This is a genomic window from Azospirillum sp., from assembly GCF_050789165.1.
The window spans coordinates 1-51,409 of the sequence record NZ_JBOZRT010000123.1 but is presented as its reverse complement, the minus strand read 5'-3'; the positions used below and the strand labels follow the sequence as shown (position 1 = coordinate 51,409).

54 protein-coding genes and 1 tRNA gene are annotated in these 51,409 nt (G+C 69.8%); 38 read left to right on the top strand and 17 right to left on the bottom strand.

The genetic code is table 11. From position 1 onward, the window contains the following. The 6 genes from ACRWK7_RS26750 to ACRWK7_RS26725 all read left to right on the top strand — a co-directional run. Positions 1 to 1,966, top strand: a 1,966-nt coding sequence (locus ACRWK7_RS26750) for a beta strand repeat-containing protein (RefSeq protein ID WP_431859488.1), incomplete at its 5' end; no start/stop codon positions are given. 97 nt (positions 1,967 to 2,063) lie between these two features. Continuing rightward, positions 2,064 to 3,233, top strand: coding sequence for a DegT/DnrJ/EryC1/StrS family aminotransferase (locus ACRWK7_RS26745; RefSeq protein ID WP_431859486.1), 1,170 nt, complete (start codon positions 2,064 to 2,066; stop codon positions 3,231 to 3,233). Between the two features lie 11 nt (positions 3,234 to 3,244). Then, positions 3,245 to 4,189 (top strand): NAD-dependent epimerase/dehydratase family protein, encoded by a 945-nt coding sequence (locus tag ACRWK7_RS26740; RefSeq protein ID WP_431859485.1) that lies wholly within the window; start codon positions 3,245 to 3,247, stop codon positions 4,187 to 4,189. Positions 4,190 to 4,199: 10 nt separating this feature from the next. Beyond that, entirely contained in the window at positions 4,200 to 5,708 is a 1,509-nt protein-coding gene (locus ACRWK7_RS26735) for a B12-binding domain-containing radical SAM protein (protein ID WP_431859483.1), read from the top strand. Positions 5,709 to 5,728: 20 nt separating this feature from the next. Continuing rightward, positions 5,729 to 6,448, top strand: coding sequence for a nucleotidyltransferase family protein (locus ACRWK7_RS26730; protein ID WP_431859481.1), 720 nt, complete (start codon positions 5,729 to 5,731; stop codon positions 6,446 to 6,448). Beyond that, on the top strand, positions 6,445 to 7,428 hold the full coding sequence (locus ACRWK7_RS26725; protein ID WP_431859479.1) for a kinase: 984 nt from the start codon (positions 6,445 to 6,447) through the stop codon (positions 7,426 to 7,428). Before ACRWK7_RS26730 ends, ACRWK7_RS26725 begins: the two co-directional genes overlap by 4 nt. 50 nt (positions 7,429 to 7,478) lie before the next feature. Here ACRWK7_RS26725 and ACRWK7_RS26720 read toward each other — a convergent pair whose 3' ends face one another. From ACRWK7_RS26720 to ACRWK7_RS26685, 8 genes are all read right to left on the bottom strand, one after another. Next, the gene (locus ACRWK7_RS26720; RefSeq protein WP_431859490.1) at positions 7,479 to 8,654 is read right to left on the bottom strand and encodes a CobW family GTP-binding protein; all 1,176 of its coding nucleotides are present in this window, start codon (positions 8,652 to 8,654) and stop codon (positions 7,479 to 7,481) included. A gap of 8 nt (positions 8,655 to 8,662) precedes the next feature. Then, positions 8,663 to 9,181 (bottom strand): Fur family transcriptional regulator, encoded by a 519-nt coding sequence (locus tag ACRWK7_RS26715; RefSeq protein ID WP_431859477.1) that lies wholly within the window; start codon positions 9,179 to 9,181, stop codon positions 8,663 to 8,665. Positions 9,182 to 9,311: 130 nt separating this feature from the next. Continuing rightward, complete coding sequence (locus ACRWK7_RS26710; RefSeq protein ID WP_431859475.1) at positions 9,312 to 11,306, bottom strand: PhoX family protein; 1,995 nt, start codon at positions 11,304 to 11,306, stop codon at positions 9,312 to 9,314. 79 nt (positions 11,307 to 11,385) lie between these two features. Then, entirely contained in the window at positions 11,386 to 12,792 is a 1,407-nt protein-coding gene (locus tag ACRWK7_RS26705) for a cryptochrome/photolyase family protein (protein WP_431859473.1), read from the bottom strand. Between the two features lie 66 nt (positions 12,793 to 12,858). Continuing rightward, the gene (gene pdeM, locus ACRWK7_RS26700; RefSeq protein WP_431859472.1) at positions 12,859 to 13,527 is read right to left on the bottom strand and encodes a ligase-associated DNA damage response endonuclease PdeM; all 669 of its coding nucleotides are present in this window, start codon (positions 13,525 to 13,527) and stop codon (positions 12,859 to 12,861) included. Between the two features lie 143 nt (positions 13,528 to 13,670). After that, positions 13,671 to 14,693 (bottom strand): flagellar motor switch protein FliG, encoded by a 1,023-nt coding sequence (fliG, locus tag ACRWK7_RS26695; RefSeq protein WP_431859470.1) that lies wholly within the window; start codon positions 14,691 to 14,693, stop codon positions 13,671 to 13,673. A gap of 78 nt (positions 14,694 to 14,771) precedes the next feature. After that, positions 14,772 to 17,252, bottom strand: coding sequence for a ligase-associated DNA damage response DEXH box helicase (locus tag ACRWK7_RS26690; protein WP_431859469.1), 2,481 nt, complete (start codon positions 17,250 to 17,252; stop codon positions 14,772 to 14,774). Between the two features lie 180 nt (positions 17,253 to 17,432). Beyond that, on the bottom strand, positions 17,433 to 17,606 hold the full coding sequence (locus tag ACRWK7_RS26685) for a hypothetical protein (protein ID WP_431859467.1): 174 nt from the start codon (positions 17,604 to 17,606) through the stop codon (positions 17,433 to 17,435). Positions 17,607 to 17,770: 164 nt separating this feature from the next. Here ACRWK7_RS26685 and ACRWK7_RS26680 point away from each other — a divergent pair, with 164 nt between their 5' ends. After that, positions 17,771 to 18,094 carry a plastocyanin/azurin family copper-binding protein gene (locus ACRWK7_RS26680; protein ID WP_431859466.1) on the top strand — a complete coding sequence of 108 codons (324 nt, stop codon included), beginning with the start codon at positions 17,771 to 17,773 and terminating at the stop codon, positions 18,092 to 18,094. After that, positions 18,091 to 19,554: an adenylate/guanylate cyclase domain-containing protein gene (locus tag ACRWK7_RS26675; protein WP_431859464.1), complete on the top strand. Its 1,464-nt coding sequence runs from the start codon at positions 18,091 to 18,093 to the stop codon at positions 19,552 to 19,554. The genes ACRWK7_RS26680 and ACRWK7_RS26675 overlap by 4 nt, the downstream gene beginning before the upstream one ends. Here the strand turns inward: ACRWK7_RS26675 and prmB are convergent. Then, complete coding sequence (gene prmB / locus ACRWK7_RS26670; RefSeq protein WP_431859462.1) at positions 19,541 to 20,479, bottom strand: 50S ribosomal protein L3 N(5)-glutamine methyltransferase; 939 nt, start codon at positions 20,477 to 20,479, stop codon at positions 19,541 to 19,543. The genes ACRWK7_RS26675 and prmB overlap by 14 nt on opposite strands. A gap of 81 nt (positions 20,480 to 20,560) precedes the next feature. Here prmB and ACRWK7_RS26665 point away from each other — a divergent pair, with 81 nt between their 5' ends. The 3 genes from ACRWK7_RS26665 to ACRWK7_RS26655 all read left to right on the top strand — a co-directional run bounded on the left by ACRWK7_RS26665 (position 20,561) and on the right by ACRWK7_RS26655 (position 22,849). Continuing rightward, positions 20,561 to 21,388 (top strand): rhomboid family intramembrane serine protease, encoded by an 828-nt coding sequence (locus tag ACRWK7_RS26665; protein WP_431859460.1) that lies wholly within the window; start codon positions 20,561 to 20,563, stop codon positions 21,386 to 21,388. Between the two features lie 266 nt (positions 21,389 to 21,654). Continuing rightward, positions 21,655 to 22,536: an S-methyl-5'-thioadenosine phosphorylase gene (locus ACRWK7_RS26660; protein ID WP_431859459.1), complete on the top strand. Its 882-nt coding sequence runs from the start codon at positions 21,655 to 21,657 to the stop codon at positions 22,534 to 22,536. 124 nt (positions 22,537 to 22,660) lie between these two features. Further along, positions 22,661 to 22,849, top strand: coding sequence for a hypothetical protein (locus ACRWK7_RS26655; protein ID WP_431859457.1), 189 nt, complete (start codon positions 22,661 to 22,663; stop codon positions 22,847 to 22,849). Positions 22,850 to 22,914: 65 nt separating this feature from the next. On the opposite strand, the gene ACRWK7_RS26650 is transcribed toward ACRWK7_RS26655, so the two are convergent. Both ACRWK7_RS26650 and ACRWK7_RS26645 read right to left on the bottom strand, forming a co-directional pair. Beyond that, the gene (locus tag ACRWK7_RS26650; protein WP_431859455.1) at positions 22,915 to 23,322 is read right to left on the bottom strand and encodes a hypothetical protein; all 408 of its coding nucleotides are present in this window, start codon (positions 23,320 to 23,322) and stop codon (positions 22,915 to 22,917) included. 108 nt (positions 23,323 to 23,430) lie between these two features. Then, entirely contained in the window at positions 23,431 to 24,345 is a 915-nt protein-coding gene (locus tag ACRWK7_RS26645) for a pseudouridine-5'-phosphate glycosidase (RefSeq protein WP_431859453.1), read from the bottom strand. A gap of 84 nt (positions 24,346 to 24,429) precedes the next feature. On the opposite strand from ACRWK7_RS26645, the gene ACRWK7_RS26640 reads away from it, so the two are divergent. Continuing rightward, positions 24,430 to 25,443 (top strand): ligase-associated DNA damage response exonuclease, encoded by a 1,014-nt coding sequence (locus ACRWK7_RS26640; protein ID WP_431859451.1) that lies wholly within the window; start codon positions 24,430 to 24,432, stop codon positions 25,441 to 25,443. Continuing rightward, positions 25,440 to 27,014: a cisplatin damage response ATP-dependent DNA ligase gene (locus ACRWK7_RS26635; RefSeq protein WP_431859449.1), complete on the top strand. Its 1,575-nt coding sequence runs from the start codon at positions 25,440 to 25,442 to the stop codon at positions 27,012 to 27,014. The genes ACRWK7_RS26640 and ACRWK7_RS26635 overlap by 4 nt, the downstream gene beginning before the upstream one ends. Positions 27,015 to 27,064: 50 nt before the next feature. On the opposite strand, the gene ACRWK7_RS26630 is transcribed toward ACRWK7_RS26635, so the two are convergent. The 4 genes from ACRWK7_RS26630 to ACRWK7_RS26615 all read right to left on the bottom strand — a co-directional run bounded on the left by ACRWK7_RS26630 (position 27,065) and on the right by ACRWK7_RS26615 (position 30,043). Continuing rightward, positions 27,065 to 28,567: a tetratricopeptide repeat protein gene (locus ACRWK7_RS26630; protein ID WP_431859447.1), complete on the bottom strand. Its 1,503-nt coding sequence runs from the start codon at positions 28,565 to 28,567 to the stop codon at positions 27,065 to 27,067. A gap of 48 nt (positions 28,568 to 28,615) precedes the next feature. After that, entirely contained in the window at positions 28,616 to 29,023 is a 408-nt protein-coding gene (locus ACRWK7_RS26625; RefSeq protein ID WP_431859445.1) for a hypothetical protein, read from the bottom strand. A gap of 12 nt (positions 29,024 to 29,035) precedes the next feature. Beyond that, entirely contained in the window at positions 29,036 to 29,446 is a 411-nt protein-coding gene (locus ACRWK7_RS26620; RefSeq protein WP_431859443.1) for a hypothetical protein, read from the bottom strand. 90 nt (positions 29,447 to 29,536) lie between these two features. After that, positions 29,537 to 30,043 carry a ferritin-like domain-containing protein gene (locus ACRWK7_RS26615; RefSeq protein ID WP_431859441.1) on the bottom strand — a complete coding sequence of 169 codons (507 nt, stop codon included), beginning with the start codon at positions 30,041 to 30,043 and terminating at the stop codon, positions 29,537 to 29,539. 105 nt (positions 30,044 to 30,148) lie between these two features. On the opposite strand from ACRWK7_RS26615, the gene ACRWK7_RS26610 reads away from it, so the two are divergent. Then, on the top strand, positions 30,149 to 30,361 hold the full coding sequence (locus ACRWK7_RS26610) for a DUF6898 family protein (protein WP_431859439.1): 213 nt from the start codon (positions 30,149 to 30,151) through the stop codon (positions 30,359 to 30,361). Between the two features lie 233 nt (positions 30,362 to 30,594). Next, positions 30,595 to 30,897, top strand: a complete 303-nt coding sequence (locus ACRWK7_RS26605; protein ID WP_431859437.1) for a hypothetical protein — start codon at positions 30,595 to 30,597, stop codon at positions 30,895 to 30,897. Positions 30,898 to 30,992: 95 nt separating this feature from the next. On the opposite strand, the gene ACRWK7_RS26600 is transcribed toward ACRWK7_RS26605, so the two are convergent. Beyond that, positions 30,993 to 31,436 carry a MucR family transcriptional regulator gene (locus ACRWK7_RS26600; protein ID WP_109121656.1) on the bottom strand — a complete coding sequence of 148 codons (444 nt, stop codon included), beginning with the start codon at positions 31,434 to 31,436 and terminating at the stop codon, positions 30,993 to 30,995. A gap of 476 nt (positions 31,437 to 31,912) precedes the next feature. On the opposite strand from ACRWK7_RS26600, the gene rpiB reads away from it, so the two are divergent. From rpiB to ACRWK7_RS26540, 12 genes are all read left to right on the top strand, one after another. Beyond that, positions 31,913 to 32,350 (top strand): ribose 5-phosphate isomerase B, encoded by a 438-nt coding sequence (gene rpiB, locus ACRWK7_RS26595; protein WP_431859435.1) that lies wholly within the window; start codon positions 31,913 to 31,915, stop codon positions 32,348 to 32,350. Positions 32,351 to 32,376: 26 nt separating this feature from the next. Continuing rightward, positions 32,377 to 33,666: a serine hydroxymethyltransferase gene (glyA, locus tag ACRWK7_RS26590; RefSeq protein ID WP_431859433.1), complete on the top strand. Its 1,290-nt coding sequence runs from the start codon at positions 32,377 to 32,379 to the stop codon at positions 33,664 to 33,666. Positions 33,667 to 33,705: 39 nt separating this feature from the next. Then, positions 33,706 to 34,167 carry a transcriptional regulator NrdR gene (gene nrdR / locus ACRWK7_RS26585; RefSeq protein WP_109121659.1) on the top strand — a complete coding sequence of 154 codons (462 nt, stop codon included), beginning with the start codon at positions 33,706 to 33,708 and terminating at the stop codon, positions 34,165 to 34,167. A 144-nt stretch (positions 34,168 to 34,311) separates the two neighbouring features. Then, a complete protein-coding gene (gene ribD / locus ACRWK7_RS26580; RefSeq protein ID WP_431859431.1) occupies positions 34,312 to 35,421 on the top strand; it encodes a bifunctional diaminohydroxyphosphoribosylaminopyrimidine deaminase/5-amino-6-(5-phosphoribosylamino)uracil reductase RibD in 1,110 nt (369 codons plus the stop codon). 93 nt (positions 35,422 to 35,514) lie between these two features. Then, a complete protein-coding gene (locus ACRWK7_RS26575; RefSeq protein WP_431859429.1) occupies positions 35,515 to 36,102 on the top strand; it encodes a riboflavin synthase in 588 nt (195 codons plus the stop codon). Continuing rightward, positions 36,099 to 37,232, top strand: coding sequence for a 3,4-dihydroxy-2-butanone-4-phosphate synthase (gene ribB, locus ACRWK7_RS26570; protein WP_431859427.1), 1,134 nt, complete (start codon positions 36,099 to 36,101; stop codon positions 37,230 to 37,232). Before ACRWK7_RS26575 ends, ribB begins: the two co-directional genes overlap by 4 nt. A gap of 6 nt (positions 37,233 to 37,238) precedes the next feature. Then, the gene (gene ribH / locus ACRWK7_RS26565; protein ID WP_431859426.1) at positions 37,239 to 37,703 is read left to right on the top strand and encodes a 6,7-dimethyl-8-ribityllumazine synthase; all 465 of its coding nucleotides are present in this window, start codon (positions 37,239 to 37,241) and stop codon (positions 37,701 to 37,703) included. A gap of 47 nt (positions 37,704 to 37,750) precedes the next feature. Then, positions 37,751 to 38,293, top strand: a complete 543-nt coding sequence (nusB, locus tag ACRWK7_RS26560; protein ID WP_431859424.1) for a transcription antitermination factor NusB — start codon at positions 37,751 to 37,753, stop codon at positions 38,291 to 38,293. Between the two features lie 125 nt (positions 38,294 to 38,418). Beyond that, positions 38,419 to 39,387: a thiamine-phosphate kinase gene (thiL, locus tag ACRWK7_RS26555; protein WP_431859422.1), complete on the top strand. Its 969-nt coding sequence runs from the start codon at positions 38,419 to 38,421 to the stop codon at positions 39,385 to 39,387. Positions 39,388 to 39,448: 61 nt separating this feature from the next. After that, positions 39,449 to 39,907 (top strand): hypothetical protein, encoded by a 459-nt coding sequence (locus ACRWK7_RS26550; RefSeq protein WP_431859421.1) that lies wholly within the window; start codon positions 39,449 to 39,451, stop codon positions 39,905 to 39,907. A gap of 403 nt (positions 39,908 to 40,310) precedes the next feature. Beyond that, entirely contained in the window at positions 40,311 to 42,425 is a 2,115-nt protein-coding gene (locus tag ACRWK7_RS26545) for a sodium-translocating pyrophosphatase (RefSeq protein ID WP_431859419.1), read from the top strand. Between the two features lie 200 nt (positions 42,426 to 42,625). Then, positions 42,626 to 42,982 (top strand): hypothetical protein, encoded by a 357-nt coding sequence (locus ACRWK7_RS26540; RefSeq protein ID WP_431859417.1) that lies wholly within the window; start codon positions 42,626 to 42,628, stop codon positions 42,980 to 42,982. Positions 42,983 to 43,060: 78 nt separating this feature from the next. Here the strand turns inward: ACRWK7_RS26540 and ACRWK7_RS26535 are convergent, their stop codons facing one another. Then, a complete protein-coding gene (locus ACRWK7_RS26535; RefSeq protein WP_431859416.1) occupies positions 43,061 to 43,528 on the bottom strand; it encodes an outer membrane protein assembly factor BamE in 468 nt (155 codons plus the stop codon). A gap of 136 nt (positions 43,529 to 43,664) precedes the next feature. On the opposite strand from ACRWK7_RS26535, the gene ACRWK7_RS26530 reads away from it, so the two are divergent. The 11 genes from ACRWK7_RS26530 (at position 43,665) to ACRWK7_RS26480 (ending at position 51,259) form a co-directional block, all read left to right on the top strand. Beyond that, a complete protein-coding gene (locus tag ACRWK7_RS26530) occupies positions 43,665 to 44,222 on the top strand; it encodes a ubiquinol-cytochrome C chaperone family protein (RefSeq protein ID WP_431859414.1) in 558 nt (185 codons plus the stop codon). A gap of 52 nt (positions 44,223 to 44,274) precedes the next feature. After that, positions 44,275 to 44,844: a YceD family protein gene (locus ACRWK7_RS26525; RefSeq protein WP_431859412.1), complete on the top strand. Its 570-nt coding sequence runs from the start codon at positions 44,275 to 44,277 to the stop codon at positions 44,842 to 44,844. A 146-nt stretch (positions 44,845 to 44,990) separates the two neighbouring features. After that, positions 44,991 to 45,170 (top strand): 50S ribosomal protein L32, encoded by a 180-nt coding sequence (gene rpmF / locus ACRWK7_RS26520; RefSeq protein WP_109121672.1) that lies wholly within the window; start codon positions 44,991 to 44,993, stop codon positions 45,168 to 45,170. A gap of 47 nt (positions 45,171 to 45,217) precedes the next feature. Further along, on the top strand, positions 45,218 to 46,270 hold the full coding sequence (gene plsX / locus ACRWK7_RS26515; RefSeq protein ID WP_431859410.1) for a phosphate acyltransferase PlsX: 1,053 nt from the start codon (positions 45,218 to 45,220) through the stop codon (positions 46,268 to 46,270). Position 46,271: 1 nt separating this feature from the next. Then, entirely contained in the window at positions 46,272 to 47,249 is a 978-nt protein-coding gene (locus ACRWK7_RS26510; RefSeq protein ID WP_431859408.1) for a beta-ketoacyl-ACP synthase III, read from the top strand. A gap of 82 nt (positions 47,250 to 47,331) precedes the next feature. Beyond that, on the top strand, positions 47,332 to 47,670 hold the full coding sequence (locus ACRWK7_RS26505; protein ID WP_431859406.1) for an integration host factor subunit alpha: 339 nt from the start codon (positions 47,332 to 47,334) through the stop codon (positions 47,668 to 47,670). 58 nt (positions 47,671 to 47,728) lie between these two features. Beyond that, positions 47,729 to 48,199 carry a MerR family transcriptional regulator gene (locus tag ACRWK7_RS26500; RefSeq protein WP_431859404.1) on the top strand — a complete coding sequence of 157 codons (471 nt, stop codon included), beginning with the start codon at positions 47,729 to 47,731 and terminating at the stop codon, positions 48,197 to 48,199. A 79-nt stretch (positions 48,200 to 48,278) separates the two neighbouring features. Continuing rightward, positions 48,279 to 48,355 (top strand) — tRNA-Pro (locus ACRWK7_RS26495). Positions 48,356 to 48,869: 514 nt separating this feature from the next. After that, positions 48,870 to 49,361 carry a ParB/RepB/Spo0J family partition protein gene (locus ACRWK7_RS26490; protein ID WP_431859402.1) on the top strand — a complete coding sequence of 164 codons (492 nt, stop codon included), beginning with the start codon at positions 48,870 to 48,872 and terminating at the stop codon, positions 49,359 to 49,361. Beyond that, positions 49,303 to 50,553 (top strand): hypothetical protein, encoded by a 1,251-nt coding sequence (locus tag ACRWK7_RS26485; protein WP_431859400.1) that lies wholly within the window; start codon positions 49,303 to 49,305, stop codon positions 50,551 to 50,553. The genes ACRWK7_RS26490 and ACRWK7_RS26485 overlap by 59 nt, the downstream gene beginning before the upstream one ends. 247 nt (positions 50,554 to 50,800) lie before the next feature. Then, complete coding sequence (locus ACRWK7_RS26480; RefSeq protein WP_431859398.1) at positions 50,801 to 51,259, top strand: DUF1810 domain-containing protein; 459 nt, start codon at positions 50,801 to 50,803, stop codon at positions 51,257 to 51,259. Positions 51,260 to 51,409 lie beyond the last annotated feature (150 nt).

Below are 51,409 nucleotides of genomic sequence, written 5' to 3'. Positions count from 1 at the left end.
GGCGCTGACGACGGCGCAGCTCCGCGGGCTGACCGCCTCCCAGATCCGCGCCCTCGGCACCGCCGACGTCGGGGAGCTGAGCGCCACCCAGGTCGGCGCGCTGACCACCGCGCAGATCGCGTCCCTGGGCACGGTGGGGGCCGGGGCGCTGAGCACCGCCCAGCTCGCGGCGCTGTCCTCCAGCCAGATCCGGGCGCTGTCGTCGGGCGCCGTGTCGGCGCTGGGCACCGCCCAGGTGGGGGCGTTGACCTCGGCGCAGATCGGCGGCCTGACGGCGGCGCAGATGCGTGCCCTGTCCGCCACCGCCGTCGGCCAGTTGAGCGCCACCGGCATCGGCGCGCTGTCGGTCACCCAACTCGGCGCGCTGACGGCGACCGTGGTGTCGGCGCTGTCCGCCACGCAGGTGGCGGCGCTGACCACCGCGCAGGTCCGCGGGTTGAGTGCGGCCCAGATCCGCGGAATGAGCAGCGCCGACATCGCGGAGCTGAGCGCCACTCAGGTCGGCGCGTTGAGCACCGCGCAGGTCGCCGCGTTGTCCACGGCGCAGCTCGGCGCGCTTGACGGCACGCGCGTGGGCGCCCTGTCGACCGCGCAGGTCGCGGCGCTCAGCTCGGCCGTGCTGTCGGGGCTGACGGCGACGCAGGTGGCGGGCCTGACCACCGCGCAGGTCGGCGCGCTGCGCACCACGCAGGTGCGCGGCCTGACCGGCGCCGACATGGCCGAGCTGAGCGCCACCCAGGTCGGCGCGCTGTCGGCCACCCAGCTCGGTGCGCTGACGGCGACCGCGGTGTCGGCGCTGTCCGCCACGCAGGTGGCGGCGCTGACGACGGCGCAGCTCCGCGGACTGACGACCACGCAGATCCGCGGCCTGAACACCGCCGACGTGGCCGAACTGTCCGACACGCAGATCGCCGCGCTGTCGGCCACGCAGCTGGGCGCGCTGTCCGTGACGGCGGTGTCCGGGCTGAACGCCACCCAGGTCGGGACGCTGACGACGGCGCAGATCCGCGGTCTGACCACCGCCCAGATCAGCGCCATGAACACCACGGACATGGCGGAGCTGAGCGCCACTCAGGTCGGTGCGTTGAGCACGGCGCAGCTCGCGGCCGTGAATCCGGTGAACGTCGCCGGGCTGACCACGGCGCAGCTCGCCGTGCTGTCGGCCACCCAGGTGGGTGCCCTGTCGGCGACCGCCATCCGGTGGCTGACGAGCGCCCAGATCGGCGCGCTGGGCACCGCCCAGATCCGTGGCCTGACCGCGTCGCAGATCCGCGGTCTTGGCACCGTCGACGTCGCGGAGCTGAGCGCCACGCAAGTCGGCGCGCTGACGACCGCCCAGGTCAAGGCGCTGACGGCGACCGGCGTCTCCGGCCTGAGCAGCGCGCAGGTGGCGGCGCTCGGCACCGGCCAGCTGGCCGCGTTGACGGCGCAGCAGCTCGCCGGTTTGACGACCGCGCGCCTCACCGAGCTGAGCACGTCCCAGGTCGGGGCGCTGTCCGCCGTCCAGCTCGGCGGGTTGTCGGCGACCGCCCTGTCCGCGCTGACCGCCACCCAGGTGGCGGCGTTGAGCACGGCGCAGATTCGCGGTCTGACCACCGCGCAGATCCGCACGCTTGGCACCTCCGACTTCGCGGAGCTGAGCGCCACCCAGATCGCCGCGTTGAGCGCGGCGCAGGTCGGGGCGCTGTCGGGCACCAACGTCGGCGCCCTCGGCACGGCGCAGGTCGCGCTTCTGAGCGCCACCCAGCTTGGGGCGCTGTCCACCGCCGCCGTCTCCGTGCTGAGCACCGCCCAGCTCAGCGCCCTGACCACCGCGCAGATCGCCGGCTTCAAGGCCGCGCAGATCCCCAGCCTGTCCACGAACGGCATCGCCGCGCTGACCGCGACGCAGGCCAGTTCCTTCTCGCTCGCGCAGGTGCGGGCCATGACCGCCGCGCAGGTCGCCGTCTGGCTCGCGCGCCTGTAGCACCGCGCGCTGCGCCATTAATGATCTCTTGACCAATATTCCACTACCGTTCCGCGGCGGGTAATAGGCCCGCGGCCGACATGCAGAGGTGGTGCGGATGTTCTACGAGTTGGCAGCCTCGTCCTGGGGACCGGAAGAAGTCGAGGCGATGCAGCGGGTCATCGCGTCGGGCCAGTTCACGATGGGTGCCGAGGTCGCGGCCTTCGAGCGCGAGTTCGCCGCCTATTTCGGCATGAAGCACGGCATCATGGTGAACTCCGGCTCCTCGGCCAACCTGGTCGGGGTGGCGGCGCTCGCCTACAAGAAGGACCGGCCGCTGCAGCGCGGTGACGAGGTCATCGTCCCGGCGATCTCCTGGGCCACCACCTACCACCCCCTCCAGCAATACGGGCTGAAGCTGCGCTTCGTCGACGTCGAGCTGGACACGCTCAACATGGACGTCTCGAAGCTGGAGCAGGCGCTGACGCCGAAGACGCGGGCCATCGTGCCGGTGTCGATCCTCGGCAATCCGGCCGGGCTGGACGTCATCCGCGCCTTCGCCGACGCGCACGGCCTGTACGTCCTGGAAGACAACTGCGAATCCATGGACGCCGAGCTGGGCGGGAAGAAGACCGGCACCTTCGGCGACCTGAACACCTTCAGCTTCTTCTTCTCGCACCACATCTCGACGATGGAAGGCGGGATGATCCTGGCCGACGACCTGGAGCTGGCGCACCTCTGCCGCTCCATGCGCGCGCACGGCTGGACCCGCGACCTGCCGCCCGACACGCCGCTGTACGAGCGCCGCTCGTCGGATCATTTCGAGGCGTACCGCTTCATCCTGCCCGGCTACAACGTCCGCCCGCTGGAGCTTGAGGCCGCGGTGGGGCGCCAGCAGCTCAAGAAGCTGCCCGCCATGACCGCGGCGCGCCGGAAGAACCTCAAGCTGTTCCAGGAGCTGTTCGCCGGCGACGAGCGCTTCATCATCCAGCGCGAGAACGGCACGTCCTCGTCCTTCAGCTTCACCATCATCCTCAACCCGGCCCGCAACCCGGACCGCGAGAAGGTCTTCGCCGCGCTGAAGGGCGCTGACATCGGCTTCCGCATCATCACCGGCGGCTGCTTCCTGCGCCACGACGTGCTGAAGCACTACGACTACGACACCGTGGGGCCCATCGAGAACGCGTACCTCGCGCACGACCTGGGCTTCTTCGTCGGCAACCACCCGCACGACCTCACGGCGCAGATCACGCGCCTGCGCGAGGTCCTCGACACCACCTGCCGCTGAGGGGCACCGCCATGACTGCGACGATGAACATCCTGGTCACCGGCGGCGCCGGCTATCTCGGCTCCATCATGGTGCCGGCGCTGCTGGATGCCGGCCACACGGTGACTGTGCTCGACAACTTCATGTTCAAGCAGAACCCGCTGGCGCACGTCTGCGCGCACCCGAACTTCGACGTGGTGCGCGGCGACTGCCGTGACGAGGCGACGCTGGCGCCGCTCATCAAGACCGCCGACGTGGTGATCCCGCTGGCGGCCCTGGTCGGCGCGCCGCTGTGCGACATCGACAAGACCGCGGCTGCCACCACCAACCGCGACGCGGTGCTGACGCTGATCCGCCTGCTGTCGAAGGACCAGCGCCTGATGATGCCGGTCACCAACTCCGGCTACGGCGTCGGCGAGAAGGGCAAGTTCTGCACCGAGGAGACGCCGCTGCGTCCCATCTCGCTGTACGGCCGCACCAAGGTGGAGGCCGAGGCGGCGGTGCTGGAGCGCGGCAATGCCATCTCCTTCCGCCTCGCCACCGTGTTCGGCATGGCGCCGCGCATGCGCATCGACCTGCTGGTCAACGACTTCGTCTACCGTGCCGTGTTCGACCGCGCGGTCATCCTGTTCGAGCCGCACTTCAAGCGGAACTACATCCACATCCGCGACGTGGCGCGCGCCTTCATCCACGGCCTCGACAACTTCGAGACCATGAAGGACCGGCCCTACAACGTCGGCCTGTCGGACGCGAACATCTCCAAGTGGGAGCTGTGCGAGAAGATCCGCGAGCACCTGCCGAAGTTCGTCTTCGTCGAATCGCCGATCGGCGAGGACCCGGACAAGCGCGACTACATCGTCTCCAACGAGCGGATCGAGGGCACCGGCTACAAGCCCGCCTTCTCGCTGGACGACGGCATAGCTGAGCTGATCAAGGGCTATCGGATGATCCGCAACGCCGTGCACGGCAACGTCTAGGACCACGGCCATGACCGACCAGCAGCCTCTCGACCTCCTTCTCATCACCCCCGGCGGCCGCGACGCCATCTACCAGGAGCTGGGCGAGGAGCTGACGGCGGTGGAGCCGCCGCTGTGGGCCGGCCTGATCGCCACCTACTGCCGCCTGAAGGACCACCGCGTCGCCATCATCGACAGCGAGGCGGAGCGCTGGGGGCCGGAGACGGTGGCGAAGCGGGTCGCCGAGCTGAAGCCGCGGCTGGTCGGCATGATCGTCTACGGGCACCAGCCCTCCGCCTCCACCCAGATGATGACCGCGGCCGGCCCGGCCTGCCGCGCCATCAAGGCGGAGGCGCCGGAGGTGCCGGTGATCATCGTCGGCGGCCATGTCGCAGCGCTTCCCGAGCGCACGTTGCGCGAGGAGGCGGTGGACTTCGCCTGCACCGGCGAGGGGCCGGTAACGGTGGAGACGCTGGTTCGCGCGCTGGCCTCCGACGCGCCGGACCTGTCGCAGGTGCCGGGCATCGTCTATTGGGAGGGCGGAGAGGTGCGCCGCACGCTCTCCGCCCCGCTGATCGAGGACCTGGACCACGACCTGCCGGGCTCGTCGTGGGACCTGCTGCCGATGGACCGCTACCGCGCGCATAACTGGCAGTGCTTCGGCGACCTGGGGGCGCGCAAGCCGTACGCGTCGATCTACACGACGCTGGGCTGCCCGTACAAATGCAGCTTCTGCTGCATCAACGCGCCCTTCGGCAAGAACGGCTACCGCTTCCGCAGCCCGGAGGCGGTGCTGAAGGAAATCGACATCCTGATCGAGCAGTACGGGGTGCGCACCTTCAAGATCGTCGACGAGATGTTCGTGCTGAACGAGAAGCACGTCACCGCGATCTGCGAAGGGCTGATCCCGCGCAACGAGAAGCTGGGTGGTGCCCTGAACCTCTGGGCCTACGCCCGCGTCGACACGGTGAAGCCGGCGATGCTGGACATGCTGCGCCGCGCCGGCTTCCGCTGGCTGGCGCTGGGCATCGAGTCCGGCTCCAAGCACGTGCGCGACGGCGCCAAGAAGGCGCTGAAGAGCGAGGACATCGTCGGCATCGTCCGCGCCATCCAGGAAGCCGGCATCAACGTCATCGGCAACTACATCTTCGGCCTGCCCGACGACGACGCGCAGTCGATGCGCGAGACGCTGGACCTCGCCAAGGAACTGAACTGCGAGTTCGCCAACTTCTACTCGGCCATGGCCTACCCCGGCTCGCCGCTCTACAACACCGCGGTGGAGAAGGGCTGGGAGCTGCCGGACGCCTGGAGCGGCTTCTCGCAGCACAGCTACGACTGCAAGCCGCTGGCGACCGAGAAGGCGACGGCGGCCGAGGTGCTGGCGTTCCGCGACGCCGCCTTCAACGAATATTTCACCAATCCGCGGTACCTGAAGATGGTCGACCAGCGCTTCGGCGCCTCGACCAGCGTCCACATCCGGCAGATGACGCGCCATTCGCTGCGCCGCAAGCTGCTGGAACCGGTGGACGCTCCGGCGTAACCCGGGGGAAAGGACCGGCGGTGCAGCCCAAAGAGGCCCTGAGCAACATCGACGTCGCAGTGCTGGCCGGCGGCCTCGGCACCCGCATCCGCGGCGTCCTCGGCGACACGCCCAAGGTGCTCGCCCCCATCGCCGGCCGGGCCTTCCTCGGCCACCTGCTGGATTACCTGGCGCAGTTCGGCACGCAACGCGTGGTGCTGTGCCTGGGCCACCTCGCCGACCGCGTCACCGCGTGGCTGGCGCAGGGCGGCCACAGCCTGGACGTGGTCTGCGAGATCGAGCCGCGGCCGCTCGGCACCGCCGGGGCCATCCGCTTCGTGCGCGACGAGCTGACCACCGACCTGGTCATGGTGATGAACGGCGACACCTTCCTGGACGCCGACCTGCGCGCCTTCGTCGCGTCGCACCGGCTCTCCGGGGCCGAGGCCTCCGTGCTGTGCGTCGAGGTGGACGACGCGTCGCGCTACGGCCGCGTCGACATCGGCGCCGACGGCCGCGTCATCCGCTTCGCCGAGAAGGCGCCGGGCCGCGGCACCGTCAACGCCGGCGTCTACCTGTTCTCGGCCGCCTTCCTCGACCGCCTCGCCGCGTCCGACGCGGTGTCGCTGGAACGCGACGTGCTGGAAACGCTGCCGCCCGGCACGCTGCACGCGGTCGTGGTGCACGGCCGCTTCATCGACATCGGCACCCCCGACAGCTTGGCGCGCGCGCCGGACGTCATCGCGGGAGAGGGCAAATGATCATCAGCCGAACCCCCTTCCGCGTGTCGCTGTTCGGCGGCGGCACCGACTTCCCGCAATGGTACCGCAAGCATGGCGGCGCGGTGATCGGCGGCGCCATCGACAAGTACTGCTACATCAACGTCCGTCCGCTGCCGCCCTTTTTCGAGCACAAGCACCGCATCGTCTATTCCGCCATCGAGCTGGTGAAGGAGATCGGCGAGATCCGCCACCCTTCGGTGCGCGCCGTGCTGAGCGAGATGGGAATCACCGAGGGGCTGGAGATCCACCACGACGGCGACCTGCCGGCGCGCTCGGGCCTGGGGTCCAGCTCGTCGTTCACGGTCGGGCTGCTCAACGCGCTGTACGCCTACCGCGGCCACATGGCGACCAAGCGCGAGCTGGCTGAGACCGCGATCCACATCGAGCAGAACGTGATCGGCGAGAGCGTCGGCTCGCAGGACCAGGTGTGGGCGGCGTACGGCGGGCTGAACCGCATCGACTTCCGCACCGACGGCGGCATCGACGTCAACCCGCTGATCATCACGCCGGAGCGCCGCGCCGAGCTGGAGGACAGCCTGACGCTGTACTTCACCGGGTTCTCGCGCATCGCCTCGGACATCGAGAAGGACAAGATCCAGAACCTCAGCCAGCGCAAGACGCAGCTGCACACGCTGCGCGCCATGGTGGACGAGGCGGCGGCGATCCTGGGCTCCCCCACCCAGCCGCTCGACCAGCTCGGCCAGCTGCTGAACGAGGGCTGGATGCTGAAGCGCGAGCTATCCCCCGCGGTGTCCAACGGCAAGATCGACGAGCTGTACGAGGCGGCGATGTCGGCCGGCGCGCTGGGCGGCAAGCTGCTGGGAGCGGGCGGCGGCGGCTTCCTGCTGGTCTACGCCCCGCCTGCGGCGCAAGCCCGCGTGCGCGAGCGGCTGAAGAACCTGATCGCCGTGAACTTCCGCTTCGACGGCGGGTCGAAGATCGTGGTGTACGAGCCGTAAGGCTGCCTCAAAACCCTCCCCCGCCTCCGGCGGGGGAGGGCTCGATACACCTACTCCGGCCGGGCCTCCGGCGTGATTTCCGGCACCTTTCCCTCGCCGCGCACGAACCCGTTGAACATATCCTCGATCACCTGACGGCCGACGTCGCGGGTGATGAAGACGATCTTCGAACGCCGGTCGTCGGTCGGCCACGCGTCCAGCCGCACCGGCGGGTGGAACATGTGCTGCACGCCGTGCACGACGATGGGCAGCTCGCTCTCCGGCACGTTCAGCATGCCCTTGATGCGCAGCAGGTCGGGGCCGCGCGCCGTGATCAGCGCCTCCATGAAATCGACGAAGCGGTCCCAGGGAATCGGCTGCTCCTCGACCATGCAGAAGGCGCGGATGTGGTCGTCGTGGCGGTTCGCGTCGTGGTGGTGGTCGTGCCCATGATCGTGGTCATGCCCGCAGCCGGGGCCGCAGGCCTCGCCGTGCTCGTGGTCATGGTCGTGATCATGCTCATGCTCATGCTCATGCTCATGGTGATGATGGTGGCCGTGCCCCTCGGCGCGGTAGGCCTCTTCCTTCAGCCAGCGGGCGACGTCCGGGCCCTTGGTGGCGGGGTTGTAGAGGCCGGCGTCGAACAGCTGCGCCGGGTCCACGTCGCCGAACGCCGCGGGGATCACCGGGGCGGCCGGGTTGATCACCGCCAGACGCTTCAGCAGCTCGGCCGTCACCGGCGGGGATGCCGCGTCGGTCTTGGTCAGCACGATGCGGTCGGCGACGGCGGCCTGCTTGACGCTCTCCGGGTTGCGGTCGAGCTGGTCGGAACCGTGCACCGCGTCCACCGTGCTGACGACGCCGTCCAGGCGGAAGCGCGCGGCGAGCAGCGGGTCGCTCATCAGCGTGTGGATGATCGGCGCCGGGTCGGCCAGCCCGGTGGTCTCGACCACCACGCGGTCGTATTCCGGGATCACGCCCTTGACGCGCTTGAGGAACAGGTCGCGCAGCGTGTCCACGAGGTCGCCGCGGATGGTGCAGCACACGCAGCCGCTGTCCATCACCACCATGTTCTCCGACGCCTTGGCGACCAGCAGGTGGTCGAGGCCGACCTCGCCGAACTCGTTGATGACCACGGCGGTGCGCGCCATGCCCGGGTGGTGCAGCAGCTTCTGCAGCAGCGTCGTCTTGCCGCTGCCGAGGAAGCCGGTCAGCACCGAAACGGGGAAACGGGTGGCGGGCGTCATGGCGTCGCTCACGGGGACTTCTCCTGCAAGTCAGGCTTTTGGCAATCGGGACAGGTGCCGCGGACCTCGACGGTCGGGCGGCGGACCTGGAACCCGCGTTCGGAGGCGGCGGTGCGGATGGCGTCGTCGACGCGCGGGTCGTCCAACTCGACCGCATTGCCGCAGGCCTCGCAGACGAGAAACTGGCCGGCGTGCATGGCGCCCGGCTCGGCGCAGCCGATGTAGGCGTTGAGGCTCTCGATGCGGTGCACGAGCCCCTGCTCGACCAGAAACTCCAGGGCGCGGTAGACGGTCAGCGGGGCGGCCGGTTTGCCGTCCCGCTGCGTCAGGTCGTCGAGGATGGCGTAGGCGCCGCGCGGCTGGTGGCTGGACCACACCAGCTCCAGCACCCGGCGCCGCAGGCTGGTCAGCCGGGCGCCGCGCTCGGCGCACAGGGCGTCGGCGCGGGTGAGGGCATCGGCGATGCAGTGGGCGTGGTCGTGCCCGGAAGGTCCGGCGAGGTGCGGCATGACGTTACGATATAACATTCATGCCGGCGGTTGGAAGGTGCGTGGCGCCGGGCCCCCATCCCAGCCTTCCCCCACTTCGCGGGGGAAGGAGATGAAGCCCTCCCCCGCGAAGTGGGGGAGGGTTTGGGTGGGGGCCCGGTGCAGGAACCTATGACCCGATCACCCCACCGCCCGTCTTGGTGATCGCCACCACCGAGGGGCGCGGCGGCGTGCCGGCCTTGAAGTCGGGCCAGCGGGTGGCGGGATCCTCGAAGGTCGAGGTCTTTCCCTTGAAGCCTTCCCACAGGTCCACGCCGTCGGTGGCCGGGTGCTGCACGGCGACGAACAGCGTCTTGTCGTCCGGCGTGAAGCAGGGGCCGCACATTTCGGCGCCCACCGGCACGCGGAAGAACATCTTCGACAGGCCGCGGCGCGGGCCGTCGGTCTCGATCGCCCAGATGCCGTCGGCGGTGCCCGACGCCTTGGCCCAGGCGCCGCCCTGGTCGGTGGCGACCCACAGGCGGCCGTGGTTGTCCGCCGCGAGGTTGTCGGGGCAGGCGAACCAGCCGTTGTCCGTGGTCTCGGCGTGGAACTGGCCGCCCACGGCGGGCGAGCCGCCGCGCACCAGCATCCGCCACTCCGCCTTCGTGGCCGCGTGGTCGCCGCCGATGGCCTCTATCTCGACGATCTGGCCCCACTCGTTGGCGGCGCGCGGGTTGACGGCGTCCACCTGCTCCGGCTTGCGCTTGTCGTTGTTGGTGAGCACGACGTAGACGCGCCCGGTCTTCGGGTTGACCTCGATGTCCTCCGGGCGGTCCATCTTGGTGGCGCCCAGCGCGTCGGACGCGAGGCGGGCGTGCACCAGCACAGTCGCCTGGTCGGGAAAGCCGTTCTCCGCCGTCAGCGGGCCGTGGCCGTGGGCGAGCGGCAGCCAGTCCAACGTGCCGTTGGCGCCGAACTTCGCCACGTACAGCGTGCCCTCGTCGAGCAGGTCCATGTTCGCGGCGCGGTTCTTCGCGTTGAACTTCCTCGATGCCACGAACTTGTAGACGTAGTCGAAGCGCTCGTCGTCGCCGGTGTAGGCGACCACGGTGCCGTCCTTGCCCACCGCCAGCGTGCACGCCTCGTGCTTGAAGCGGCCGAGCGCGGTGCGCTTCTTCGGCGTGGCGTTCGGGTCGTAGGGGTCGATCTCCACCACCCAGCCGAAGCGGTTGGCCTCGTTCGGCTCCTTGTTCACGTCGAAGCGGTCGTGGTGCTGGCCCCAGTTGAAGACGTTGGCCGGGATGCCGTAGCGCTTGAACGCCTTGGCCTGCGGGTGGCCGTCGGCGAGCGTGCCCCAGAAGTAGCTGTTGACGTTCTCCTCGCACGACAGCCAGGTGCCCCACGGCGTCATGCCGCCGGCGCAGTTGTTCAGCATGCCGCGCACCCGCCGGCCGGTCGGGTCGCCGGCGGTCTTCAGCAGCGCGTGGCCGGCGGCCGGACCGCTGATGGCGATCTCCGTCTCGGCGGTGATGCGACGGTTGAACGGCGACGTGGCGTCGTAGGTCCACACCCCCTTGACCTTGCGGATCTCCACCACCGAGCCGCCGTGCGCGGCCATCTCGATGTCGACGAGATCCCTGGTCATCCTGGCGAAGTTGGCCTTGCTCTGCTCGCCGCCGAGGCCGGGGAACATGACCTCCTCGTCGGTGTACTCGTGGTTCACGCAGAGCAGGCCGCGGTCGGCGCTCTTCGATCCGCGCGGCAGCGGCGCGAAGCCGACGAAGTCGTTGTTGTAGCCGAACTGCTGCGCCTGGGCGGCGGCGGTCTGCCTCATCGGGTCGAAGGCCGGCGCGCCGGGCAGGATCGGGTCGCCCCAGCGGATCAGCACGCGGGCGTTGTAGCCCGGCGCCACGTGGTGGGTGGCATCGACGCCGTGCGCGATCTCGGTGAAGGTGAAGGCGGGCTTGTCCTCCGCGGTCGCCATGCTGCTCTGGGCCGCCTCGGCGGGGCGGACGGAGAGCAGCGCCGGGCCGGCCAGGGCGCCGGCCAGCAGGCCGCGCATGACGTCGCGGCGGCCGAAGCGTTCCTCAAGCACGTCCGCCAGCGTCGGGTTGCCGGTCGGATTGCTGCCGATGTCCTCCAGGGCGTCGGCGACCAGGAACTTGCTGCCGCGGGTGTCCATGTGTGCCTCTCCCTCGTTGCTTGGGCGGCACCTTATCGGCGGCGCATGACGCTTTCCTTGCGGACCGGTGACGCCCCGGTTAATTCCCGCGGATCGCCGAGAAGGCGGCCAGCGCGCGCTGGCGCGCCAGCCCGTGGTCGACCACCGGGCGCGGGTAGGTGACGCCCAGCCGCACGCCGGCCGCCGCCAGCACCGGCCCCGGCGCCTGCCACGGCTTGTGGATCCACTCCTCCGGCAGATCGGCCAGTTCGGGCACCCAGTGGCGGACGTAACCGCCGTCGAGGTCGAACTTCTCGCCCTGGGCGACGGGGTTGAAGACGCGGAAGAAGGGGGCGGCGTCGGCGCCGCAGCCGGCGACCCACTGCCAGTTGGCGGGGTTGTTGGCCGGGTCGGCGTCGACCAGCGCCTCGCGGAACCACGCCTCGCCGGCCTGCCAGGGCAGCAGCAGATCCTTCACCAGGAAGGACGCCACCACCATGCGCACCCGGTTGTGCATCCACCCCGTCGCCAGCAGTTGGCGCATGCCGGCATCGACCAGGGGATAGCCGGTGCGGCCGTGCTTCCACGCGGCCAGCAGGTCCGGGTCCTCGCGCCAGGGGAAGGCGGTGAAGCGCCGGTCCAACGGCTTCTCGGCGAGGTCCGGGCACTGCCGCAGCTGGTGCTGGCAGAACTCGCGCCAGCCCAGCTCGCGCAGGAAGGCCTCGATGCCCGGCGCGCGCTCGGGGTGGGCGTCGGCGGCGTGGCGGGCGGCGTGCCAGACCTGCCGCGGGCCGATCTCGCCCCAATGCAGGTGCGGCGACAGCCGCGAGGTGCCGTCCAGGGAGGGGATGTCGCGGTCCGCGGCGTAGCGGGTGACCGGGCCGTCGAGGAAATCGACGAGGCGCTCGCGTGCCGCCGCCTCGCCCGGCGTCCAGCCGTCGTCCACGCCGTCGGCGAGGCTCCAGTCGGCGAGGCGGTCGGAGCGGACGGGGGCGGGCGGGGCGGCCAGCCGCTCCGGTGCGCCCAGCGGGCTGTACGGCTCGGGCAGGGCGCGGCAGGCGCGCCAGAACGGGGTGAAGACGCGGTACGGCTCGCCGGCCTTGGTGCGCACCGCCGCGGGATCGAACAGCAGCGCGGCGTCGTAACCCTCGCCGCGCACGCCGCTGGCCTCCAGTGCGGCGGCGACGCGGCGGTCGGCGTCGTCCTCGGCGGGGTCGGGGCGGCGGTTCCACAGCACGGCGTCCGCGCCGGTCTCGACCGCCAGCTCGGCCAGGACCGCCGATGGCTCGCCACGGCGCAGGACCAGCGGCGATCCCAGCGGGGCGAGGTCGGCGGCGAGCGCCTCCAGGCTGCGGTGCAGCCAGCGGCGGGACGCGGCGCCGGGCAGGGCGTCGTCGAGGACGAACACCGGCACCACCGGGCCGGCCCCGGAGGCGGCGGTGGCGAGGGCGGGGTTGTCGGCGAGGCGCAGGTCGCGGCGGAACCAGACGATGATGGGGCGGCTCATGGGCACCAGGGACAGGATTTTGCTGAACGCTTGTACGTGGGATCCGGCCGGCCGGATCACCGACCGTCAGGAGTCCGGCGAGAGGCGGCTGTGCGGGAAGGCGTGCACCTTGCCGCCGCGGATCAGGTGGACCTGGAACGGCGTGCGCAGCAGGCGCCGCACCGCCGGGTCGAGGACGTTGAGCCCGCCGGCGTAGGCGCCGAAGGCCGGCAGGATCAGCCGGACGCCGTCGCCGGCGAAGCAGCGCTCGCGCACCCGACGGCCGGGCAGCAGAACGGCGGCGGCCGGGTGCAGGTGGCCGGAGACCTCGCCGCGGGCGCCGGGTTCGGCCTCGTGGCGGAAGGTCAGCGGGCCGGTACGGACCTCCGCCGCCACCCGGCCGCCGAGGCCCACCGGCGCCTCGGGGTCGTGGTTGCCGGCGATCCACACCCAGTCCACGGCCGCCACCAGCGCGGCGAGGCGGGCGTGGTCGGCGTCGTGCATGCGCTCGGCCGCGCGGCGGTCGTGGAAGCTGTCGCCCAGGCACAGCACGGTGCGGGGCTTCAGCCGGGCGGTGGCCTCGGCGAGGCGGTCGAGGGTGGCGCGGGTGTCGTAGGGCGGCAGCATCCGCCCGCGCGCCGCGAAGCCGGAGCCCTTCTCCAGGTGCAGGTCGGCAACGGCGAGCAGCCGCTCCTCCGCCCACCACAGGGCGCCGGACGGGTCGGGGACGAGGGGGACGTCGAGGAGGCGGAGCACGCAACACCCTGAGAACCACGACCGTCATCCCCGCGAAGGCGGGGATCCATAATTCCCAAAGCGAACGCCTATGGAACGTATGGATCCCCGCCTTCGCGGGGATGACGGGAGAAACAAACGGGCTTGAAAGGAATTTCGCCGCGTCAGTAGATCAGCTCGTTCTCGCCGCCGCCCTCGGAGATGACGATCTCGCCGCGAGCCGCGAGGTCCTTGGCGAGCTGCACCATGTACATCTGCGCCTCGTCCACGTCGCGCACGCGCACCGGGCCCATCGCCGCCATGTCCTCGCGCAGGATCTTCGCCGCGCGCTCCGACATGTTGGAGAAGAACAGGTCCTTCAGCGTCTCGGAGGCGCCCTTCAGCGCGGTGCCCAGCTTCGTCTTGTCGACGTTGCGCAGCAGCGTCTGCACGCCGGACGGGTCGAGCTTCGACAGGTCCTCGAAGGTGAACATCAGGGCCTTGATCCGCTCGGCGCTGTCGCGGTTGCGCTCCTCCAGGGCGGCCATGAAGCGGTGCTCGGTGGTGCGGTCCAGGCCGTTGAAGATTTCCGCCAGCATCTCGTGGCTGTCGCGCCGGCTGGTGCGGGCGAGGTTGGTCATGAACTCGGTGCGCAGCGTGCGCTCGACGTCGTCCAGGACCTCCTTCTGCACCGCCTCCATGCGCAGCATGCGCATGATGCACTCCATGGCGAAGCTCTCGGGCAGCTGGGTCAGCACGCGGCCGGCGTGTTCGGGGCGGATCTTCGAGAGCACCACCGCCACGGTCTGCGGGTATTCGTTTTTCAGGTAGTTCGACAGCACCTGTTCCGACACGTTGCCCAGCTTGTCCCACATGGTGCGGCCGGCGGGACCACGGATTTCCTCCATGATCATGTCGACCTTGTCCTTGGGCAGCGTCTTCAGCAGCAGCCGCTCGGTGCTGTCGAAGGTGCCGACCAGCGACCCGGTGGCCGACATCTGCTCGGCGAACTCGACGAACAGGCGCTCGATGATGTTGGCGGACACCGTGCCCAGGTTGGCCATGACCTGGGAAAGCTCCTTGATCTCGTCGTCGTCCATCATCGAGAACAGCTTGGAGGCGTGCTCCTCGCCGAGCGACAGCATCAGGATCGCCGCCTTCTCGGGACCGGTCAGCGTGCGGTAGTCTTCACGAACCTTGAGGGCCATGGCCAGGTCTTCTGTGTCTTGGAATCGCGCGCATTATGCCCGAATCCGCGCGGGACGCGCACGAATAACTTTGCGACTTCACAGCAGCAGGCCCCCCTGCGCACCATCGCCGGAGTCCAGTTCCGGCATCGCCTCGGCGACCAGCTCGGCCGCCGCCGCCTCCAGCAGTTCGTCGGTGGCGGAGCCGTCGACGCGCTCCCGGCCGATCTCCAGGATGGCGGGGACGGCGAGGGGGGAGATGCGGTCGAGGTCCTTGTGGGTGATCCTTCCCTCGACGCGGGCCAGGAAGTCGGACAGCCGGCGCACGTCGGTCAGCCCGCCGGCCGCGTCGGCGCGGGTGGCGCGCAGCAGGACGTGGCCGGGGTCGTGCTTGCGCAGCACGTCGTAGATCAGGTCGGAGCTGAAGGTCACCTGCCGCCCGGTCTTCTCCTGCCCTGGGTGGCGGCGGTCGATGACGCCGGTGATCAGCGCCACGTTGCGGAACGTCCGCCGGAGCATGGAGGACTCGTCCATCCACGCCTCCAGGTCGTCGCCCAGCATGTCGCGGTCGAACAGCGCCTGCATGTCCCCATTGGAGCTTGATGGCGTGCGCAGGCTCCACACCGCCAGGATATAGTCGGTGGCGACGAAGCCGAGGGGGCCGTAGCCCATGCGCTCCATCCGCCGGGTCAGCAGCATGCCCAGCGTCTGGTGCGCGTTGCGCCCCTCGAAGGCGTAGGCGACCAGGAAGCGCTTGCCGCCGCGCGGGAAGGTCTCGACCAGCAGCCCGTCGCGGCTCGGCAGCACCGAACGCCAGCGCTGCAGGCGCAGCCATTCCTGCACGGCGTCGGGCAGGGCGCCCCAGGCCGCGGGATCGGACAGCATGCCGCGCACCCGCTCGGCCAGTTGCGTGGTCAGCGGCAGCCGGCCGCCGGCGTAGGCGGGCACCTTCGGGTCGCCGGTGCCCCCCCGGGCGCACTGCACCTCCAGCTCCCGGACGCCGAGGAACTTCAACAGCTGGCCGGCGAACAGGAAGGTGTCGCCGGGGGTGAGGCCCTGGACGAAATACTCCTCCACTTCACCTAGTACTGGGCCCAGCCCCGGGCCACGCGACAGGCGGACGCGCAGCATCGCCTCCTGCGTGATGGTGCCGACGTTGAGGCGGTACTGGCGCGCCACCGGCAGCCCGGCCACCGCCAGCCGCCCGTCCTCGCGCCTTTTGAGCCGGTGGAACCGCTCGTACGAGCCCAGCGCGTAGCCGCCGGTCGCCACGAAGTCCACCACGTCGTCGAACTGGTCGCGGTCGAGGCCGGCGTACGGCGCGGCCGTCACCACCTCGTCGTACAGCTCGTCGGGGTGGAACGGCGCGGCGCAGGCCATGCCCAGCACGTGCTGCGCCAGAACGTCCAGCCCGCCGGGGCGTTCCCGCTCGCCGTCCAGCGTGTGGGCGCGGACGGCGTCGATGGCGGCGCGGCACTCCAGCACCTCGAACCGATTGGCGGGGACCAGCAGGGCGCGGCTCGGCTCGTCCAGGCGGTGGTTGGCGCGTCCGATGCGCTGCACCAGCCGGCTGGCGCCCTTCGGCGCGCCGATCTGCACCACGAGGTCCACCGCGGCCCAGTCGATGCCGACGTCCAGCGAGGATGTGGCGACCACCGCCCGCAGCTTCCCCGCCGCCATGGCCGCTTCGACCTTGCGCCGCTGCTCGGCCGCCAGCGAGCCATGGTGCAGCGCGATCGGCAGGTTCTCGTCGTTGAGGCGCCACAGCTCCTGGAAGACGATCTCCGCCTGGGCGCGGGTGTTGACGAAGACCAGCGTGGTGCGGTGGCCGCGGATGCGCGCGTGCACCTCCTTCAGCGCGTGCGTCGCCATGTGGCCGGCCCAGGGGAGCCGCTCCTTCGTGACGAGGATCTCCACGTCCGCCGCGGCGCCGGCCCGGCCCTGGATCAGCCGGACGTCCCCGCCGTCGGCGCGGCCGGTCTTCGACAGCCACGCCAGCAGCCGGTCGGGCTCCGCCACCGTCGCCGACAGCCCGACCCGGCGGCAGCCCGGCGCCAGCCGGGTCAGCCGCGCCAGCCCAAGGGCGAGCAGGTCACCGCGCTTGGTCCCGGCCAGCGCGTGCAGTTCATCGACGATGACGCAGCGCAGCCCTTTGAAGATGCTGCCGGCGTCGGCGTAGGAGAGCAGCAGCGCCAGACTCTCCGGCGTCGTCATCAGGACCTGCGGCGGGTGGGCGCGCTGGCGCCGCCGCTTGGCCTCCGGGGTGTCGCCGGTGCGGGTCTCGGTGCGGATGGGCAGCCGCATCTCCGCCACCGGCTCCTCCAGGTTGCGCTGCACGTCCACCGCCAGCGCCTTCAGTGGCGAGATGTAGAGGGTGTGCAGCCCCTCGCGGGGGCGTTCGGACAGCTCGATCAGCGACGGCAGGAACCCCGCCAGCGTCTTGCCGCCACCGGTCGGCGCGATCAGCAGCGCGGACTCGCCGGCGTTCGCGGCCTCGACCATGGCGAGCTGGTGCGCGTGCGGGTCCCACCCGCGCGAGCGGAACCACCCCGCGACGTTGGGCGGGATGAGCGCGGTCACGAGAGCCTCTCGCGCTCTCCGGCCAGGACCGCCGACTCCTGGATCCCGGCCCGATGGAACAGTTTGAAACACCGTGAAACACTGTGCGGAGGGTGTTCCGTTCGCACTCCTGAGCCTCGGTCGCGGTTAGCGCACACCGAGGCAGATTCGCACATCATAGGAATATTGTCAATGCGAAGGCTATCCGCGCTTCGCCTGACCCAGCGTGCGCTTGCACTGCGCCACGGTGAGGCGGCTGGAGTCCAGCATGCGCCAGGAGGCGGTCATGCAGACGTCGGTCTCCACCAACCGGGTCTTCAGCCGGAGGGTGCTCGCCAGCATGGACCGGAGCCGCTCGTCGTCGTCGGCGTTCATGCCGCCTCCAAAGGTTTCGAGGCGATACCTTATACCCGTTCCGTCATTCGAGTAAGCGGCAAATTCGGGGGTGCCGTAGGGGTCGCGCGGCGCCGTCCGCTCCCCTTTGCATTGTCCGGCCTCCCGGCGGTATCGTACGCGCAGGGAGCAGGGGGAGGCGCGCCATGGGTGCCGCGGGGAGCCGGATCGGATTGGCGCTGTCCGTGATGCTGGCGGCGGCGCCGGCGCTGGGCGGCGAGTACGTGATCGAGCAGCGCGACAAGGCCTTCCATCCCGTGTCCATCGCGATCCGGCCGGGCGACGCGATCGCCTTCACCAACGCCGACCCGTTCGTCCACAACATGTTCTCGGCCACGCCCGGCGCCGAGTTCAACCTGGGCGCCCAGAACCCCGGCGAGCGCAAGGCGGTGGTCCTGCGCAAGCCCGGCACGGTGGATGTGGAATGCCAGATCCATCCCAAGATGCGCCTGACCGTCGTGGTCAAGTGAACGCGCTCGGCCGCTGGCCCGCGACGTGGCTGGGCGACACGCCGATCCGCTGGAAGCTGACGCTCGGCTTCGTGGCGGTGCTGGCGCTGGCGGCGCTGGGCAGCGCGGTCGGGCTCGCCACCGTCGACTCCATTGGCCGGCTGGCGGTCGAGCTGTACGACAAGCCGCTCCAGGCCATCGACTTCGCCCGCGTCGCGCAGTCCGACCTGCGCGAGATGGTGACGGCGCAGCGCATGCTCGCTCACCCGGAGCCGGACACGGTGGAGCGGGCGAAGGAGAGCTACACCCGCTCCCGCGCGCTGCTGGAGGAGGATCTGGACGTGGCGCAGCGCCGGGCGGCCAGCGCCGGCATGCGCGCGCAGCTCGACCGCGTGGCGGCGCTGCTGGCGCAGTGGGACGCGGCGCGGGGGGTGGGGGCCGGCAGCCTGCACCCGCTGGGCGACGAGATGCAGGACACTCTGGACATCGCGGTGGAGACGGCGAAGGCCGACGGCTTCCTGTTCGTCGAGGACGTGCGGCGGCAGACCGCGGCGGGGCTGTGGCTGACGCTGGCGGCCGGGCTGGCCGTGCTGTTCACCGGAGCGGCGGTGGCGCTGGTGCTGTCGCGCGACATCGTCCGGCCGCTGAAGGCGGCGGTGACCACCGCCGAGACCATCGCGGGCGGACACCTCGACGACCCGCTGGTCAGCGGGCGGCGCGACGAGGCCGGCAAGCTGCTGCGCGCCATGGAGGCCATGCGGATCCAGCTGCGCGCCCGCGTCGAGGCCGACCGCCGGCTGGTCGAGCTGGAGCGCGAGCGGCGCGTCAACCTCGGCCGCTACCTGCCGGCGCAGATCGCCGGGCAGCTGGCGGAGCACGGCACCGCCATCCTCAGCGCCGGGCGGCGGCAGGAGGTGGCGGTGCTGTTCACCGACGTGCGCGGCTTCACGACGCTGGCCGAGAGCCTGGACCCGGCGTCGCTCTGGCAGTTCCTCACCGAGTTCCGGCGCCGGGTGGCGGTCGCCGCCGACGCGCACGGCGGCGTCATCGACAAGTTCATCGGCGACGCCGCCATGGTGGTGTTCGGCGTGCCGGAGCCGCGGCAGGACGCCGCGCGCGACGCGCTGGACTGCGCCCGCGCCCTGCTGCGCGAGGTCGCCGACTGGAACGGGGACCGCGAGGAGCCAGTGCGCATCGGCATCGGCGTGCACTGGGGGCCGGTGTTCTGCGGCGCGGTCGGCGACGGCGGGCGGCTGGAGTACACCGTGGTCGGCGACACGGTGAACGTCGCCGCCCGATTGCAGGACGAGACGAAGGCCGCCGGCGTCCCGCTGGTCGCCTCGCACACCGCGCTGGCGGCGGCGGGCGAGGAACCGGAGGCGGGCGGTTGGCGGGCGCTGCCGGCCAAGCCGCTGCGCGGGCGCGACGGCGTCGTCGCGCTGTACGGGTGGAGCCTGGAGGGCGCGGTTACGCGTTCTTGAGCTGGTCGCGGGTCAGCCAGAACACCTCGCCGAAGCTCTCCGCCGTCTCCAGCCACAGGAAGTCGAGGTCGGGGTACTCCGCCTCCAGGATCTCGCGGCCGGTGCCGAACTCGCAGAGCAGGCCGCCCTCGGGGGTGAGGTGCTTCGGCGCCTCCTTGAGGATGCGGCGCACGATGTCCAGCCCGTCGGGGCCGCCGGCCAGCGCCAGTTGGGGCTCGGTGCGGAACTCCGCCGGCAGCGCCGCCATGGCGTCGGCGTCGACGTAGGGCGGGTTGGTGATGATCACGTCGTACTTGCGATTCTTGAGCGGGCCGAACAGGTCGCCCTGGTGCAGGTGCACGCGGTCGCCCACGCCGTGGTCGGCGACGTTCCGCCTGGCGACCTCCAGGGCGTCGGGGGAGAGGTCCACCGCGTCCACCTCGGCCTCCGGGAACACCGTCGACGCCAGGATTGCCAGACAACCGGAGCCGGTGCACAGGTCGAGCACGCGGGTCACCGCCGTCGGGTCCTCGACCAGCGTCAGGTCGTCGCCCTCGCCCTCGCCGCTGAACAGGTCGGAGAACAGCAGCTCGCCGATGTAGGAGCGCGGCACGATCACCCGCTCGTCCACGTAGAACGGCACGCCCTGGATGTAGGCCTTGTTCAGCAGGTAGGGGGCGGGCTTGCGCGTCGACACGCGGGCGTGCAGCAGCTCGGCCAGCTTCTGGCGCTCCGGCGTGGTCAGGCGGGCGTCGTAATAGGGCTCCAGCTGGTCGATGGGCAGGCGCAGGCCCTCCAGCACCATGAACACCGCCTCGTCGAACGCCGTCGTGGTGCCGTGGCCGAAGGACACCCCGGCCTCGGTGAAGCGGCTGACGCCGTAGCGGATGAAGTCGCGGACCGTCTTCAGTTCCGTGGCGGCCTGGGCGGCGGTGGGTTCGGTCACGAGGGTGTCCTTTCGAAAAGCGGGTCCCGCTGTTTAGCAAAAGAGCGGGGACGCCACCATATCCCCAAACAGGAGGTGGGCATGGCGCTGGTGCTGGGGGGCGGCAATCCGTTGCGGCGCGTGCCGGTGGCGTACGTCAACCGTGGCATCATCATGGTCTGCGTGCTGGCGTTCGTGTCCGGCATCCGGCCGGAGCCCTTCGCCTTCGTGCCCGCCTACTTCTACGGCACCGTCGACGTCGCCGGGCCGCTGCCCACCTGGGACGTCTGGCGCGGGCTGGTGGGGCACGTGCTGGTGCATGGCGACTGGGTGCACCTCGCCACCAACATGGTCGCGCTGTGGGTGTTCGGCGACAACGTCGAGGACGCGCTGGGCCACCTGCGCTACCTGGCGTTCTTCCTGCTGTGCGCGGCGGCCGGGGCGCTGACCGAGGGGGCGCTGACCGCCGAGCCGATGCGGCCGCTGGTCGGGGCGAGCGGGGCGATCTCCGGCGTCATGGGGGCGTACCTGCTGCTGCACCCGCACGCCAAGATCCTGGTGCTGGTGCTGTTCCGCTTCCCGGTGCTGCTGCCGGCCGGCGTGGTGGTGGCCGGCGACATCGCCGCCAACATCACCATGGCCCTGATGCCGGAGGCGGCGCCGGGCGACACCGCGTGGGGCGCGCACCTGGGCGGCTTCGCGGCGGGGATGCTGCTGCTGGTGCCGTTCAAGCGGGCGGACGTGCCGCTGTTCCTGCCGGCCAGCGCCTATCCGCCGGTGCCGTTCCCGCGGCTGCAGACGATCCTGCCCGACTTCTTCCCGCCCCCCGACCCGACCGGACGGCGCGGCGGCGCGCGGGAGCGGCTGGTGGTGGCGGGCAAGGCGACGGCGTATGTCGGGCTGATCGCGGTCCTGTTCCTGACGCTGTAAGCGTGGCGTCGGGGGCAACCCGGTACACGGATTTCACGGATTGAGGCACGGATTTCACGGATTTTCTTTTGTCCTTGCGGCGCCTTCACTGTTCCGTCCGCGATTGCTGCACACGAATAAAAAAAGATCCATGTAATCCGTGCCTCAATCCGTGAAATCCGTGTGGATTGTTGCCCTCCAATGCGGATCGTCCCTGGTGGCCTTGCCTTTCTCGTGATCCCCGGCGACACTCCCGTCCCCTGAATACCCTTTTGGAGCGGAAGACCATGGCGGAACCGGTGCTCGGCGTGATCGGCGGCAGCGGCGTCTACGACATCGACGGGCTGGAGAACAAGCGCTGGGTCAAGGTGGAGACCCCGTTCGGCGACCCGTCGGACGAGCTGCTGACCGGCGAGCTGGACGGGCAGCGGCTGGTCTTCCTGCCGCGCCACGGCCGCGGCCACCGCATCCCGCCGTCGGAGCTGAACTTCCGCGCCAACATCGACGCGCTGAAGCGCCTGGGCGTCACCGAGATCGTCTCGGTCTCCGCCGTCGGCTCGCTGAAGGAGCACCTGCCGCCGGGCACCTTCGTGCTGGTCGACCAGTTTATCGACCGCACCTTCGCCCGCACCAAGAGCTTCTTCGGCACCGGGCTGGTGGCGCACGTGGCGCTGGGCCACCCGGTGTGCGCGCGCGTGGGCGACGCGCTGGAGGCGGCGGTGAAGGAGCTGGACATCAAGTACCAGCGCGGCGGCACCTACATGGTCATGGAGGGCCCGCAGTTCTCCACCCAGGCCGAGTCCGAGCTGTACCGCAGCTGGGGCTGCGAGGTCATCGGCATGACCAACATGCCGGAGGCCAAGCTCGCCCGCGAGGCGGAGATGTGCTACGCGACCGTCGCCATGGTCACCGACTACGACTGCTGGCACCCCGACCACGACGACGTGACGGTGGACGCCGTCATCAAGGTGGTGGTCGCCAACGCCGACAAGGCGCGCGCGCTGGTCAAGCAGGTGGCGCCGAAGCTGCGGCACCGCGACCATGTCTGCGACCAGGGCTGCCACACCGCGCTCGACCACGCCATCATGACCGCGCCCGACAAGCGCGACCCGGAGATGATCCGGAAGCTGGACGCCGTCGCCGGGCGGGTCCTTGGATCATCCAAGTAGAAGCTGCGCATTGGTGGTAGGTTTTGTTGCAGTGCGGTAATATTGATTGACCGTCGCGGAAATCTTGTGTCAGGGTCCGGACCTTCCAACCCAGACCTTGTCCATAACGTTTCGCGTGACCGTCATGACCAAGTCTGCGGCTCGCCGCCGCCACGCCACATGTTGCCATTGCGGAGAACCCGTCCTGCGCGGCCAAGCGCACTGGGCGGGCGACCCGCAGGACCGCACCTGGCACTACCACTGCGCCGAGTCCGCCGACCTCGTCCAGCCCTACCGGGCGTGGATCGACAGCATGCGCAGCCGGGAAGCGTAGGGGGGCAGCAACGAAAAAGGGCGCCCGGCCTTGTGGCGGGCGCCCTTTTTCGTTGCTGCGGAGGCTCAGTGCCGGGTGCGCGCCGGCGTGACGTAGACGCCGTCCCAATCGACGCCGAACAGCGCGTCGTCGCCGGCCTCCTCGACCAGCTCGTCGTACTCGCTGGGGTCGATCAGGCCGAAGATCGAGGCGGTGCCCGAGGCGTCCAGGTCGCAGGTCACGACGCGGCCGGCCACTTCCAGCGAGGTGAAGAACACCTCCGGCAGCTCCATGGCATCCAGCTCGGCGGCGACCTTGCACTCGATCTGGTGGGCGACCACCGCGGCGAGACCGCTGTGCAGCTTGGCGGCCTGCGCGGCCCAGACGATCTTCTGCACCCGCGACGCCGGCCGGGTGTCGCCGCCGTCAGCCATGTCGGGGTTGGCGGCCATGGTGATCATGCGGGAAACCAGGCTGGACGGGCTCGTACGCATCGGGGACCTCCGTGATAGGCATCCCGACAGTCAGCCCTAGCCGGTTAATGGGGTCTTAAGACGAGTGGGTGCAGAGGGCTTACCCCCTATGGATTATGACATAGGAGCTTAAGCTAGGGCGGCATAGGCCCCGGCGACCAGCGCCGCGACCCGCGCGTTGTGGCGGATCAGCGCGATGTTGGCGTCCAGGCTGCGCCCTTCGGTCAGTTCCTTCAGGCGGGCGAGCAGGAACGGCGTCACCGCCTTGCCGGCGATTCCCCGCGACTCGGCGTCGTGCAGCGCCTGGGCGATCACCGCCTCCATGGCGCCGGCGTCCAGCGCGTCGGCCTCCGGGATCGGGTTGGCGAGCACGACGCCGCCGTCGAGGCCGAGCCGCCACTTGGCGTGCAGGATGCGGGCGACCTCCACCGGCGTGTCGCAGCGGCGCAGCACCGGCAGGCCGCTGGTGCGGGCGTAGAAGGCCGGAAAGTCCCCGGTGCCGTAGCCGAGCACCGGCACGCCGCGGGTCTCCAGGTATTCCAGCGTCTTGGGCAGGTCGAGCACCGACTTGGCGCCGGCGCACACCACGCAGACGCTGGTCCTCGCCAGCTCGTCCAGGTCGGCGGAGATGTCGAAGCTGGTCTCGGCGCCGCGGTGCACGCCGCCGATGCCGCCGGTGGCGAACACGGCGATGCCCGCCAGCGCCGCGGCGATCATGGTGGCGGCCACCGTGGTGGCGCCGTCGGCCCCGGTGGCGAGCGCCACGGGCAGGTCGCGGCGGCTGAGCTTCCACACGTCGGTGCCGGTGGCCAGGCGTTCCAGGTCGTCGTCGGACAGGCCGACGCGGATGCGGCCGTCCAGCACGGCGATGGTGGCGGGGACCGCCCCCTCCGCGCGGATGATCGCCTCCAGCGCGCGGCCGGTCTCGGCGTTCTGCGGGTAGGGCATGCCGTGCGCGATGACCGTGGATTCCAGCGCGACGACCGCACGGCCTTCATGCAGCGCGTCGGCGACTTCGGGGGTGGGGGCGAGGAACTCGTGCATGGGGTGAGGATGCGCGCGGGCGGGGATGACGGCAACAGAAACGCAGGGGATGGAGAATGCGTTCGGAGAGACTATATTCCTCCAATGGCTTCGCTGCATCCCGAACGCTGGGTCCGCGTCTGCCCCGAGGGGCTGTACGTCGTGCCCGGCGACGTCTTCATCGATCCCGTCCGGCCGGTCGAGCGCGCGATCATCACGCACGGCCATTCCGACCACGCCCGGCCGGGGCACCGGCGGGTGCTCGCCACGCCGGGGACGCTCGCCATCATGCGCCAGAGGCTCGGCGACGGGGCGGGGGAGGCGCAGCAGGCGCTGGAGTACGGCGAGACGATCCGGCTGGGCGACGTCACGGTGCGGCTGGTGCCCGCCGGCCACGTGCTGGGCAGCGCGCAAGTGGTGGTGGAGCACGGCGGGGCGCGCATCGTGGTGTCCGGCGACTACAAGCGCACGTACGACCGTACGTGCCCGCCGTTCGAGCCGGTGCCCTGCGACGTCTTCGTCACCGAGGCGACCTTCGGCCTGCCGGTGTTCCGGCATCCGCCGGACCTGGGCGAGGTCGGCAAGCTGCTGCATTCGCTGGAGGTTTTCCCGGAGCGCTCGCACGTCGTGGGGGTGTACGCGCTGGGCAAGTGCCAGCGCGTCATCACGCTGCTGCGCGCTTGCGGTTACGACCGGCCGCTGTACCTGCACGGCGCGCTGCAGCCGATCTGCGACCTGTACCGCGGCTTCGGCGTGGAGCTGGGCGAGCTGCGCCCGGCCACGGTGGCGGCGAAGGAGGAGCTGAAGGGAGCGCTGGTGCTGGGACCGCCCGGGGCGGTCGCCGACCGCTGGGCGCGGCGGCTGAGCGACCCGGTGGTGGCGATGGCGTCCGGCTGGATGCGGGTGCGGCAGCGGGCGCGGCAGCGCGGGGTGGAACTGCCGCTGGTGATCTCCGACCACGCCGACTGGGACGAGCTGACCCGCACCCTGGACGAGGTCGGCGCGCCCGAGGTGTGGGTGACGCACGGCCGCGAGGAGGCGCTGGTGCACCACGCCCGGAGCCGCGGCATCCGCGCCCGCGCCCTGGCGCTGGTGGGATTCGAGGAGGACGAGGCGTGAACCGCTTCGCCGCGCTGATCGACTCCCTGGTCTTCATGCCGTCGCGCAACGGCAAGATGCGCCTGCTCGCCGACTACTTCGCCCACACGCCGGACCCCGACCGCGGCTGGGCGCTGGCGGCGCTGACCGGCACGTTGGTGTTCCACGAGGCCAAGCCCGCCGCCATCCGCCAGCTCGTCCTGAGCCGGGTGGACCCGGACCTGTTCGCGTGGTCGTACGACTACGTCGGCGACCTCGCCGAGACGGCGGCGCTGATCTGGCCGGAGCGGCACCCGCAGGCCAACAGCCTGCCGCCCAGCCTGTCCGAGGTGGTGGAGGCCCTGCACGCCGCCAAGCGGGCCGAGGTGATGGGGCTGATCGAGGGGTGGATGGACACGCTCGACGGCTCGGGGCGCTTCGCGCTGCTGAAGCTGATCACCGGCTCCCTGCGCATCGGTGTGTCGGCGCGGCTGGCGAAGACGGCGCTGGCCGAGTGGGGAAAGCTGAACGTCGACGACATCGAGGAGTGCTGGCACGGGCTGACGCCACCCTACGAGGCGCTGTTCGCCTGGCTGGAGGGGCGGGCGGAGCGGCCGGCCGAAGGGCTCGGCGCCGGGTTCCGGCCGCTGATGCTGGCGCACCCGCTGGAGGAGGAGGACATGGCCGGGCTGGACGCCGCGGCATACTGCGCCGAGTGGAAGTGGGACGGCATCCGCGTGCAGCTGGTGGCGCGCGGCAGCGAGCGGCGCATCTACAGCCGCACCGGCGACGAGCTGTCCGGCGCCTTCCCGGACCTCGCCGACCACATGAGCTTCGACGCGGTGCTGGACGGCGAGCTGCTGGTGGTGCGCGACGGCGTGGTGGCGCCGTTCAACGACCTGCAGCAGCGCCTGAACCGCAAGCAGGTCACGGCGAAGATGCTGCAGGAGTTCCCGGCCTTCGTGCGGCTGTACGACATGCTGTTCGATGGGGCGGAGGACGTGCGCGCCCTGGGCTTTCTGGAACGGCGGGCGCGGCTGGAGCGCTGGCACGCGGAGGTGCGGCCGCGCCGCATGGACCTGTCGCCGCTGGTGCCCTTCGCCGGCTGGGACGCGCTGAAGGCCCTGCGCGAGGGGGCGCGGGAGGCCGGCATCGAGGGGCTGATGCTGAAGCGCTGCGACAGCCCCTACACAGCCGGGCGCCCCAGGGGGCCGTGGTTCAAGTGGAAGCGCGGCGCGCTGACGCTGGACACCGTGCTGATGTACGCCCAGCGCGGGCACGGCAAGCGCTCGTCCTACTATTCCGACTTCACCTTCGGGGCGTGGCGCGGCGACGAGCTGGTGCCGGTCGGCAAGGCGTATTTCGGCTTCACCGACGCCGAGCTGGTCGAGCTGGACCGCTGGGTGCGCAACCACACCACCAAGCGCTACGGCCCGGTGCGGGAGGTGGCGCCGGGGCTGGTGCTGGAGGTGGCGTTCGACAGCGTACACCGCTCCGGCCGGCACAAGAGCGGGCTGGCCATGCGCTTCCCGCGCGTCCACCGCATCCGCTGGGACAAGCCGGCGCACGAGGCCGACCGGCTGGAAACGCTGGAACGGATGGTGGTGGAGTAGGGGGCCCTTGCCTCCGCCATCGCCGCGGGTCGCCGCCGGTCCGGCCTCGCTCAGCCCGCGTTCCGCAGGACGTCGAGGAGGATGTTGACGTCCTTGGAGTTGTCCCAGACTGGTATGGCGGGATCTCCAAACGCCTTCACCTCTTCCCGCGCGCAAAGCAGGCTCAGAATCGATTGATCATGCCGGTGATCAACGAAGTTATAGAAATTTTCTTCGCCGCATGCATTCGGGAAGTCGGTGACAGCCCTTGGATCCGTGCAGTGTCTGGCCCATTTCTTCACGAATGAGATCGATGCCTGGTTCTTGTGCCAGAAGGACCAGGTCGCCTGTATTTGGCGGCGAGACCAGTACTTTTCTTCATCGCATCCCGTCAGCACAAAGCAATCCCGCTTTGTCCAGTTCATGTTCATGGAGTCGATGAGGACTCCGGGAAGCATGCCATTGTTGTGTCTCTGCGCCCAAGCAAAACCGGGGAGAAGGGATTGCCTTATCTGGTAGCTGTATCCGGGGCGCCCGGCGTCGTGGTAGAAGACCATGTCGTCGTCGCGAGCACACAGCAATGTCAGCAATATGATGTAGGGTTTCCAGGCCCAATAGCCGCCGCCGCGCGGTTGGGAGAGTATCGATTCGAATCTTCCGTAGAATTTGGTTGCCTGGAGAGCGGCCGCATCCCAGACCGCAATCGCCGACGCCCCGCCAATGTCCGCCGCGCTGGCGTTCAGCTGCAGGCGCGATGTTTCTTCGTCGGACTTGTTCGTATAGTTCACAAAATAAAGGTGCCGGCCGGAGGGCTTTGCCGCTCCATGGTATCTTATAACGCTGCGTGCCACGTCCATGTCGTGTTCAAGAAGGTCGGCGATGCCATGTCTGTGTTTTTCCAGGGCATCGTCAAACCAGCCTGACAGTTCATTGTATCTCCGGAGAGCCCTGGAGAATCCCTGGCACAAGGCCGGATTCATCGGCGCTATCTTCAGGGCGAGATTGTAGGCTGCGATCCCGTCCCTGCCATATCCCTTTTCCAGGCGCATCTCGGACAGTTCGATCGCATATTGCGGATTGGTGGAAGCAATCACGGCCTGCGTATAGAATTTATCGCTGCGGGCGATGTCGCCTTTTCTCCAATAGGCGCGCGCCAGCTTGGCCAGGAAGGACGCGTTTGCCACTCCGTTCGCGACAAGGCCCTCGATCTGGTCTTCCGGGATGAAGTCATGTCCCAGCAGTTTTGAAAGATCGAACAGGACGCCGGCCCGGTGCAGGACGGTGTCCGTATCCTCCTTCCGGATTTCGAAGGCCCACGCGCCCGCCTGCGCGTACAGCAGGGCCAGGCGGCGGTCGCCGCTCGCCGCGTACGCCCTGGCCCGCCCGACGCAAACGTCGAACGCGCGTGCGGAGACGACGCAGGCGCGGCGCAACGCCACGGCTGCGGCCGCGGCGTTCTGCCGATGAAAGAAGAACACGCCGAGATCGCAATACGCCTCGACGTCCGACGGGTCGAGCCGGAGGTCCTCCAGCAACCAGGCCCCGTCCTCAGTCGTGTCCAGCGTGCGTTTCATCGATGTGCTCGTGCGTGAAGCGGGCGGGAATCGGGCGGCAGGAATACGTCACATGGCGGACCGCGCCGCCGGGTTGATCAGCGCCCGTGCCACCGTGCCCTTGCCGAGCAGGCCGTTGCAGGCCTCCTCCAGCCGGGCGCGGAGCGCGGTGCCGTTGGTGACGACGCCGCGGACGATCCAGCCCTTCTCCACGCCTTCATAGACCACCGCGGTCACCGTGTCCTGCAGGTGCGGGGTCTTGCCCTGGATCTCCGGCATGCGGCCGGGCTCGGCGATCTCCAGCGTCACCTCGTAGGTGGCGTAGCGCTCGACCTGGCCGTTGGCGATGACCGGGACCATCACCTGACGGACGCGGACGGTGTTCTGCGGGGCGGCCGGCGGGCCCTCCTTGGCGAAGGCGGGGGCGATGGCGGCGGCCAGCAGGGCGAGGGCGGCGAGAAAATGGCGGCGAAGCACGGTCGGCCGGGCCTAGTTCAGCGACGACTGGCGGCCGACCGGCATGATGAGGACGCGGGCGATCGACGCCTTGCCGATCAGTTTCTGCCCGGCCTCGTCCAGGCGCGCGCGCAGCGCCGTGGCGTTGGCGATGTTGCCGCGGACGATCCAGCCCTGCTCGATGGCGCCGTAGACGACGGTGAGCACGGCGTCCTGCAGGCGGGTGATCTTGGCCTGGGCGTCCGGCAGCTTGGAGGAATCCGCCAGTTCCATGGTCACGTCGTACAGCGCGTAGCGCTCGATCTGGCCGCGGTTGACCACCGGGACCATCAGCGCCTTGATCTTGATCGACGGCGGCAGGCCGGGGTTCTTGCTTTCCGCATGGGCCGCGGGACTCGCGATCAAAGCGGCGAGGACGGCGAGGGCGGCGGCGGTCGGGCGCATGATCTGGGGTGTTCCTGACGAGACCGCCCCACCATACGCCCGGCCGCGCCGCCCGGCAATGCCGGTCCGCGCCGGTGCGGACCGGCGCCCTTATGCGGCCTTGCTGACGTCCAGCGCCTTCTTGTTCACGTCGTTGATCGCCAGCATGTTGAGGCGCTTGTCGGTCTCCTTCTCCTCGTTCAGCGTCTGCTCCAGCAGCTTGGCGACGCGGTCGAGGCCGCAGCCCTGCGCGTAGGCGTGCAGCGTGCCGTAGCTGGCGATCTCGTAGTGCTCCACCTTCTGGGCGGCGGCGATCAGCGCGGCGTCGGTGACCTCGGGCGCCATGCCCATCTCCAGGATCTCCTGCGCTTCCTCGATCAGGCCCTTCATCGCCTCGCACGGCTTGCCGCGGGTGCGGGCGTCCATCTCCTCGAAGCACTGCTCCAGGCGCTCGATCTGGCCCTGGGTCTGCTCGGCGTGCTCCAGGAAGGCGGCGCGCAGCGTTTCGGACTGGACCTTCTTGGCCAGCTTCGGCAGGGCCTTCAGGATCTGCTTCTCGGCGTGGTAGATGTCGCGCATCTCTTCCAGCAGAAGATCCTGCATCGTCTTGGCGGCCATGGTGAGACTCCCTAAGTCACAGGAACGGATCGGCCGAACCAACAAGGCCCCGCCCGGCGGGTTCCGGCGGCGGGCCACGGGCGAAAGGTCAATGGAGTGACGGCTATGGCGGATACGCCGGACGAGGATGGGATCTATCTGGAATACACCCGGGTCGGGCCGTACCTGAAGGTGTCGGCGATCTGCGCCAAGACCGGCACCGAGGTGTTCGCCGCCGGGCCGGCCACCGGCTGCCGCGAGACGCTGACCCGCGCCGCCATCGGCAAGCTGAAGCAGGCGCTGCGCCGCAACGCCCAGGGCGGCGGCTGGACCGTATAAGGATCGCGCCCCGCGGCGGGGCCGGGGGCGCGATGGGAAGTGTCTGGCTTCTGCTGATGGTGAGCAATGGCACGTCGGCGCCGGCTCTGCGGGGCCCCGGCTCTGCGGTGCCGGCCCCCACTGAACTGCTCATGGCCCGATCCTAGTCCCGATTCCGGCGAAGGACACTGGCGCAGGCGGAGTAACGCCTATAGAAAAGCGCTCCACGAACGATCGGCGGGAGGAGGGGTCCGATGCGGCGTCTGGTGCATGTGCTTGTTGGGACGGCGATTCTGGCCGCCGGGATGGCGGCGCCGGGCGCGGGCGCGGCGACCATCTGCGTCAAGCCGCTGGTGCCGGCGTGCATGAACGACACCACCACCTTCGTCAGCGCCGACAAGATGCAGTCCTGCCAGTTCGAGGTGAAGGACTACGTCGACAAGACCATGGCCTACCTGACCTGCGTCTCCGACGAGCACAAGGCCACCGGCCAGGAACTGACCCGCAACGTCGAACGCTTCAACTGCCGGCTGTCGGGCCGGCAGAACTGCGGCTGAAAACCAGTTTCGAACAACAACGACCGGTTTCCGGAAACGCCACGGGCCGGCCCTTCCGCGAAGGGCCGGCCCGTTCTTGCGCGTGCAGGCGGCGGTCAGCCGGCGCGGCGGCGGGTGGTGCGGCCGGCGTTGCGGCCGAGGCCGATTCGCTTGGCGAATTCCGAGCGCTGCGCGGCGTAGTTGGGGGCCACCATCGGGTAGTCGGGCGGAAGTCCCCACCGCACCCGGTACTCGTCGGGCGACATGTTGTAGGTGGAGCGCAGATGCCGCTTGAGCATCTTCAGCTTCTTGCCGTCTTCGAGGCACACAATGTACTCGGGCGTGACCGACTTGCGGATCGGCACCGCGGGCTTCAGCGGCTCGGCCGGAGTCTCGCGCGGACCGTTGTTGAGGCCCGTCAGCGACGAGTAGACCGTGTTGATGACCTCGGGAATCTGCTGCGACGGCAGCACGTTCTTGCTGACATAGGCGGAAACGATGTCCGCGGTCATGCGCAGCAGCGCGTTGTCGGAGGAATCGGAGCGGAGCGGGTCACTCATTGCACAGTGTCCTGGCTTTTTCGTTTTGGCGCTAGCAACCAAGTTGCACACCGTGATTTGGGTGTCAATATAAATCCCGCAAGTGGCAATTGGGTTATTTGTTGCGTCGAGAACTGATAAGCGCGCGGCAAATTAGCCGGGGCTGAAACCGGCCAAAGCGGCCGGCTTCGGTGACGGGTTTATGGATGCAGTAGTGGCCTGCAACAGGTGCAGGGCGGCAATATCATGCTCGGCAATTGGGCAAAGCCGACCCCTACCCCGAATCGGGGGATGTCCTTATTCCGTCCTATGAGCAACGCGCAGGCGATAGTCCGTCCCGGTTTCTCCAGCGGGCCGCGCGTGAATGGCAGCCCTGCCGCGCCGTCGACGCTTTGCGTTGTGTCGAACTGGTGATCCGCATCGACATCTGGTAGGTTGCTGCGCGTTGCCGCGGGGGGCGCGCAGCAGAGCCCCCGTTTGTCCCGGAGTTGCGTTCGATGACCGTGAAGACCGTTGCGCTGGCGTCCGATCACGCCGGCACCCAGATGAAGGCCGAGTTGAAGGACGCGCTCGCCAAGCGCGGGCTGGAGGTGCTGGACCTCGGCACCGACGGGCCGGAGTCGGTGGACTATCCCGACTTCGCCGACGCGGTGGCGGCGGCGATTCGCGACGGACGGGCGCAACGCGGCGTCTTGATCTGCGGCACCGGCATCGGTATCAGCATCGCGGCCAACCGCCACCGTCACATCCGCGCGGCGCTGTGCAGCGACCCGACCTGCGCCCGTCTGGCGCGCGAGCACAACGACGCCAACGTGCTGGCGCTGGGCGCGCGCGTGGTCGGCATCGAGATCGCGAAGGATTGTCTGACCGCCTTCCTGGACACGCCCTTCGAAGGCGGCGAGCGCCATTCGCGCCGCGTCGGCAAGCTGGGCTGAACACAGTATTTAGAAGGAATCGCCTGATGTACGCTCCGAACCCGACGTTCTTCACCGCCACGCTTGCCGAGACCGATCCCGAACTGGCCCGCGCCGTGCGCGACGAGCTGCTGCGCCAGCAGGACCAGATCGAGCTGATCGCCTCGGAGAACGTCGTCTCCGCCGCCGTGCTGGAGGCGCAGGGTTCGGTGCTCACCAACAAGTACGCCGAGGGCTATCCCGGCAAGCGCTACTACGGCGGCTGCGAGTTCGTGGACGTCGCCGAGAACCTGGCGATCGAGCGCGCCTGCAAGCTGTTCGGCTGCGGCTTCGCCAACGTGCAGCCGAACTCCGGCTCCCAGGCCAACCAGGCGGTCCTGCTGGCGCTGCTGCAGCCGGGCGACACGGTGCTCGGCATGTCGCTGGCGGCCGGCGGCCACCTGACGCACGGCGCCCCGCCGAACCTGTCCGGCAAGTGGTTCAAGGCGGTGCAGTACGGCGTGCGCAAGGACGACCACCTCATCGACTTCGACGAGGTCGAGCGGCTGGCCCGCGAGCACAAGCCGAAGCTGATCATCGCCGGCGGCTCGGCGTACCCGCGCGTGATCGACTACCAGCGCTTCCGCGCCATCGCGGACGAGGTCGGCGCCTTCTTCATGGTCGACGTCGCCCACTACGCCGGCCTGATCGCCGGCGGCGTCTACCCGAACCCGTTCCCCTACGCCGACGTCGTCACCACCACGACGCACAAGACGCTACGCGGTCCGCGCGGCGGCATGGTGCTGACCGACAAGGAAGAGATCGCCAAGAAGATCAACTCCGCCGTCTTCCCCGGCCTGCAGGGCGGCCCGCTGATGCACGTCATCGCCGCCAAGGCGGTGGCCTTCCAGGAGGCGCTGCAGCCGGAGTTCAAGCGCTACGCCCAGGCCATGCTGGACAACGCCCGCGTCCTGTCGAAGACGCTGATCGAGGGCGGCCTGGACATCGTGTCGGGCGGCACCGACAGCCACATCGTGCTGGTCGACCTGCGCCCGAAGAACGTCACCGGCAAGGCCGGCGAGGCCAGCCTGGAGCACGCCGGCATGACCTGCAACAAGAACGGCGTGCCGTTCGACCCGCAGAAGCCGACGATCACCTCCGGCGTGCGCCTGGGCAGCCCGGCGGCGACCACGCGCGGCTTCGGCACGGAGGAATTCAAGCAGGTTGGCGAGATGATCGTCGAGACGCTGGACGGTCTGGCCGCCAGCAACTCGGGCGACAACCGTGCCGTCGAGGCGAAGGTGCGGGAGAAGGTGCGCGACCTGTGCCGCCGCTTCCCGATCTATCCGACGCTGTGATCGGCCGACGCCGTATAGAATAAGGAGGAAAGGCCGGACATGCGCTGCCCGTTCTGCGGACACGAGGACACCCAGGTCAAGGATTCACGACCGACCGAGGACAACTCGGCGATCCGGCGGCGGCGCTTCTGTCCCGGCTGCGGGGCTCGCTTCACCACCTTCGAGCGCGTGCAGCTGCGCGAGCTGACGGTGGTGAAGAGCACCGGCCAGCGCGAGCCCTTCGACCGCGAGAAGCTGCTGCGCTCCATGCGCATCGCGCTGCGCAAGCGCCCGATCGACGCCGACCGCATCGACCGGGTGGTGAACAGCCTGGTGCGCCAGCTCGAGTCCTCGGGCGAGAGCGAGATCCCGTCGAAGCAGATCGGCGAGATGATCATGAACGCGCTGCAGACGCTCGATCAGGTCGCGTACATCCGCTACGCCTCGGTCTACAAGGACTTCCGCGAAGCGTCCGACTTCAACGAGTTCGTCGAGCAGCTGGCCCCCGAGGCGCAGCACTGATCCGTCTTTGGCCCTCCCCCGCCTCCGGCGGGGGAGGGTTGGGTGGGGGCTGCGGCCTCGACAAGCATTTGCCGGCCACGTGAGCCGTTGCCCCCACCTAACCTCCCCCAGCGGGGCTGGGGGAGGGACATGGATGGAACGCCCATGACCCATGCCGCCGACGACCTCCACCACATGCGCGCCGCGCTGGCGCTGGCCGCCCGCGGGCTCGGCACCACGGCGCCGAACCCGTCGGTGGGCTGTGTGCTGGTCCGGGACGGCGTCGTGGTCGGCCGCGGCTGGACCCAGCCCGGCGGCCGCCCGCACGGCGAGACCGAGGCGCTGCGGCGCGCCGGGGACGCCGCCCGGGGCGCCACCGCCTACGTCTCGCTGGAGCCCTGCAACCACCACGGCAGGACGCCGCCCTGCTCGGAGGCGCTGATCGCCGCCGGCGTGGCGCGCGTCGTGATCGCCTGCGAAGACCCCGACCCGCGCGTCGCCGGCGGCGGCGTGAAGCGCCTGCGCGAGGCCGGCGTCGAGGTGGTCACCGGCGTCTGCGCCGACGAGGCGTGGGAGCTGAACCGCGGCTTCTTCACCCGCATCCTGCACGGCCGGCCGCTGGTGGCGCTGAAGCTGGCGACCACGCTGGACGGCCGCATCGCCACCCATGGCGGCGAGTCGAAATGGATCACCGGCCCGGAGGCGCGCGCGCTCGGCCATGGGCTGCGGGCGCGCCACGACGCCATCATGGTCGGCATCCGCACCGCGCTGGCCGACGACCCCGACCTGACCTGCCGCCTGCCGGGACTGGAGGGCCGCTCGCCGGTGCGCATCGTCTTCGACAGCCGGTTGCGGCTGCCGCTGACGTGCAAGCTGGTGCGCACCGCGAAGACGGTGCCGACCTGGATCGTCGCCCGCGACGACTGCGACGGTTTGCGGCGGCAGGCGTTGGCCGACTGCGGCGTCGAGGTGCTGCCGGTGCCCTGCGACGCCGCCGGCCTGCCGGACCCGGCGCAGGCGATGGCGGCGCTGGCCGGCCGCGGCCTGACGCGGGTGCTGGTCGAAGGCGGCGCGACCCTGGCCGCCTCGCTGCTGCGCGCCGGGGTGGTCGATCGGCTGGAGTGGTTCCGCGCCTCGAAGGTCATCGGCGGCGACGGTGTGGCGGCGGTGGCGGCGTTCGGCGTGGACGTGCTGGCCCAGGCGGCGGCGTTCGACCGCGTGCGGGTGCGCCGGGCGGGAGACGATCTGGTCGAGAGTTATGTGAGACGGGAGTGAGCGTGAGCGGCGCCCCGCGCAACAGTCCGTTGCGCGCCGCGCGCTGCGGATGCTCCTTCCCCCGTGCGCGAAAGCTGGCTAGATTGCCGCGCTATGTTCACGGGCATCATCACCGACGTCGGCCGCGTCCGCTCCATCGAGCGCAGCGGCGACACCCTCTTCACCATCGAGACCGTCTTCGACATGGAGACGGTGCCGATCGGCGCGTCCATCGCCAACAACGGCGTCTGCCTGACGGTCGTTGACAAGGGGCCGGGCTGGTTCGCCGTGCAGGCCTCGGGCGAGACGTTGTCGAAGACCACGCTGGGCGGCTGGACCGAGGGGACGCGCGTCAACCTGGAGCGCGCGCTGAAGATGGGCGACGAGCTGGGCGGGCACATCGTCTCCGGCCACGTCGATGGCGTGGCCAGGGTGATGGACGTGCGGCCCGACGGCGAGTCCGTGCGCCTGACCTTCGAGGCGCCGGTCGATCTGGCCAGGTTCGTGGCGCCCAAGGGCTCGGTGGCGCTGGATGGCGTGTCGCTGACGGTGAACGAGGTGGACGGGGCGCTCTTCGGCGTCAACATCATCCCGCACACCCAGGTCGCCACCACCTTCGGGCAGCTGAAGCCCGGCGACGCCGTGAACATGGAAATCGACATGCTCGCGCGCTACGTCGCGCGTCTGGTGGCCCAACCATGACCTCCGAATACCATTCCTACCTGTCGCCGACCGAGGAGATCCTCGAGGAGGCGCGCCAGGGCCGCATGTTCATCCTCGTCGACGACGAGGACCGCGAGAACGAGGGCGACCTCGTCATCCCGGCGCAGTGCGCGACGCCCGAGGCCATCAACTTCATGGCCAAGCACGGGCGCGGCCTGATCTGCCTCGCCATGGACCGCGAGCGGATCGAGCGGCTGCACCTGCCTCTCATGGCGCAGCAGAACGGCACGCGCCACCAGACCGCCTTCACCGTCTCCATCGAGGCGCGCGAGGGCGTGACCACCGGCATCTCGGCGGCCGACCGCGCCCGCACCGTGCAGGTCGCCATCGATCCGAAGGCGGGCTCGCAGGACATCACGACGCCGGGCCACGTCTTCCCGCTGCTGGCGCGCGACGGCGGCGTGCTGGTGCGCGCCGGGCACACCGAGGCGGCGGTCGACCTCGCCCGCATGGTCGGCCAGATCCCGGCCGGCGTGATCTGCGAGATCATGAACGACGACGGCACCATGGCCCGCCTGCCGGACCTGGTGAAGTTCGCGCAGTTCCACAACCTGAAGGTCGGCACCATCGCCGACCTCATCGCCTACCGCCGCCGCACCGAGACCATCGTCGAGCAGCGCCTCGCCGGCACGCTGGACAGCCGGTACGGCGGGCGCTTCCAGACGTACGTGTACGTCAACAAGGTGGCGTACGCCGAGCACGTGGCGCTGGTGCGCGGCGACATCTCCGGCGACGAGCCGGTGCTGGTGCGCATGCACGCGCTCAACGTGCTGGAGGACGTGCTGGGCGACACCTCGGCCGGGCGCGACGGCGAGCTGCACGCCTCCATGGAGCTGATCGCCCGGGAAGGCCGCGGCGTGATCGTGCTGCTGCGCGAGTCTCAGCCCGCCAACCTCTCCGCGGCGCTGAAGGCGCGCATGGAGGGCGTGGCGCCGGGCGGCGAGCTGCGCGACTATGGCGTCGGCGCGCAGATCCTGCTGGACCTCGGCGTGCGCAGCATGACGCTGCTGTCGAACCGCAAGAAGACCATCATCGGCCTGGAAGGCTATGGGCTCACCGTCGTCGGCCAGCGGCCGATCCCGGTGCCCGGGAATACGGACGGGGAGTAAGGGACGATGTCGGACACGCCGCACATCATGGTCATCGAGGCGCGGTTCTACGAGGACCTCGCCGACGAGCTGGCGAAGGGCGCCATCGCCGAGATCGAGAAGGCCGGCGCCACCTACCAGCGCTTCGCCGTGCCCGGCTGCCTGGAGATCCCGGCCGCCATCAAGTACGCCGTGCGCTCCATGGACTTCTACTCGGCGCGCAAGCGCTTCGACGGCTACGTCGGGCTCGGCGTGGTGATTCGCGGCGAAACCACGCATTATGATATCGTGTGCAACGAGAGCGCCCGCGGCCTGCAGGACCTGGCGCTGCAGTACACGCTGGCCGTCGGCAACGGCATCCTGACCGTGGAGAACCGCGAGCAGGCCTGGGCCCGCGCCGGCACCGGCAACAAGAACAAGGGCGGCTTCGCGGCGCGGGCCTGCCTTGACATGATCGAACTGAAGCGCCACTTCCGCCTCTTCCCGCGCTGACCCCGCATACCTGACCCCAGACACCTGAAAAGATCCAGTTGAGCACCATGAGCAACGACGAGGCGCCGTCGCGCGCGAAACCGAAGCGTGGCCCCCGCAAGTCCGGCGGCGGTTCGGCCAAGGCCCGGCGCAAGGCGGCGCGGCTGGCGGCCGTGCAGGCGCTCTACCAGGCCGACCAGACCGGCATCGGCGTCGAGCCGGTGATCGGCGAGTTCGTCAAGCACCGCTTTGGCGAGGAGGTGGACGGCGCGCAGTTCGTCGCCGCCGACCCGCAGCTGTTCGCCGACATCGTGCGCGGCGCCAGCCACCGCCAGAGCGAGGTGGACGGCCTGCTGTCGGCCGCGCTCGACCCGAAGTTCCCGCTGGAGCGGCTGGAGATGCTGCTGCGCGCCATCCTGCGCGCCGGCGCCTACGAGGTGTTCGCCCACACCGACACCCACCCGCGCATCCTGATCAGCGAGTACGTGGACGTGGCGCACGCCTTCTTCGCCGGGCGCGAGCCGGGCATGGTGAACGGCGTGCTCGACAACGTCGCCCGCAAGGTCCGCGCCGAGGAACTGGCCCAGCCGGCGCCGGGGCGCGGGGAATAATCGCGTTTGGCCGTCATCCCCGCGAAGGTGGGGATCCATAACTCGCAAAACGCACCATTGCGGAACGTATGGATCCCCGCCTTCGCGGGGATGACGGCTGTCTAAAGGAACGGTTCCGCAGGCGCATGACCAAACCCCTCGGCGAATTCGGCCGCATCGACCGCTTCTTCAAGCCGCTGGCCGCCGGCTTCGCCGGGGCGCGCGGGCTGGCGGACGACGCCGCCGTGTTCGGCGTGCCCGAGGGGCAGGAACTGGTCGTCACCGTCGACGCCATGGTCGCCGGAATCCACTTCCTGCCCGACGACTCGCCCGGCGACATCGCCGCCAAGCTGCTGCGCGTCAACCTCTCCGACCTCGCCGCCATGGGGGCGGAGCCGTACGCCTACACGCTGGTCACGTCGTTGCCGCGCACCCTCGGCGAGGAGTGGCTGGCCGCCTTCGCCGCCGGCCTGGGCGAGGACCAGACGCGGTTCGGCATCCAGCTGGCGGGCGGCGACTCGGTGTCCACATCCGGGCCGATCACCCTGTCGGTGACCGCCTTCGGGCTGGTACCGCGCGGGCAGGCGCTGCCGCGCCGGTCGGAGCGCGTGGGCGATCCGGTGTTCGTCACCGGCACCATCGGCGACGCGGCGCTCGGCCTGCAGGTGGTGCTGGGCAAGCTGGACGGCGCCGGGCTGGAGTCCCAGGTGGCGCGGTTGCGCCGGCCGGACCCGCGGGTGACGGTGGGGCCCAGGCTGCGCGGGTTGGCGGTGTCGTGCATCGACGTGTCGGACGGGCTGGTCGCCGACCTCGGCCACCTCGCCGAGGAATCGGGCTGCGCCGCGGTGCTGCACGCCGCGTCGGTGCCGGTGCCGGCGGCGGTCGGCGGCGATGCGGACCGGCTGGCGCTGGCGCTCACCGGCGGCGACGACTACGAGCTGCTGTTCACCGCGCCCGAGGCGGCGCGCGGCGCCCTGGCCGCCCTGGCGGCGGAGACCGGAGTCGTCATCACCGAGATCGGCCGCACCGTCCCCGGGCCGGCCGGGCGGGTGGAGGTGCTGGACGCGCAGGGCGCGCCGTTGCCTCTCCCGCGGCGGGGCTGGGATCACTTCTGATTTAACCCGTCCTAAAGCATCCGGCCCCTAGGGTTTCCGTCGCATCACGACGGACCGTCCCATGAAAGCGATCATCCTGCTGCTGTTCGGCCTGGCGCTGCTGGGCGGCGCGGCGTTCGGCGGCTGGACGCTGTACAACAGGTTCATGACCCCTCCCACCGAGGAGGAGCTGGCGAAGAAGGAGGCCGAGAAGCCGCCGCCGCCGGTCGCCTACGTGCGCATGAGCCCGATCGTCGTGCCGGTGCTCGGCAAGGAGAAGGTCGAGCAGTTCGTCACCGTCGTTGCCACCGTCGAGGTGGACGCCGCCAAGCAGCCGCAGGCCGCCGCCAACCTGCCGCGCCTGATCGACGCCTTCATCGCCACCATGTACGCCGGAGTCGATGACAAGTCGCTGATGAGCGGCCCGCTGATCAACATCCCCGCCGTCAAGGACAAGCTGGCCGCCGCCGCCGCCAAGGTGCTCGGCCCCGGCGTGGTGCAGGGCGTGCTGGTCCAGGTGGTGACTCAGCGGAACCTGTGACAGCAAGGGCGCCTGACGGCTTTCATCAGGCGCCCTTGCTCCAAACCCGGCAGCTCAATGCGCAGCATTGGGCGGGAGGAACATACGGACGAAGCCTTCGTCCGTATGATTCCGCGGCGCGGCACCGGTCCGCGCAGGTTCCCCAGCGTAAAGGACGTTCATCCTTTCGCAGGTGCGAATATGACTTTCGACAAGTGCCCTTAGTTTGGAAGCGCTCCAAAGACCGCAATGGTGCGAGTCTGAAGTATCGACCTGCCAATTCGTCGCGCTTCCTTGAGCGTGGCGGCTGTTGCATTGCGGTCCCCGCTTGGGCATGCTTTTCGGCGAAAAAATCGGCTCGCTTTGCGCCGCGGCTTTTGTTGCGGTGCGAAGGCGAGCCAGTGACAATTTTCTGGGGGAACGGATGACGGTAGGATTTCTAGTAGTCATCGCCTGCGGCCTCCTGGCGCTCGCCTATGGCGCTTATGCCGGGAAGCAAGTCATGGCCGCCGACGCGGGCTCCGCACGCATGCAGGAGATCGCCGGCGCGGTTCAGGAAGGTGCTCGCGCATACCTTAATCGCCAGTACACCACCATCGCCGGCGTCGGCGTGGTGATCCTCATCATTCTCGGTGCCATCCTCGGCCTGCCGGTGGCCTTCGGCTTCCTGGTCGGCTCGGTGCTGTCGGGCATCGCCGGGTACGTCGGCATGAACGTGTCGGTGCGCGCCAACGTGCGCACCGCGCAGGCGGCGACCGTCGGGCTCGAGCACGCGCTGGACATCGCCTTCAAGTCGGGCGCCATCACCGGCATGCTGGTGGTCGGCCTGGGCCTGCTGGGCGTGGGCGGCTATTTCGCCATCCTGTCGATGATCTACAAGGTCACCGACCCGGCGCAGGCCCGCGTCGTGCTGGAGGCCCTGGTCGCCCTGTCGTTCGGCGCCTCGCTGATCTCGATCTTCGCCCGCCTGGGCGGCGGCATCTTCACCAAGGGTGCCGACGTCGGCGCCGACCTCGTCGGCAAGGTCGAGGCCGGCATCCCCGAGGACGACCCCCGCAACCCCGCCGTCATCGCGGACAACGTGGGCGACAACGTCGGCGACTGCGCCGGCATGGCCGCCGACCTGTTCGAGACCTACGCCGTCACCATCGTCGCCACCATGCTGCTGGCGGCGATCTTCTTCACGGGCGACGTCGTCCGTTCGCTGCTGATGTACCCGCTGGTCATCGCGGCGGTCTGCATCATCGCCTCGGTCGCCGGCACCTTCATGGTCAAGCTGGGCCCGACCAAGAACATCATGGGCGCCCTCTACAAGGGCCTCATCGGTTCGGCGGTGATCTCCGGCGTGCTGGTCCTGCTGGTTACCGCGGTCATGTTCGGCTTCGGCCGGCCGATCCCGATGGCGGCGGGCGGCGGCGCCACGATCAACGTCACCGGCCTGAACTTCTTCGTCTGCGCGCTGGTCGGCCTGGGCGTGACCGGCCTGCTGGTGTGGATCACCGAGTACTACACCTCGACCTCGTTCCGTCCGGTCCGCTCGGTCGCCCGTTCCTCGGAAACCGGCCACGGCACCAACGTCATCCAGGGTCTTGCCGTGTCGATGGAGGCCACCGCGCTGCCGGTGATCGTCATCTGCGCCGGCATCATCATCGCCTTCAACCAGGCGGGCGTGTTCGGCATCGGCATCGCCGCGACGACGATGCTGGCGCTGGCCGGCATGGTGGTGGCGCTCGACGCCTACGGTCCGGTGACGGACAACGCCGGCGGCATCGCCGAGATGTCGGAGATGCCGAAGGAGATCCGCATCACCACCGACGCGCTGGACGCCGTCGGCAACACCACCAAGGCGGTCACCAAGGGCTACGCCATCGGCTCGGCCGGCCTAGCCGCGCTGGTGCTGTTCGCCGCCTACGTCCAGGATCTCAGCCACTACTTCCCGAACCTCACGGTCGAGTTCAAGCTCAACGACCCGTACGTGGTGGTCGGCCTGCTGATCGGCGGCCTGCTGCCTTACCTGTTCGGCGCCATGGGCATGACCGCGGTCGGCCGCGCCGCCGGCTCGGTGGTGGTCGAGGTGCGCCGCCAGTTCCGTGAGATCGCCGGCATCATGGAAGGCACGGGCAAGCCGGACTACGGCCGCGCCGTGGACCTGCTGACCAAGGCGGCCATCAAGGAGATGGTCATCCCCTCGATGCTGCCGGTGTTCGCGCCGGTGGTGCTGTACCTCATCGTCGCCGCCATCGCCGGCCAGGCCGCGGCCTTCTCGGCGTTGGGCGCTATGCTGCTCGGCACCATCGTGACCGGCGTGTTCGTCGCCATCTCGATGACCTCGGGCGGCGGCGCCTGGGACAACGCCAAGAAGTACATCGAAGAGGGCAACCACGGTGGCAAGGGGTCCGACGCCCACAAGGCGGCGGTGACCGGCGACACCGTCGGCGACCCGTACAAGGACACCGCCGGCCCGGCGGTGAACCCGATGATCAAGATCACCAACATCGTGGCGATCCTGCTGCTGGCCATCCTGCACGCTCTGGCCTAATAGGACGCCTGCTCGAAACGACCACGAACGACTTGCGGCCCCGGGACGGAAACGTCCCGGGGCCTTTTTCGTGCATCACCTGTTATGCGCGAATCGTGCGGCGTACTTCGCGAATAAAGCGATTGCCAAAGCCCGGTTGGGTTGTGCACAGTACTGGCCGGAACGGAGACCCGTTTTCGATGCAGCTTCAGGAGAGGGACATGGCGGCGACGACGACCAACTCGATCTATGTGCGCGCCACGGCCGAAGGCAAGCCCGACGACGTGGTGTTGGTGACCCGTACCGAGGACGGCGAGCAGAGCACGAGCAGCACCAAGAAGCTGGGCGTCGTGCTGGAGCAGCAGCCGGGCGTCTTCGCGGCGGTGCTGAGCGGTGTCACGGTCGAGGGCTGCGACTGCGTCAAGGCGACGTCGGTGGTGGAGGTGGCCAACAAGCTGAACGAGGCGTTCTGCGCCGGCCAGGTGCAGTACGCCGGCGCCACGCTCGCCGCCCCGTCGTCGATTCCCGACGCCGCCCTGCCGGAGCAGCCGCCGGAACAGCCGTCGGCGCAGGTCTGACGGCATCCCCCTGGGGCAACAAAAAGGCCGGCGCCTGGGGCGCCGGCCTTTCGTCGTTTCCGGGGATGCGGGCCGGGCTCAGCTGCCCGGGCCCTTGCCCTTGCTGTCCTTGGCGGAGAAGCGGCCGAAGTTGCCGATCATCTGCTCCAGGAAGCCCATCTCGCGGCCGTGCGTCGGGGTGGTGCGCTCCACCATCTCGATGTCCAGGCCCTGGTTGTGGTCCAGCGTCTTCAGGTCGCTGACCACGCCGGCATCGTTGAAGTGCACGACCACGACGCGGCGCTCCAGCACGTCGGGCTTGAAGAACGCGGTCTTCTCGGTCTTCTGCCCGATGTAGTACCAGACCTTCTGGTCGAAGGTGCCGACCGAGGTCGGCGTGCCCAGCAGGTTGGCCACCTCGTCGCGGGTGGTGGTGCCGGTCTTGATCTGGGCGACCGCGTCGGGATCGGTCAGGTTGCCGCGCGTCGCCACGGTCGGCGCACAGGCGGTGGCGGCCAGCCCCAGCAGGGCGATGGCGAAAACGCGGGAAGGAGTCGATCTGGTCATGGCGCTCGGCTAGGATGAGGCATCCAGGGGGCGGCCGTACGCTCGGCGAGCGGAGCCCTGACCCCAAAACGCCTGGACAATCGCACCGGGCGGTTGGCCCTGTCAACGACTCCGCCCATATGGGAGACCGGAACGCGTGTTTGACCGCCTTTTCGGGCGCCTGTTCGGCCGTTCGCAGGACGCGCAGGCGGCCGCCGACCTCTACGCCCGCATCGTCGCCCAGGCGCGCCGGCCCGAGTTCTACGGTGCGCTCGGCGTGCCCGACACGCTGGACGGCCGCTTCGACATGGTGGCGCTGCACCTGTTCCTGGTCATGCACCGGCTGAAGGGGCAGGGGGCGGCGGCGGACGCCCGTTCGCGCCGGCTGTTCGAGGTGGTCACCGACGACTTCGAGCGCACGCTGCGCGAGATGGGCGTGGGCGACCAGGGCATCGCCCGGCGTGTCACCGCCATGGTCGGCGGCGCGCGCGGCCGGCTGACCGCCTACGACGCCGCCATCGTCCAGGATGAAAGGGCCCTGGAGGTGGCGCTCGACAACAACGTCTACGGCACCGTGCCGGAGCCCGACCCGCGCGCGATCGGCGCGCTGGCCGGCTACGTGCGGCGGTCGGTGGCGGAACTGGCGGCGCAGCCGCTGGACTCGCTGCTGTCCGGCGCGTTCCACTGGGCCGACCCGCCCGCGCATATGGAGTAGCGGCGAACGCCCGGCCAGCCGGGCTGTTGCCGATGAACGAGGAAGAACGAGCATGCAGCATCAGGTACCGCCCCCCGAATTCTCGCGCACGGTGAAGGCCGATGCCGTGCAGCGCGGCGAGGTGGTCGAGGTGATCGAGGCCGACTCCGCCGAGCGCAAGGCGCTGGCCGAACGCTTCGAGCTGGAGGCGATCGACCGCCTGACGGCGACGGTGCGCCTGAAGCGCGCCAGCGGCGGCGAAATGATCCGAGTCACCGGCGAGCTGGAGGCCGACGTGGTGCAGACCTGCGTCGTGACGCTGGAGTCGGTGCGCAACACCGTGAAGGACGGCTTCGAGGCCCTGTTCGCCCCGCCGGAGCTGGTGCCGGAGGCCGACGAGGAGATGGAGTTCGACGCCAGCATGGCCGACGAGGACATCATCGAGCCCATCGTCAACGGGCGCATCGACATCGGCGAGCTGACGGCGCAGCACCTGTCGCTGGCGCTCGACCCCTATCCGCGCGCGCCCGGCGTTGAGCTGCCGGCGGTGGCCTTCGACGACGACGAGGAGGAGGACGAGGTGGTCGAGGAGCGGCCGAACCCGTTCGCCGCCCTGGCGAAGCTGAAGGGCAAGCCGCAATAGGGCCGCCGCGGGGCGGGATGCAGCCGCGCGGTGAAAGAGATGGTTCGGGCTTGCCCTTGGCGCGGGTTTGCCGTATTGAATGCGGCTCGCGCCGGGCGGCCCCTCATCGGGCCGCCTTTTCCAATGAGTTGATGTGAGTTACGGCCATGGCTGTTCCGAAGAAGAAGACCTCCAAGTCGCGTCGCAACATGCGTCGTTCGCACCACGCGCTGTCGACCGCCTCGTACCATGAGTGCAAGAACTGCGGCGAGCTGACCCGTCCGCACCACGTCTGCGGGTCCTGCGGGCATTACGACCAGCGTGAAGTGGTCCAGCCGGCGGCCTGACCGGTCCGGCCGGCCGCCACCCGTCAGTTCCAGGGAGCCTGTCCTCGGTGAGCCAGCGCCTGACCATAGCCCTCGACGCCATGGGGGGCGACCATGCCCCCGACATGGTGGTCGCCGGAGCGGATCTCGCCCGTGAGCGATTCCCCGACGTGCACTACGTGCTGTACGGGGACTCCGCGCGGATCGAGCCGCTGCTGGCGAAACACCCGGCGCTGAAGGGCGTGGCCACGGTGGTGCACACGGCCGAGGCGGTGGCCGGCGACGCGAAGCCCTCCGTGGCCTTGCGCACCGGGCGGCAGTCCAGCATGCGTCTCGCCATCGACGCGGTGGCGGCGGGCAACGCTGCGGCGGTGGTCTCCGCCGGCAACACCGGCGCGCTGATGGCCATGGCCAAGTTCGTGCTGAAGACGCTGCCGGGCATCGACCGGCCGGCGATCGCGTCGTTCTTCCCGACGCAGCGCGGCGAGAGCGTCATGCTCGACCTCGGCGCCAACACCGAGTGCACGCCCGACAACCTCGTCCAGTTCGCGCTGATGGGGTCGGTCTTCGCGCGCACGGTGCTGGGCATGGCCGAGCCGACGGTGGGCCTGCTGAACATCGGCTCGGAAGAGGTCAAGGGCAACGAGACGGTGCGCGCCGCCGCGGCGCGGCTGCGCGAGGCGCCGTTCCCCGGGCGCTTCTATGGCTTCGTCGAGGGCACGGACATCGCGGCCGGCACCACCGACGTGATCGTCACCGACGGCTTCACCGGCAACGTCGCGCTGAAGACCGCCGAGGGCACGGCCAAGCTGTACGCCGAATTCCTGCGCCGCACCTTCCAGTCCTCGCTGATGGCGAAGCTGGGCTACCTGCTGGCGCGCTCGGCCTTCACCAAGCTGAAGCAGCGCGCCGATCCCCGCCGCTACAACGGTGCGATGTTCCTCGGTCTGCGCGGCGTCTGCGTGAAGAGCCACGGCGGCACCGACGCCATCGGCTTCGCCAACGCCATCGGCGTGGCGGTCAACCTGGTGGCGCAGGGCTTCAACGAGAAGATCAAGGCCGAGATGCACCGCCTCGGCGGCGACGACACCCTCCCGGACACCAAGGCGGCGGCGGTCTGACATGGCGAAGCGTTCCCGGATCGTCGGCTGCGGGTCCTACCTGCCGGCCAACGTGGTCAGCAACAAGGACCTGGAGGCGCGCGGCGTCGAGACGTCGGACGAGTGGATCGTCCAGCGCACCGGTATCCGCTCGCGCCACATCGCGGCCGAGGGCGAGCTGACCTCCGACCTCGCGCTGGCGGCGGCCAGGGCGGCGCTGAACCACGCAGGCGTGGACGCCACGTCCATCGACTGCATCGTCCTGGCGACCACCACGCCGGACAACACCTTCCCCTCCACCGCCACCAAGGTGCAGGCCGGTCTGGGGCTGACCCGCGGCTTCGCGCTCGACGTGCAGGCGGTGTGTGCCGGCTTCGTCTACGCGCTGTCGGTGGCCGATTCTTTCATCCGTTCGGGGCAGGCGACGCGGGCGCTGGTGATCGGCGCCGAGACGTTCTCGCGCCTGCTCGACTGGAACGACCGCACCACCTGCGTGCTGTTCGGCGACGGCGCCGGCGCGGTGGTGCTTGAGGCGGCCGAGGGCAAGGGCGACTCGTCCGACCGCGCGGTGCTGTCCACGCACCTGCACTCGGACGGCCGCTACTACGACCTGCTGTACGTGGACGGCGGTGCGTCGAGCACCATGACCACGGGGCACGTGCGCATGCACGGCCAGGAGATCTTCCGCCACGCCGTCACCAAGCTGTCCGAGGTGGTGGAGGAGGCGCTGGTCGCCAACGGCCTGGAGCCGTCGGACGTCGACTGGCTGGTGCCGCACCAGGCCAACCAGCGAATCATCGACGGCATCGCGCGCAAGCTGAAGCTGCCCTCGTCGAAGGTGGTGCTGACGGTGGACCGGCACGGCAACACCTCGGCCGCCTCGATCCCGCTGGCGCTGGCCGAGGCGGTGCACGACGGCCGCGTCAAGCGCGGCGACCTGATCCTGATGGAGGCCATCGGCGGCGGGTTGACCTGGGGCTCGGCGCTCGTCCGCTGGTAGCAGGGCGTATCCAACCTTTTGAATTGACGGTGTTCTCCGTGCGCATTACCGTTTCCTCCGAGGCTCGCGGGGGAGGCCGGAGATGTCGCAGAACACCGTCACGCGCGCACAGTTGAGCGAGGCCGTCTACCAGGAGGTGGGGCTGTCGCGCAACGAATCGGCCGATTTGGTCGAGAGCATTCTCGACGAGATCTCCGACGCGCTGGCGCGCGGCGAGATGGTGAAGATCTCCTCCTTCGGCAGCTTCCAGGTCCGCTCCAAGGGCGAGCGGGTGGGGCGCAACCCCAAGACGGGCGAGGAAGTGCCGATCCTGCCGCGCCGCGTCCTGGTGTTCCGCGCCAGCCACGTGCTGAAGAGCCGCATCAACGAAGGGCTGAACGCGGTCGAGGCCGCACAGGCGCGCGTCAAGGCCGCGTCGTGAGCGCGGGCGGGGCTCCCTCCGGATCGCGATGACGGCAGGGGATCTTGGCAGACCCGTGGTGACGAAGTCCGCGACCGCCTTCCGCACGATCAGCGAGGTGTCCAGCGACCTGGACCTGCCGCAGCACGTGCTGCGCTTCTGGGAGACCAAGTTCCCGCAGATCCGCCCGCTGAAGCGCGGCGGTGGCCGGCGCTATTACCGGCCGGAGGACGTCGATCTGCTGCGCCGGATCCAGGGCCTGCTGTACCAGGAGGGCTACACGATCAAGGGCGTGCAGCGCCTGTTGAAGGAGCGCCGTGGCACGCTGCCGTCCGGCCCCGCGCCGCGCCCGCCCGCCGACGAGGTGGACGACGAGCCGGCGACTCCGGACCTGTTCGCCGACGATTCCGCGGAACTGGACGCGGAGATGGACGAGCCCGAGGAGGCGCCGTCCACGCTGCCGGACCACGCCCGCCGGGAGATCGAAGCGGTGTTGGACGAACTGCGCCGTTTGCAGGCGCTGCTGGGCCACCGGCGGGGCGCGTCGTGAGGACGAAAAAAGGTTACGGGAAACCATTGCGTCCCCCTACGGGCGCCGCTATAGTCCCGGCCCACCCCGGTTCCAGGTACGGAGCGTAGCGCAGCCTGGTAGCGCATCAGACTGGGGGTCTGGGGGTCGCAGGTTCGAATCCTGTCGCTCCGACCATTCTGGAACCGGCAAGAAGGCCTCGAAGTCATTGAACTTCGGGGCCTTTTTCGTGACCGGACAGCTTTTTCCTTCACGCTCCGCACAGCGCCGCGGACGGCGGCGCCGTGCGCCAGCAATCACACAGCAATCAGCGTACAGACGAGGAAAGTGCGTGGGCGGCGGCTCCAGCGCGCAGCGCCGGGCCGGGCTCAGCGGGCCGGAGGCCCGCCGCGCCGCGCTGGCGCGCGTCTCGTCCGTCCCGGTAACAATCCCTGCCGCAGACCGATACGGCAGGCCTGTGACCCCGGTCCATCGAAACGGCGCGGGATTGAAACCCGCGCCGATCCCGTACGGGGGAAGGAGGGCGTTGCCGCTCTCTCCTCCCCGCGAGGGGCGCCTGTTGCCGGCCAAGGCTGCCGGCTCAGGGCACGGTGCGTGCCCCTCGCTCCCCACTTACCCACCGCTCGCGCGGCCCCGGGAAGCAGCAGCGTCCGTGCTGCTGCTTCGCAGCCTCAAGAGAGGGAAGTGAACCATGAGCACCCAACTCGTTCCCCTGTCCCAGCTTCTCCCGCCCACATCCAACCCGCGCATGCGCATCGACCCTGCCGGCATCGAGGGGCTGGCCCGCTCCATCCGGACCGACGGCGTCCTGCAGAACCTCGTCGTCAAGTGCCTGAAGGGCGACCGCTTCCGCGTCGTCACCGGCGAGCGGCGCTACCGGGCCTTGAAGCTGCTGGAGGTCGAGGTGCGTCACGGGCTGAAGCCCGCCGAAGCCCAGCGCATCGCCCTGGTGGAGAACGTGCAGCGCGAGGCGCTGGACGCCATCGACGAGGCGGATGGCTTCGCGGCCCTGCTTCAGAAAGGCGCCACCCTGGACGACGTGGCGGCGCAGACCGGCTTGAGCACCACCACTGTCAAGCGCCGGCTGGCCCTGGCCGGGCTGTGCGCCGAAGCCAAGCGGGCGGGTGCGCGACGGCGCCATCGGGCTCGGTATCGCCGAGGCGCTGACGCTCGGCACCCGTGAGCAGCAGGCCCATATCCTCGCCGACATCACGGACGGCATTTGGTTCGACACCGACGACGTTCGCGCCCGGCTGATCAAGGAGAAGCCGTCCGTCGCCATGGCGGTGTTCCCCCTGGACCGCTACGGCGGCACCGTCACCGCCGACCTGTTCGACACGCACGGGGCGCCCTGGTGGCACTGCCGCGCGGCGTGGGAGGGGGAGAGCGGCTGCGTGGTGATCAACCTGATCCCGGCTGGCCGAGCTGAGGTGCGCGAGCGCCTGGTCCGCCATGAGGTGCAGCGCGCCGTCGCCGCCGAGACGCGGGAGAGCCCGCTGTCGGTGTGGCGGGAGCGGCCGGAGTATCCGGCGTGGCTGGTGCGCCACATGGCCGCGCACAAAACGCTGGCGGTGCAGACGCTGCTGACCGCCGCCCGGCGCACGGCCAGGGAGGTTGCCGTGGTGCTGCTGATGCGCGGCGCCGACGCTCATCACGGTCGGGTGTTGCTGGAGGCGCACCCCGCGCTTGCCCTGTTCGCGGGCGAGGACGGTCGGCCCCGGAGCTGGGATGCCGTCGAGGCGGTGGCGGCCCGCTTCGAGCGCCTGCTGGGGCTGGAGCCGGCCGGGGACGACGAACCCGCTTACGGGCCGCGCAGCCGGGGTGCCTGGGAGCGGCTGGCGGGCGATCCCAAGGACGGCGCCGAGTTGTACGAGCGGGTCAAGCGGCTGAGCGAGGAGAACCTGGACGGTCTGCACCTGCTGCTGAGCATCCTCGCCTTCGGCCAGGGCGACATGGACCCCATCGACCACGGCGACAGCCTGTTCAACCGGGCGGCGCGCGACCTCGGCGCCGACATGCGCGACTGGTGGCGGCCGGACGCGGCGTTCCTCGGCGGGCGCACCCGCGACCAGCTCGGGGCCAGCGCCATGGAGTGCTGTGCCAGCGTCACCATGGCGCGGCTGTCGGACTACAGGAAGTCGGAGCTGGTCGCGGCGCTGGCGACGCATTTCGAGCGCATGGCCAGAACTGGGGACGACGCACCGGATGGGCAGCTCAGGGCGCGACGGGCTCCCCGACGCCATGTGCTTTGGGTCGGAATCGGAGGCTGGGGACGAATCGGACGCCGAGATGCCGGCCGCCGAATAGGCACGAACAGCCGCCCTCCTTCGGGGCGGCGGCCCTCCGGGTGGAAAAATCCCCGCCGACCGCTTTAGGCGGCCGGCGAGGGTGCCCCCTTCCAACGCGTGCGGTTTCCACGGATGGGCATCACGGCCGCGGGTTGCTCCAGGCGCCATTCTTTGAAGGACGAGCTGTTCCGCTGGCGGCTTGCGACACTGCTTCCCGACCGGTTGGGCAGGCGGAAAGGCCCCTTAATCGAAACGTCAGGCCGGTTGCTTCGCTTTAGCAATAGGATGGTGCGCAGCCAACTCACGACGATGAGCTTCGATCAGGAACGGTGGAATGCAGATGGACGAACCTTTCGACCTCCAGCGGTTCGTGAACGCGCAGGAGTCGGTCTTCGCGACAGCGCTCGAAGAATTACAGGACGGGCGCAAGCGGAGCCATTGGATGTGGTTCATCTTCCCGCAACTGCGCGGCCTTGGCCGTTCGGCCGCAGCCGAGTTCTATGGGATCGCCTCCCTTGATGAGGCGCGCGCCTATCTGGCACATCCAGTACTCGGGCCTCGATTAGAAAGAGCGACGCGCGCTGTGCTGGCGACGCAGGGGCGCACGCTTCATGCGATCTTCGGTTCTCCGGACGATATGAAGTTCCACTCCTCAATGACCCTGTTCGCCTTAGCCGCGGATGAGGCCGCTACCCTCTACCGGGAGGCGCTCGCGCGCTACCGCAATGGACAAATGGACGAGGCGACGTTGACTCTGTTGGGGCGTGCCAAGCCGGCCGGACCTGCGTTGTGAAAGGGGGCGTACGCCCTCGTCGCGGCCGGGTCCGCTTGGCGCCAGGAGCGGGGGCTTCAGCAAGTCAGCATGGATGTGTCTAACGGTGTGACGTATCTCATTGCGAGCACCTGCCGGAATTTAATTGGTGCAGACCCAGAGGACGAGCGC

Bases quoted from the DNA above. Each gene is read 5' to 3' on its own strand.
- ACRWK7_RS26745 (WP_431859486.1), top strand. From the start codon at position 2,064: ATGTTCTACGAGTTGGCAGCCTCGTCCTGGGGACCGGAAGAAGTCGAG.
- ACRWK7_RS26740 (WP_431859485.1), top strand. From the start codon at position 3,245: ATGACTGCGACGATGAACATCCTGGTCACCGGCGGCGCCGGCTATCTC.
- ACRWK7_RS26735 (WP_431859483.1), top strand. From the start codon at position 4,200: ATGACCGACCAGCAGCCTCTCGACCTCCTTCTCATCACCCCCGGCGGC.
- ACRWK7_RS26725 (WP_431859479.1), top strand. From the start codon at position 6,445: ATGATCATCAGCCGAACCCCCTTCCGCGTGTCGCTGTTCGGCGGCGGC.
- ACRWK7_RS26720 (WP_431859490.1), bottom strand. From the start codon at position 8,654: ATGACGCCCGCCACCCGTTTCCCCGTTTCGGTGCTGACCGGCTTCCTC.
- ACRWK7_RS26715 (WP_431859477.1), bottom strand. From the start codon at position 9,181: ATGTTATATCGTAACGTCATGCCGCACCTCGCCGGACCTTCCGGGCAC.
- ACRWK7_RS26710 (WP_431859475.1), bottom strand. From the start codon at position 11,306: ATGGACACCCGCGGCAGCAAGTTCCTGGTCGCCGACGCCCTGGAGGAC.
- ACRWK7_RS26705 (WP_431859473.1), bottom strand. From the start codon at position 12,792: ATGAGCCGCCCCATCATCGTCTGGTTCCGCCGCGACCTGCGCCTCGCC.
- fliG (WP_431859470.1), bottom strand. From the start codon at position 14,693: ATGGCCCTCAAGGTTCGTGAAGACTACCGCACGCTGACCGGTCCCGAG.
- ACRWK7_RS26685 (WP_431859467.1), bottom strand. From the start codon at position 17,606: ATGAACGCCGACGACGACGAGCGGCTCCGGTCCATGCTGGCGAGCACC.
- ACRWK7_RS26680 (WP_431859466.1), top strand. From the start codon at position 17,771: ATGGGTGCCGCGGGGAGCCGGATCGGATTGGCGCTGTCCGTGATGCTG.
- ACRWK7_RS26665 (WP_431859460.1), top strand. From the start codon at position 20,561: ATGGCGCTGGTGCTGGGGGGCGGCAATCCGTTGCGGCGCGTGCCGGTG.
- ACRWK7_RS26660 (WP_431859459.1), top strand. From the start codon at position 21,655: ATGGCGGAACCGGTGCTCGGCGTGATCGGCGGCAGCGGCGTCTACGAC.
- ACRWK7_RS26655 (WP_431859457.1), top strand. From the start codon at position 22,661: ATGACCAAGTCTGCGGCTCGCCGCCGCCACGCCACATGTTGCCATTGC.
- ACRWK7_RS26650 (WP_431859455.1), bottom strand. From the start codon at position 23,322: ATGCGTACGAGCCCGTCCAGCCTGGTTTCCCGCATGATCACCATGGCC.
- ACRWK7_RS26645 (WP_431859453.1), bottom strand. From the start codon at position 24,345: ATGCACGAGTTCCTCGCCCCCACCCCCGAAGTCGCCGACGCGCTGCAT.
- ACRWK7_RS26640 (WP_431859451.1), top strand. From the start codon at position 24,430: ATGGCTTCGCTGCATCCCGAACGCTGGGTCCGCGTCTGCCCCGAGGGG.
- ACRWK7_RS26630 (WP_431859447.1), bottom strand. From the start codon at position 28,567: ATGAAACGCACGCTGGACACGACTGAGGACGGGGCCTGGTTGCTGGAG.
- ACRWK7_RS26620 (WP_431859443.1), bottom strand. From the start codon at position 29,446: ATGCGCCCGACCGCCGCCGCCCTCGCCGTCCTCGCCGCTTTGATCGCG.
- ACRWK7_RS26615 (WP_431859441.1), bottom strand. From the start codon at position 30,043: ATGGCCGCCAAGACGATGCAGGATCTTCTGCTGGAAGAGATGCGCGAC.
- ACRWK7_RS26610 (WP_431859439.1), top strand. From the start codon at position 30,149: ATGGCGGATACGCCGGACGAGGATGGGATCTATCTGGAATACACCCGG.
- ACRWK7_RS26605 (WP_431859437.1), top strand. From the start codon at position 30,595: ATGCGGCGTCTGGTGCATGTGCTTGTTGGGACGGCGATTCTGGCCGCC.
- ACRWK7_RS26600 (WP_109121656.1), bottom strand. From the start codon at position 31,436: ATGAGTGACCCGCTCCGCTCCGATTCCTCCGACAACGCGCTGCTGCGC.
- rpiB (WP_431859435.1), top strand. From the start codon at position 31,913: ATGACCGTGAAGACCGTTGCGCTGGCGTCCGATCACGCCGGCACCCAG.
- glyA (WP_431859433.1), top strand. From the start codon at position 32,377: ATGTACGCTCCGAACCCGACGTTCTTCACCGCCACGCTTGCCGAGACC.
- nrdR (WP_109121659.1), top strand. From the start codon at position 33,706: ATGCGCTGCCCGTTCTGCGGACACGAGGACACCCAGGTCAAGGATTCA.
- ribD (WP_431859431.1), top strand. From the start codon at position 34,312: ATGACCCATGCCGCCGACGACCTCCACCACATGCGCGCCGCGCTGGCG.
- ACRWK7_RS26575 (WP_431859429.1), top strand. From the start codon at position 35,515: ATGTTCACGGGCATCATCACCGACGTCGGCCGCGTCCGCTCCATCGAG.
- ribB (WP_431859427.1), top strand. From the start codon at position 36,099: ATGACCTCCGAATACCATTCCTACCTGTCGCCGACCGAGGAGATCCTC.
- ribH (WP_431859426.1), top strand. From the start codon at position 37,239: ATGTCGGACACGCCGCACATCATGGTCATCGAGGCGCGGTTCTACGAG.
- nusB (WP_431859424.1), top strand. From the start codon at position 37,751: ATGAGCAACGACGAGGCGCCGTCGCGCGCGAAACCGAAGCGTGGCCCC.
- thiL (WP_431859422.1), top strand. From the start codon at position 38,419: ATGACCAAACCCCTCGGCGAATTCGGCCGCATCGACCGCTTCTTCAAG.
- ACRWK7_RS26550 (WP_431859421.1), top strand. From the start codon at position 39,449: ATGAAAGCGATCATCCTGCTGCTGTTCGGCCTGGCGCTGCTGGGCGGC.
- ACRWK7_RS26545 (WP_431859419.1), top strand. From the start codon at position 40,311: ATGACGGTAGGATTTCTAGTAGTCATCGCCTGCGGCCTCCTGGCGCTC.
- ACRWK7_RS26540 (WP_431859417.1), top strand. From the start codon at position 42,626: ATGGCGGCGACGACGACCAACTCGATCTATGTGCGCGCCACGGCCGAA.
- ACRWK7_RS26535 (WP_431859416.1), bottom strand. From the start codon at position 43,528: ATGACCAGATCGACTCCTTCCCGCGTTTTCGCCATCGCCCTGCTGGGG.
- ACRWK7_RS26525 (WP_431859412.1), top strand. From the start codon at position 44,275: ATGCAGCATCAGGTACCGCCCCCCGAATTCTCGCGCACGGTGAAGGCC.
- rpmF (WP_109121672.1), top strand. From the start codon at position 44,991: ATGGCTGTTCCGAAGAAGAAGACCTCCAAGTCGCGTCGCAACATGCGT.
- ACRWK7_RS26510 (WP_431859408.1), top strand. From the start codon at position 46,272: ATGGCGAAGCGTTCCCGGATCGTCGGCTGCGGGTCCTACCTGCCGGCC.
- ACRWK7_RS26505 (WP_431859406.1), top strand. From the start codon at position 47,332: ATGTCGCAGAACACCGTCACGCGCGCACAGTTGAGCGAGGCCGTCTAC.
- ACRWK7_RS26490 (WP_431859402.1), top strand. From the start codon at position 48,870: ATGAGCACCCAACTCGTTCCCCTGTCCCAGCTTCTCCCGCCCACATCC.
- ACRWK7_RS26480 (WP_431859398.1), top strand. From the start codon at position 50,801: ATGCAGATGGACGAACCTTTCGACCTCCAGCGGTTCGTGAACGCGCAG.